General features: G+C 64.5%; 52 protein-coding genes (1 of these 52 cut by a window edge). 38 read left to right on the forward strand and 14 right to left on the reverse strand.

Features of this window, described 5'->3' with window-relative positions; translation table 11 throughout:
• Positions 1-127: 127 nt before the first annotated feature.
• On the reverse strand, positions 128-1003 hold the full coding sequence (gene purU / locus AWB82_RS25080; RefSeq protein ID WP_086972069.1) for a formyltetrahydrofolate deformylase: 876 nt from the start codon (positions 1001-1003) through the stop codon (positions 128-130).
• Positions 1004-1120: 117 nt separating this feature from the next.
• Positions 1121-2032 carry a choline sulfate utilization transcriptional regulator gene (locus tag AWB82_RS25085; RefSeq protein ID WP_086972070.1) on the reverse strand — a complete coding sequence of 304 codons (912 nt, stop codon included), beginning with the start codon at positions 2030-2032 and terminating at the stop codon, positions 1121-1123.
• Between the two features lie 108 nt (positions 2033-2140).
• Between AWB82_RS25085 and betC the strand changes: the two genes are divergently transcribed.
• The 3 genes from betC to AWB82_RS25100 all read left to right on the forward strand — a co-directional run bounded on the left by betC (position 2141) and on the right by AWB82_RS25100 (position 6077).
• A complete protein-coding gene (betC, locus tag AWB82_RS25090; RefSeq protein WP_086972071.1) occupies positions 2141-3676 on the forward strand; it encodes a choline-sulfatase in 1536 nt (511 codons plus the stop codon).
• A 41-nt stretch (positions 3677-3717) separates the two neighbouring features.
• A complete protein-coding gene (locus tag AWB82_RS25095; RefSeq protein WP_086972072.1) occupies positions 3718-4665 on the forward strand; it encodes a choline ABC transporter substrate-binding protein in 948 nt (315 codons plus the stop codon).
• Positions 4666-4928: 263 nt separating this feature from the next.
• A complete protein-coding gene (locus AWB82_RS25100; protein WP_086972073.1) occupies positions 4929-6077 on the forward strand; it encodes a porin in 1149 nt (382 codons plus the stop codon).
• Here the strand turns inward: AWB82_RS25100 and AWB82_RS25105 are convergent.
• Positions 6074-7063 carry a GlxA family transcriptional regulator gene (locus tag AWB82_RS25105; protein WP_086972074.1) on the reverse strand — a complete coding sequence of 330 codons (990 nt, stop codon included), beginning with the start codon at positions 7061-7063 and terminating at the stop codon, positions 6074-6076. The two genes, AWB82_RS25100 and AWB82_RS25105, sit on opposite strands and share 4 nt — an antisense overlap.
• A 119-nt stretch (positions 7064-7182) precedes the next feature.
• Positions 7183-10251, reverse strand: a complete 3069-nt coding sequence (locus tag AWB82_RS25110; RefSeq protein ID WP_086972075.1) for an acetoacetate--CoA ligase — start codon at positions 10249-10251, stop codon at positions 7183-7185.
• A gap of 46 nt (positions 10252-10297) precedes the next feature.
• Between AWB82_RS25110 and AWB82_RS37270 the strand changes: the two genes are divergently transcribed.
• The 5 genes from AWB82_RS37270 to AWB82_RS25130 all read left to right on the forward strand — a co-directional run bounded on the left by AWB82_RS37270 (position 10298) and on the right by AWB82_RS25130 (position 14215).
• Positions 10298-10573 (forward strand): hypothetical protein, encoded by a 276-nt coding sequence (locus tag AWB82_RS37270; RefSeq protein ID WP_143756840.1) that lies wholly within the window; start codon positions 10298-10300, stop codon positions 10571-10573.
• Between the two features lie 206 nt (positions 10574-10779).
• On the forward strand, positions 10780-11721 hold the full coding sequence (locus tag AWB82_RS25115) for a choline ABC transporter substrate-binding protein (protein ID WP_086972076.1): 942 nt from the start codon (positions 10780-10782) through the stop codon (positions 11719-11721).
• Between the two features lie 94 nt (positions 11722-11815).
• Positions 11816-12745, forward strand: coding sequence for a BKACE family enzyme (locus AWB82_RS25120; protein WP_086972077.1), 930 nt, complete (start codon positions 11816-11818; stop codon positions 12743-12745).
• Between the two features lie 20 nt (positions 12746-12765).
• Positions 12766-13713, forward strand: coding sequence for an L-carnitine dehydrogenase (locus AWB82_RS25125; RefSeq protein WP_086972078.1), 948 nt, complete (start codon positions 12766-12768; stop codon positions 13711-13713).
• A gap of 10 nt (positions 13714-13723) precedes the next feature.
• Complete coding sequence (locus AWB82_RS25130; protein WP_086972079.1) at positions 13724-14215, forward strand: thioesterase family protein; 492 nt, start codon at positions 13724-13726, stop codon at positions 14213-14215.
• Here the strand turns inward: AWB82_RS25130 and AWB82_RS25135 are convergent.
• Positions 14146-16410 carry a heavy metal translocating P-type ATPase gene (locus AWB82_RS25135; RefSeq protein ID WP_086972080.1) on the reverse strand — a complete coding sequence of 755 codons (2265 nt, stop codon included), beginning with the start codon at positions 16408-16410 and terminating at the stop codon, positions 14146-14148. The two genes, AWB82_RS25130 and AWB82_RS25135, sit on opposite strands and share 70 nt — an antisense overlap.
• Before the next feature lie 409 nt (positions 16411-16819).
• On the opposite strand from AWB82_RS25135, the gene AWB82_RS25140 reads away from it, so the two are divergent.
• The 3 genes from AWB82_RS25140 (at position 16820) to AWB82_RS25150 (ending at position 22670) form a co-directional block, all read left to right on the forward strand.
• Positions 16820-18283, forward strand: coding sequence for a DUF1254 domain-containing protein (locus AWB82_RS25140; protein ID WP_086972081.1), 1464 nt, complete (start codon positions 16820-16822; stop codon positions 18281-18283).
• A gap of 157 nt (positions 18284-18440) precedes the next feature.
• A complete protein-coding gene (locus AWB82_RS25145; protein WP_086972082.1) occupies positions 18441-22139 on the forward strand; it encodes a DUF748 domain-containing protein in 3699 nt (1232 codons plus the stop codon).
• Positions 22140-22232: 93 nt separating this feature from the next.
• Positions 22233-22670 (forward strand): DUF29 domain-containing protein, encoded by a 438-nt coding sequence (locus AWB82_RS25150; protein ID WP_086972123.1) that lies wholly within the window; start codon positions 22233-22235, stop codon positions 22668-22670.
• A gap of 12 nt (positions 22671-22682) precedes the next feature.
• Here the strand turns inward: AWB82_RS25150 and AWB82_RS25155 are convergent, their stop codons facing one another.
• The 3 genes from AWB82_RS25155 to AWB82_RS25165 form a co-directional block, all read right to left on the reverse strand.
• Positions 22683-24266: a DHA2 family efflux MFS transporter permease subunit gene (locus AWB82_RS25155; RefSeq protein WP_086972083.1), complete on the reverse strand. Its 1584-nt coding sequence runs from the start codon at positions 24264-24266 to the stop codon at positions 22683-22685.
• Positions 24267-24379: 113 nt separating this feature from the next.
• Positions 24380-25162 (reverse strand): ABC transporter substrate-binding protein, encoded by a 783-nt coding sequence (locus AWB82_RS25160; RefSeq protein WP_086972084.1) that lies wholly within the window; start codon positions 25160-25162, stop codon positions 24380-24382.
• A 31-nt stretch (positions 25163-25193) separates the two neighbouring features.
• Positions 25194-26348, reverse strand: coding sequence for a methionine aminotransferase (locus AWB82_RS25165; RefSeq protein ID WP_086972085.1), 1155 nt, complete (start codon positions 26346-26348; stop codon positions 25194-25196).
• A 130-nt stretch (positions 26349-26478) separates the two neighbouring features.
• On the opposite strand from AWB82_RS25165, the gene AWB82_RS25170 reads away from it, so the two are divergent.
• Positions 26479-27405, forward strand: a complete 927-nt coding sequence (locus tag AWB82_RS25170; RefSeq protein ID WP_086972086.1) for a LysR substrate-binding domain-containing protein — start codon at positions 26479-26481, stop codon at positions 27403-27405.
• Positions 27406-27417: 12 nt separating this feature from the next.
• On the opposite strand, the gene AWB82_RS25175 is transcribed toward AWB82_RS25170, so the two are convergent.
• A complete protein-coding gene (locus AWB82_RS25175) occupies positions 27418-28572 on the reverse strand; it encodes a branched-chain amino acid ABC transporter substrate-binding protein (protein WP_086972087.1) in 1155 nt (384 codons plus the stop codon).
• A gap of 283 nt (positions 28573-28855) precedes the next feature.
• On the opposite strand from AWB82_RS25175, the gene AWB82_RS25180 reads away from it, so the two are divergent.
• The 3 genes from AWB82_RS25180 to AWB82_RS25190 all read left to right on the forward strand — a co-directional run bounded on the left by AWB82_RS25180 (position 28856) and on the right by AWB82_RS25190 (position 31281).
• The gene (locus AWB82_RS25180) at positions 28856-29284 is read left to right on the forward strand and encodes a MarR family winged helix-turn-helix transcriptional regulator (protein ID WP_086972088.1); all 429 of its coding nucleotides are present in this window, start codon (positions 28856-28858) and stop codon (positions 29282-29284) included.
• A gap of 82 nt (positions 29285-29366) precedes the next feature.
• Positions 29367-30074, forward strand: a complete 708-nt coding sequence (locus AWB82_RS25185; protein ID WP_086972124.1) for an SDR family oxidoreductase — start codon at positions 29367-29369, stop codon at positions 30072-30074.
• 13 nt (positions 30075-30087) lie between these two features.
• A complete protein-coding gene (locus tag AWB82_RS25190; RefSeq protein ID WP_086972089.1) occupies positions 30088-31281 on the forward strand; it encodes a thiolase family protein in 1194 nt (397 codons plus the stop codon).
• A 20-nt stretch (positions 31282-31301) separates the two neighbouring features.
• On the opposite strand, the gene AWB82_RS25195 is transcribed toward AWB82_RS25190, so the two are convergent.
• Positions 31302-31718, reverse strand: coding sequence for a YciI family protein (locus AWB82_RS25195; RefSeq protein ID WP_086972090.1), 417 nt, complete (start codon positions 31716-31718; stop codon positions 31302-31304).
• Positions 31719-31910: 192 nt separating this feature from the next.
• Between AWB82_RS25195 and AWB82_RS25200 the strand changes: the two genes are divergently transcribed.
• From AWB82_RS25200 to AWB82_RS25225, 6 genes are read left to right on the forward strand one after another with little or no spacing between them, the layout of a single operon-like run.
• A complete protein-coding gene (locus AWB82_RS25200; protein ID WP_086972091.1) occupies positions 31911-32930 on the forward strand; it encodes a LacI family DNA-binding transcriptional regulator in 1020 nt (339 codons plus the stop codon).
• 2 nt (positions 32931-32932) lie between these two features.
• A complete protein-coding gene (locus tag AWB82_RS25205) occupies positions 32933-34420 on the forward strand; it encodes a sugar ABC transporter ATP-binding protein (protein ID WP_086972092.1) in 1488 nt (495 codons plus the stop codon).
• A complete protein-coding gene (locus tag AWB82_RS25210; protein ID WP_086972093.1) occupies positions 34401-35417 on the forward strand; it encodes an ABC transporter permease in 1017 nt (338 codons plus the stop codon). The genes AWB82_RS25205 and AWB82_RS25210 overlap by 20 nt, the downstream gene beginning before the upstream one ends.
• A gap of 31 nt (positions 35418-35448) precedes the next feature.
• The gene (locus tag AWB82_RS25215; protein WP_086972094.1) at positions 35449-36414 is read left to right on the forward strand and encodes a substrate-binding domain-containing protein; all 966 of its coding nucleotides are present in this window, start codon (positions 35449-35451) and stop codon (positions 36412-36414) included.
• A gap of 47 nt (positions 36415-36461) precedes the next feature.
• Positions 36462-37523 carry a sugar phosphate isomerase/epimerase family protein gene (locus tag AWB82_RS25220; RefSeq protein WP_086972095.1) on the forward strand — a complete coding sequence of 354 codons (1062 nt, stop codon included), beginning with the start codon at positions 36462-36464 and terminating at the stop codon, positions 37521-37523.
• Positions 37520-38641 carry a Gfo/Idh/MocA family protein gene (locus AWB82_RS25225; RefSeq protein WP_086972096.1) on the forward strand — a complete coding sequence of 374 codons (1122 nt, stop codon included), beginning with the start codon at positions 37520-37522 and terminating at the stop codon, positions 38639-38641. Before AWB82_RS25220 ends, AWB82_RS25225 begins: the two co-directional genes overlap by 4 nt.
• A 52-nt stretch (positions 38642-38693) precedes the next feature.
• Here AWB82_RS25225 and gndA read toward each other — a convergent pair whose 3' ends face one another.
• Positions 38694-40100: an NADP-dependent phosphogluconate dehydrogenase gene (gndA, locus tag AWB82_RS25230; protein ID WP_086972097.1), complete on the reverse strand. Its 1407-nt coding sequence runs from the start codon at positions 40098-40100 to the stop codon at positions 38694-38696.
• A 272-nt stretch (positions 40101-40372) separates the two neighbouring features.
• Between gndA and AWB82_RS25240 the strand changes: the two genes are divergently transcribed.
• From AWB82_RS25240 to AWB82_RS25300, 13 genes are all read left to right on the forward strand, one after another.
• Positions 40373-40714 (forward strand): hypothetical protein, encoded by a 342-nt coding sequence (locus tag AWB82_RS25240; RefSeq protein ID WP_086972125.1) that lies wholly within the window; start codon positions 40373-40375, stop codon positions 40712-40714.
• Between the two features lie 30 nt (positions 40715-40744).
• Entirely contained in the window at positions 40745-41671 is a 927-nt protein-coding gene (gene panE, locus AWB82_RS25245; protein ID WP_086972099.1) for a 2-dehydropantoate 2-reductase, read from the forward strand.
• A 5-nt stretch (positions 41672-41676) separates the two neighbouring features.
• Positions 41677-42225 carry a chromate transporter gene (locus AWB82_RS25250; protein WP_086972100.1) on the forward strand — a complete coding sequence of 183 codons (549 nt, stop codon included), beginning with the start codon at positions 41677-41679 and terminating at the stop codon, positions 42223-42225.
• On the forward strand, positions 42222-42749 hold the full coding sequence (locus AWB82_RS25255; RefSeq protein WP_086972101.1) for a chromate transporter: 528 nt from the start codon (positions 42222-42224) through the stop codon (positions 42747-42749). Before AWB82_RS25250 ends, AWB82_RS25255 begins: the two co-directional genes overlap by 4 nt.
• 57 nt (positions 42750-42806) lie before the next feature.
• Complete coding sequence (locus AWB82_RS25260) at positions 42807-43145, forward strand: thioredoxin family protein (protein ID WP_086972102.1); 339 nt, start codon at positions 42807-42809, stop codon at positions 43143-43145.
• A gap of 84 nt (positions 43146-43229) precedes the next feature.
• Positions 43230-43934, forward strand: coding sequence for a FadR/GntR family transcriptional regulator (locus AWB82_RS25265; protein WP_086972103.1), 705 nt, complete (start codon positions 43230-43232; stop codon positions 43932-43934).
• Between the two features lie 10 nt (positions 43935-43944).
• Positions 43945-44841, forward strand: a complete 897-nt coding sequence (gene ltnD, locus AWB82_RS25270) for an L-threonate dehydrogenase (protein ID WP_086972104.1) — start codon at positions 43945-43947, stop codon at positions 44839-44841.
• A complete protein-coding gene (gene otnK, locus AWB82_RS25275) occupies positions 44838-46127 on the forward strand; it encodes a 3-oxo-tetronate kinase (RefSeq protein ID WP_086972105.1) in 1290 nt (429 codons plus the stop codon). Before ltnD ends, otnK begins: the two co-directional genes overlap by 4 nt.
• The gene (gene otnC, locus AWB82_RS25280; protein WP_086972106.1) at positions 46127-46768 is read left to right on the forward strand and encodes a 3-oxo-tetronate 4-phosphate decarboxylase; all 642 of its coding nucleotides are present in this window, start codon (positions 46127-46129) and stop codon (positions 46766-46768) included. The genes otnK and otnC overlap by 1 nt, the downstream gene beginning before the upstream one ends.
• 63 nt (positions 46769-46831) lie before the next feature.
• The gene (otnI, locus tag AWB82_RS25285) at positions 46832-47620 is read left to right on the forward strand and encodes a 2-oxo-tetronate isomerase (RefSeq protein WP_086972107.1); all 789 of its coding nucleotides are present in this window, start codon (positions 46832-46834) and stop codon (positions 47618-47620) included.
• Between the two features lie 16 nt (positions 47621-47636).
• Positions 47637-48626, forward strand: coding sequence for a D-erythronate dehydrogenase (denD, locus tag AWB82_RS25290; RefSeq protein ID WP_086972108.1), 990 nt, complete (start codon positions 47637-47639; stop codon positions 48624-48626).
• A gap of 271 nt (positions 48627-48897) precedes the next feature.
• Positions 48898-49992, forward strand: coding sequence for a DedA family protein/thiosulfate sulfurtransferase GlpE (locus AWB82_RS25295; RefSeq protein ID WP_407643042.1), 1095 nt, complete (start codon positions 48898-48900; stop codon positions 49990-49992).
• Positions 49989-51791: an FAD-dependent oxidoreductase gene (locus AWB82_RS25300; RefSeq protein ID WP_086972110.1), complete on the forward strand. Its 1803-nt coding sequence runs from the start codon at positions 49989-49991 to the stop codon at positions 51789-51791. The genes AWB82_RS25295 and AWB82_RS25300 overlap by 4 nt, the downstream gene beginning before the upstream one ends.
• 23 nt (positions 51792-51814) lie before the next feature.
• Here AWB82_RS25300 and AWB82_RS25305 read toward each other — a convergent pair whose 3' ends face one another.
• Entirely contained in the window at positions 51815-53248 is a 1434-nt protein-coding gene (locus tag AWB82_RS25305) for a heavy metal sensor histidine kinase (protein WP_086972111.1), read from the reverse strand.
• Positions 53245-53916 carry a heavy metal response regulator transcription factor gene (locus AWB82_RS25310; protein WP_086972112.1) on the reverse strand — a complete coding sequence of 224 codons (672 nt, stop codon included), beginning with the start codon at positions 53914-53916 and terminating at the stop codon, positions 53245-53247. Before AWB82_RS25310 ends, AWB82_RS25305 begins: the two co-directional genes overlap by 4 nt.
• Before the next feature lie 157 nt (positions 53917-54073).
• On the opposite strand from AWB82_RS25310, the gene AWB82_RS25315 reads away from it, so the two are divergent.
• From AWB82_RS25315 to AWB82_RS25325, 3 genes are read left to right on the forward strand one after another with little or no spacing between them, the layout of a single operon-like run.
• Positions 54074-54658, forward strand: coding sequence for a cytochrome b/b6 domain-containing protein (locus AWB82_RS25315; protein WP_086972113.1), 585 nt, complete (start codon positions 54074-54076; stop codon positions 54656-54658).
• Between the two features lie 3 nt (positions 54659-54661).
• Positions 54662-55435, forward strand: coding sequence for a molybdopterin-dependent oxidoreductase (locus AWB82_RS25320; RefSeq protein WP_086972114.1), 774 nt, complete (start codon positions 54662-54664; stop codon positions 55433-55435).
• A 32-nt stretch (positions 55436-55467) separates the two neighbouring features.
• Complete coding sequence (locus AWB82_RS25325) at positions 55468-56079, forward strand: hypothetical protein (RefSeq protein WP_086972115.1); 612 nt, start codon at positions 55468-55470, stop codon at positions 56077-56079.
• Between the two features lie 60 nt (positions 56080-56139).
• Here AWB82_RS25325 and AWB82_RS25330 read toward each other — a convergent pair whose 3' ends face one another.
• Complete coding sequence (locus AWB82_RS25330) at positions 56140-56556, reverse strand: MarR family winged helix-turn-helix transcriptional regulator (RefSeq protein WP_086972126.1); 417 nt, start codon at positions 56554-56556, stop codon at positions 56140-56142.
• 150 nt (positions 56557-56706) lie between these two features.
• Here AWB82_RS25330 and AWB82_RS25335 point away from each other — a divergent pair, with 150 nt between their 5' ends.
• A protein-coding gene (locus tag AWB82_RS25335; protein ID WP_086972116.1) for an NAD-dependent succinate-semialdehyde dehydrogenase crosses the window boundary here: on the forward strand, positions 56707-57283 show its 5' portion. It continues 875 nt past the right edge of the window; only the first 577 of its 1452 coding nucleotides appear in the window; the start codon lies at positions 56707-56709; its stop codon lies beyond the right edge, outside the window.

Here is a 57283-nt window from a genome sequence, read left to right on the forward strand (position 1 = left end):
TCGTTCGATTCCTTGAATCAACGTTTGCCCCTCCTGCCCGGATGACTCGCGCAGAGGGTATTTCAACAGGCTGCTAGTCAACAACCACACGAACACGAAATCCGGCGAAAGCAAACCACGCCAACGCTCAACGCAAAACCACCGTCCGCTCTCCATTGATAAACACCCGCCGCTCGATGACCGCCTTAACGGCCCGCGCAAGCGTAATACATTCGACATCGCGCCCGGTAGCCAACAACCGCTCCGGCCCATAAGAATGATCGACCCGTTCGACTTCCTGCTCGATGATCGGCCCTTCATCGAGATCGTCGGTGACGAAATGCGCCGTCGCGCCGATGAGCTTCACCCCGCGCGTATGCGCCTGATGATAAGGCTTCGCGCCCTTGAATCCCGGCAGAAACGAATGATGGATATTGATCGCGCGCCCCGCGAGCTTGCGGCTCGTCTCACCCGAAAGAATCTGCATATAACGCGCGAGCACCATCAACTCCGCGCCTGATGTCTCGAATAGATCGAGCACGCGTGCTTCCTGCTGCGGCTTGGTGTCGGCGGTGATCGGCAGATGATGAAACGGCAAGCCGTGCTGCTCGGCCAGATGCGCGAGATCCGTGTGATTCGACCCGATGCCGACGATATCCATCTTCAGCTCGCCCATGCGCCAGCGGAACAGCAGATCGGCGAGACAGTGCTCCAGTTTCGACACCATGAGCAGCACCTTCGGCCGCACGGCGAGATCGTGCATTGCCCAGGACATCGAGAAGCGCGCGGCGATGGGCTCGAACTCGCGCTTGAGCATCGCGAGATCGAGCGCGTCGTCGGCACGCGCGCCATGAAACACGCAGCGCACGAAAAAACGCTCCGAGAGATCGTCGTCGAAAACCGTGAGCTCGTCGATATAGCCGTGATGCCGCTCCAGAAAGCCGACGATCGCGGCGACCTGCCCCGCCGCGCTCGGGCACGATACGGTAAGCACCAGTTGATCAAAGCGGGAATCGGCTGCCATGCGTGCTCCACATTCGAATGGTTGCGGCCGCGAAATGCGGCGAGCGTACGCGCTAGTAGAACAAACGCACGCGTGTCCCGGCTAGAAGCGAACCGCCGCGCCGATAGTACGAAAGCGTCAGCCGGCGACGTCGCATTCGTCGAGCAGCCACTCGCTGAACGCCCGCACCGCGGCGGACGGCTCGCGCGGCGTGACGAGCACGTAGCCGCGATCGGTGACGAGCGGCGCATCGCAAAGCGCGACGAGCTGGCCCGTCGCGATCAGTTCGTCGATGAGCGGCGCCCAGCCGAGCGCGACGCCCTGGCCCATTACCGCCGCGTGCGCGACGAGCGCGTAGCTGTTGAACGTGAAGCCGCCCTGCGTCGGCGGCGCGGCGAGGCCGTGCGCCTCGAACCACGCGCTCCATGAAAGCCAGCGTTCGGGCAGCGTGGGTTCGAGATGCAGCAGCGGTAGCCCGAGAAGATCGGCGGGCGATACAGGTTCGCTTCTGTCCGCGATCAGCGCCGGGCTGCACACGGGCATCACGCGCTCGGCGAAGAGATTCACGGCGCTTTTTCCGCCCCATTCGCCATGCGTGTCGCCGAACACGATGTGCACGTCGGCATGATCGCCCGATGCGCCCGGCAGGCTCTGCGACGTGATGATCTTCACGTCGACATCGGGCATGAGCGCCTTGAACTGCGGCAGGCGCGGCATGAGCCAGTATGTGGCGAAGCCGAAGTCGGTCGAGAGCGTGAGCGTGCGTTGCGCGTGACGCGAGCGAATGTCCGACGTCGCCGCGCGGATAACGTCGAGTCCCTGACGCACCGCATCGAAAAGACGCGCGCCGTCATCTGTCAGCGTGACGCCGCGATGCCCGCGCTCGAACAGCGCCGCGCCGAGCGACTCCTCCAGTTGCACGACGCGCTGACTCACGGCGGGTTGCGTCGAGCCGAGTTCGCGCGCGGCGGCCGTGAAGCTCGCGAGACGCGCGGCGGATTCGAACATCAGCAGCGCCTGCATCGGTGGCAGGCGTTCTGGCCGCAACATAAGTGCCCCTTATATGCGCATAACGAAATGCCGTCTTCACAGCCGCGATTTGAACGGCAATAGTGACGTCGAACGATCAGTCAACGATTCTATTCGAGGCACGCAGTCATGCTTGAGACAAAACAAAATATCCTTGTGCTGATGGCCGATCAACTCACGCCTTTCGCACTCGCCGCATACGGCAATCGCGTAACGAAGACGCCGCGCATCGATGCGCTCGCGCGCGAAGGCGTCGTGTTCGAATCCGCGTATTGTGCAAGCCCGCTGTGCGCGCCGTCGCGCTTCTCGCTTCTCGCGGGCAAGCTGCCTTCGAACATCGGCGCATACGACAACGCCGCCGAATTTCCGTCCGAAACGCTAACCTTCGCGCATTATCTGCGCGCCGAAGGCTATCGCACGATTCTCTCCGGCAAGATGCATTTTTGCGGCGCGGATCAGTTGCACGGCTTCGAGGAACGTCTCACGACCGATATCTATCCCGCCGATTTCGGCTGGACGCCCGACTGGCAGAACTTCGATGCGCGCCCGAGTTGGTATCACAACATGAGTTCCGTGATCGACGCGGGCCCGTGCGTGCGCACGAATCAACTCGACTTCGACGACGAAGTGACCTTCACGGCGCGTCAAAAGCTATTCGACATCGCGCGCGAGCGCAGCGCGGGCAAGGACGCGCGTCCTTTCATGATGGTCGCGTCGCTCACGCATCCGCACGATCCGTACGCGATTCCGCGCAAATACTGGGACCTGTATCGCGATGAAGACATAGACATGCCTTCGTATCGCGATTCGCTCGATGCCTGCGATCCGCATTCGAAGCGCCTGCGTCATGTGTACGAAGCGGACCGCACGCCGCCGACGGAGCGGCAGATTCGCAACGCGCGCCGCGCCTATTACGGCGCGGTGTCCTATGTCGATGACCAGTTCGCGTCGATCCTCGAAGCGCTCGAACAAACCGGACTCGCGGACGATACGATCATCGTCGTCACGTCGGATCATGGCGAGATGCTCGGCGAGCGCGGCCTCTGGTACAAGATGACGTTCTTCGAAGGCGGCTGCCGCGTGCCGCTCATCGTGCATGCGCCGAAGCAGTTTCGCGCGCATCGCGTGAAGGATTCGGTTTCGCATCTGGACGTGCTGCCGACGCTCGTCGAACTCGCGCGCGGGCAAGCGCCGCAGTCGTGGCCCGATAGCGTGGACGGTCACAGTCTCGTGCCGCATTTGCGCGAGACCGGCGGACATGACGAAGCCATCGGCGAGTATCTGGCGGAAGGCGCGATCGCGCCCATCGTGATGATCCGGCGCGGCCGTTTCAAGTTCATTCACACGAGCGTCGATCCCGATCAGCTTTACGACGTACACGCTGATCCGTTCGAGCGCGAGAATCTCGCAAGCGATGAAGCTCACGCCGCGCGCGTGGCCGAATTCCGCGCGGAGATCGCGCGCCGCTGGAATCTCGACGCGTTGCATCGCGACGTGCTGAAGAGCCAGCAACGCCGCCATTTTCATTTCGACGCGACGACCCGAGGCACGATCCAGTCATGGGACTGGCAACCGCACGTCGATGCGAGCCAGCGCTACATGCGCAATCACATCGATCTGGACGACCTCGAAGCGATGGCGCGCTTTCCCGCCGTCGAGCACTGACACATCGACAGCATTCCCCACACACACGACAGGAACGCACCATGAAAAAGGGCTTCATTCACGCGCTCTTCGCCGCCGCGCTGGCTTGCGTGGCTTCTCATGCGTTGGCCGCCGAGCCGCAGTCCTGCACGCAGGTGCGCATGGCGGGGCCGGGCTGGACCGACATCGACGCGACCAATGCGATGAGCGGCATCGTGCTCAAGGCGCTCGGCTATCGGCAGAACATCGCGAACCTGTCGGTGCCGATCACGTATCAGGGCATGAAGAAAGGCCAGATCGACGTGTTCCTCGGCAACTGGATGCCCGCGCAGGCGCCGCTCGTGAAGCCGTTCTTCGAAGAGAAATCGATCGACGTGGTGCGCCCGAATCTCTCCAACGCGAAGTTCACGCTCGCCGTGCCCGACTACGTGGCGGCCGCGGGCGTGCATTCGTTCGCGGACCTCGCGAAGAACGCCGACAAGTTCGATAACCGCATCTACGGCATCGAGCCGGGCGCGCCGGCGAATCAGAACATCAAGCGCATGGTCGACGAAAAGGCGTTCGGCCTCGGCGACTGGAAGCTGGTCGAGTCGAGCGAGACCGCGATGCTCACGCAAGTGGAGCGCGCGGTGCGCGACAAGAAGTGGATCGTGTTTCTCGCGTGGGAGCCGCATCTGATGAACACGAAGTTCAAGCTCGCCTATCTCGATGGCGGCGACAAGTACTTCGGCCCGAACTACGGCGGCGCGACGGTGAACACGGTGGCGCGCAGCGGCTACGAGCAGCAATGCCCCAACGTGAGCCGGCTCTTCAGGCAGATGGCGTTCAACGTCGATCTGGAAAACGGCGTGATCACCGAGGTGCTGGAGAAGAAAACCAACGTCGATGCGGCCGCCACGGATGCGCTGAAGCGTCATCCGGAACTGCTGAAGTCGTGGCTCGACGGCGTGAGCACGGCGAGCGGCGGCAACGGGCTTGCGGCCGTTCAGACCGCGCTCGGCGTGAAGTGAGAAGCGTCGGCGTCCCGCCGTCGATGCGAAGCCTTATGCCGTGGTAGTCGCAACTGGGCAGATTTGCGTCGCACCGGGTCGAGCCGCGACATATATGGAACCTTATTTTTACAACGTCGACGCGACGCTTCTTCGCATCCGATAGCAGATCGAACGCGGTCTTCGGCAATCTCAGCTTGCGATATGTCTTCACGCCGCGCGCGCGAGGCGGGGCACCGCTTACTCCAACGCAATACACATCAAGACGAGCAAAGGACCAGCACATGAGAAAAGGACATGCCGCAAAGATCGCAGGCCTCGCGTTGGCAACGGGCGCGGCGAGCGTGCCGATGGCGGCGCATGCGCAAAGCAGCGTGACGCTCTACGGCATTCTCGATGCGGGCGTCACGTGGGTGAGCAACACGGGCGGCTCGCACGTGGTGAAGTTCGACGACGGCATCTCCTACGGCAACCGCATCGGCTTTCGTGGCGTCGAAGATCTGGGCGGCGGACTGCAGGCCGTCTTCGTGCTCGAATCGGGCTTCCATCTCGGCAACGGCCAGTACGCGTTCGGCGGCGCGGAGTTCGGGCGTCAGGCGTATGTCGGCCTGAAGAACCAGTGGGGCACGGTCTCGCTCGGCAATCAGCTCGACATGACCGAGGAGTTCGTCTATCTCTACAACATCTCGGCGTGGGCGAGCGGCTACGCGATTCACCAGGGCGACTTCGACCGCATGAACGGCGACCGCCTGCCGAACTCGATCAAGTTCCTGTCGAACAACTTCGGCGGCTTCACGTTCGGCGGCATGTATTCGTTCGGCAATCAGGCGGGTGACTTCCATCGCAACAGCGCGTGGAGCGTGGGCGCGCACTATGCGGCGAACACCTTCAATGTCGGCGCGGCGTATACGCAACTGAACAACCCGAACGGCATCTACGCGTTCGATCCCTACGCGATGATCGGCGCGCGCACGTTCCTCGGGCAACCAACCGTATCCGTCAATCCGACGACCGGCGCCGTCACCGATCTCTATAGCTCGAACGCGTTTCCCGTCGACAAGCAAGGCGCGTTCGCGGTGGGCGCGGCGTGGACCATCGGCAACCTGATGCTGTCGGGCAACTTCACGTACACGACCATCAAGGGACTCGGCCAGACTTCGCACATGCAGGTGTATGAAGGCGGCGCGTCATACAGCTTCATGCCCGACCTGAGTCTCTACGGCGGCTATCAGCACACGCGCTTCGAAGGCAATCACTGGAATCAGGGCTCGCTCGGGCTGCACTATCTGCTCTCGAAACGCACGGACGTGTACGTCTCCGGCGACTATCTGCGCGCGTCCGGTCCCATCGATGCGGTGATCGGCTATAGCTTCACGCCGTCGTCGTCGAATACGCAGTCCGACGTGCGCGTCGGCATGCGGCATTCGTTCTAAGCGGCGGCGAGCCGCGCGGACGGGACGGCGCGCAATGCGCTGCGGTCCTGCCGCGGGCTCGTGTTAAAGCGCGCGCGATACGTGCGCGAGAAATGCGACGGCGATTCGAAGCCGCACGCGACACATACGGCAAGAATGGACATGTCGGTCTGCTGAAGCAGTTCGCGTGCGCGTACGAGGCGCAGGCCGAGATAGAAATGCGTCGGCGTGTCTTTCAGCGATGCGCAAAAGAGCCGCTCCAACTGACGCCGCGTCACGCCGATGAACTCCGCGAGCGCATCCGGCGGCAGCGGTTCCTCCATGTGCTGCTCCATCAATTCGATTACCTGGATCAGCTTGCGATTGTGGATGCCGTAGCGCGCGGCGATCTGCATGCGCTGGTGATCCGAGCGCTGCCTGATGCGCCCCAGCACGAACTGCTCCGACACCTGTGCCGCGAGCGCCGCGCCGTGCTCGCGCGCGATCACGTCGAGCATCAGATCGATCGATGCCGTGCCGCCCGCGCACGTGATGCGGCGCGTGTCGATCTCGAAGAGTTCCTGACTCGTCGCGATGCCCGGATAACGCTCGGCGAACGCCGCGGCCGCTTCCCAGTGCAGCGTCGCGCGCTTGCCCGCGAGGAGCCCGGCTTCCGCGAGGATGAAGCTGCCGGTGTCGATGCCGCCGAGCGTCACGCCCGCGCGATCGAGCCGCTTCAGCCAGTCGCCGATCGCGCGCGTGTAGCGCGAGAGCGGCTCGAAGCCGGACACGACGAACACGGTGCGCGCGTCGCTCACCTGATCGAACGCGCTCTCGGCATTAAGCGTGATGCCGTTACTCGCGGCGACCGGGCCGCCGTCGATGCTGAGAATGTGCCAGCGATACAACTCGCCCGCCAGATCGCCCGCAAAGCGATTGGCGACTCTCAATGGCTCGATCGCGGACATGAATCCGATCGACGAGAATTCGGGCAGCAACAGGAAATGGAAATCGTGGGGAGCGGACATCGGAAACGATCGATAACGCCGGGTCGATAGCAAGCCGTCCACGGTAACAAGCGCAAAAAACGCGCGCAATCCGGCGCGCCCCGTAGGGCGGCCGGATTGCGGCGTCAAGACGATGCGGTCTAGGCGCTCGCGAGCGCGTTCGTGAGCGTCGCGGCGACGGCGACGAGATGCGGCTCGACCACGAGATCGGTGTGTCTGCCGAGAACCGGCATCACGCGCACGCCGTGCTTCGCGACGCGCTGCCAGACCGGCAGCGGATCGCTGCGCGATTCGTCGAGCAGGGTCGCGCGCACGTAGACGATCGGGCCGCCTTCATAACGGCGCGGCCTGTAGGTCGCCATCGCGACGCTCATCGAATCGCGCACGCGCTGGAGCACGGGCGGCAGGTCGGCCACGTCGTCGGCGGGCCGCTGCGTTTGGCGGCCCATGCGCACGCGCACGCGGTCGGTGATCGCCGCCGCCTTGCCGCGCACATAGCCGATGCGCTCGCCGGCTTCGAGCGAACGCAATTCACGCAGACGATCGACGACCACGCCCGCCTGATAGCGCGTCCACAACGTAAAGGGCAGGCAGTGCGTGTGGATGTAGGTATCGAGCAGGCAGAGCATCTCGATCTTCTCGCCCGCCGCGACGAGTTGCTGCGCGATCTCGAACGCGATCAGACCGCCGAACGAATAGCCGACGAGCGCATACGGACCGCTCGGTTGCACTTCGCGCATGCGCAGCACGTAACCTCGCGCCATTTCTTCGACGCTCTGTTGCGGCGCTTCATCGCCGTCGAGACCGAGCGCCTGCAGGCCGTAGACGGGCCGCTCGTTTTGCACCATGCCCGCGAGCGTCAGGCACTCCATCACCGAACCGGTGATGCTGTGCACCATGAAGATCGGACGGCCGATGCCCGCGCGCATCTGCACGAGCGTGGAGTCGGCGGCGCGCGTGTCCGGATCGGCGGCGAGCACGGCGGCGAGGCGTCCGATGGTCGGCGCGACGATCATCGTCGAGAGCGGCAGTGCGCGGCCGCTCGCGCGCTGCACGTCGGCGAGCATGCGAGCGGCGAGCAGCGAATGGCCGCCGAGTTCGAAGAAGTTGTCGTCGCGGCCGATCGGCGAGAAGCTGAAATGCTGCTCCCAGAGCGCGCACAAATACGCTTCGATCTCGCCGATCGATTCGCCGGGCGCGGGCAGTTCGCGCTTCACGCGCGTGAGCGAAGGATGCTCGCGAATCTGATCGAGACAATCCGGATTGGCGAGGGACGACACGTTGCGCGCGGGCAGGCCATTGACGGCATCGCGCGCGGCCGCTTCCGAGGGCTTGTTGTTGTGCGTGACGGGCAGGCCGTCGACCCGCACGATCACATCGGGCACGAGCGCGGCGGAGCCCTGGCGCGTGAGGTCGCGGCGCACGCGCGCGGCGAGCGCCGCGTTCAGTTGCGCGCCGGGCCGCAGCACGAGCAGGAGCACGATGCGTTGACCCGCGTCGCCAGCGTTGGCGCCGGTCTGGGCGACGACCATCGCGTTCCGGATCTCGTGGATCTCGCTCAGGATGCGGTAGATTTCGCCCGGACTCACGTTGATGCCGCGCACGTTGAGCACGCCGTCGCTGCGCCCGTGCAGGCGCGCGGAGCCTTGCGGCGAGAACTCGATCACGTCGCCGTGCGTCCACACGCCTTCGTTGGCCGCGAAATACGCCTTGTGAAAGCGCGAGCCGTCGTCGTCGCCGAAGAAACCGAGCGGCCGCGACGGAAACGGATTCGTGCAGACAAGCTCGCCCGGCATGATCGTGCTCGCGCCCTGATCGAACGCCTGCACGTCGAGACCGAGGCTCCTGCATTGCGCTTCGCCCGCATAGACGGGCAGATTCGGGTTGCCCAGCACGAAGCAGCCGATGATGTCCGTGCCGCCTGAAATCGATTGCAACTGCAACGGCTTCACGTGCTTGTAGACCCACTCGAACTGCGAGTCGTAGAGCACGGCGCCGGTGGACATCATCGCTCGCAGCGCGGAGAGATCGAACTGTTCGCCCGGCTCGATGCCCGCGTCCTCGCTCATCTTCAGATAGGCGGGACTCGTGCCGAAGACGGTCGCGCGCTCGTTGGCGATGAGACGCCAGAGCGTATCGACGGCGGCGACGGGGCCGTCGTAGGTAATGATCTCGACGCCCGACGCGAGCACCGACATCTGCCAGTTCCACATCATCCACGAACAGCTCGTGTGGAAGAAAAGCTTGTCGCCGGGACCGAAGTCGCTATGCAGGCGATGCTCCTTCACGTGTTCGAGCAGCGTGCCGCCCGCGCCGTGCACGATGCATTTCGGCTTGCCGGTCGTGCCCGACGAAAACATGATGAAGAGCGGATGGTTGAACGGGAAACGCTTCCATGCGAAACGCATCGCGTCGCCGTGCGCGACCAGCGCGCGCAGTTCGTGCTGGCGCTGCGTCACCGTGCTCGGCAGTTCGGTATCGTCGAGGCAGACGATGTCGGTGAGCGAGGGCAGTTGCGCGGCTACCGCGGCGACGTGCCCGGAGAGCGAGCCGCCCGTGTCGAACGGACGCTGCATCGTGTGCGCGAACATGAACTTCGGATCGAGCGGGGCGAAGCGATCGAGAATCGCCTGCACGCCGTTCTCAGGCGCGGCCGTCGAGAGCGTCGCGCCGAGCGCGGTCACGGCGAGCGCGGCGGTGATGGCGTCGCAGTCGTTGCGCATGATCGCGACCACGCGATCGCCTTCCCCGAGGCCGAGTTCGGCGAGCGCCTGCGCGAGACGCACGACGCGCTCGCGCAATTCGCCGCGCGTATAGCTCAGGCGGCGACCATCGGCGAAACACGAGGTGATCGCGGGCGCGTCGTCGGGCGCGATGCGTTTGCCGAGCAGATTTTCGGCGTAATTCAATTCGACGTTGGGGAAAAACCGCGCCGTTTCGCACTCGTTGCCAATGCAGACCGGTTCATCGGAGCCGGACCATTCGAGTCCGTGCGCCGATTCGAGAAAGCATTTCCAGAATTGGCGATATTCGCGGACCGAATAAGCGTGCAATTCCGAATAATCGGCGAAGCGTTCGCCGGCTGCCTTTTCGAAAGCCTGTGCAAAGGCCGTCATGCGCGATGCGGCTATCCGTTCGGCGGAAGGCAGGTGAAGTGGTTCGCGCGCATAGAGCCGCGCGCTCTCTCCGATGGCGTCTTGACGGTCCATTATCCAGGCACCTTAGTTTTGGACGACGTGTAATGAACGGCTACGTGTGTTCGGCAAACTTCGCGGCAAAGCCCTTCGCATCAGGCTTTCTGTTTCTTTCAGCCGAGTCGCCGCCGAGACGAGCTATCTCTTTGCGGAACATTACCCGGCCCTAAGTCTTCGCTATGTGCGACCAACCACAGAGGCCGTGGCGTTTCGGCAAAGATTGATCTTGCACAAGCGCCTCGGCCATGCTTCGGATTACCTAACAGCGGAAAAACTACTGCTTTCGCACGGACTGTTCATTCCAATTCGTGTTTACGCCACCGTGCGATTCTTTTGAATACGAGAAGCGGTTATTACAATTTGCTTTCGACGACATGCGATGTCGATGCGAACGGACATACGCGAACCGGATAACGGGGCAGGTCGCAAGCAGTCAAGTCGCGGTCGCACGCGGGCGTTCGGGCGCTTTTATGCGGCGGTACTTTGTATGCACGCCGGCACTCGAACCGGCGCATCGGTTCAACCCTCAACGGAAGGCTCGCAATGAGACAACGCTTGATTTCCACACTGCTTTTCGCCGGCGCGTGTGCGCTCACTCAGCGTGCGCACGCGGAAGACGCGAGTTGCCGCACGGTGCGCTTCGTCGATATCGGCTGGACCGACATCACGTCGACGACGGCGCTTGCTTCGGTCGTTTTCGAGGGGCTCGGATATGCGCCTCGGACCACGGTCGCGTCGGTGCCGATTTCGCTCGCGGGCCTGAAGAGCAAGCAGATCGACGTGTCGCTCGGCTACTGGTGGCCGGTGCAGCAGAAGGCGGTCGAGCCGTTCCTCGAAGCCAAGAGCATCGAGAAGCTGGAGCCGCCGAATCTGTCGGGCGCGAAGGCGACGCTCGCCGTGCCGACCTACGCGTACGACGCGGGCATCAAGACGTTCGCGGACATCGCGAAGCATCGCGACGAGCTGGGCGGCACGATCTACGGCATCGAGCCGGGCAGCAGCGCGAACGCGAAGATCCAGAAGATGATCGACACCAACCAGTTCGGGCTCGGCGGATTCAAGCTCGTGCAGTCGAGCGAGGCGGGCATGCTGGTGACGGTCGAGCGCGCGATTCGCGAGAAGAAGCCGGTGGTGTTTCTCGGCTGGGAGCCGCATCCGATGAACATCCAGATGAAGATCAATTACCTCTCTGGCGGCGATGAAGTGTTCGGACCGAACTACGGAGAAGCGCGCGTCTATACGCTGACCAATACGGATTTTCTGACGCGTTGTCCCAATGCAGGGAAGTTTGTTTCCAATTTGCGTTTCACGACCGATCTTGAGAACCGGCTCATGCAGCCGGTCATGAACAAGGAACGGCCTCAGGAAGCGGCCAAGGCTTATCTCAAGCAGAACCCGCAGGTGCTGGACGCGTGGCTTGCAGGCGTGAAGACGGTTGATGGCAAGGACGGGTTGCCGGCGGTTCGGCAGTATCTGGGGCTTTGAAGCGTCGCTTGACGGGGCTTCGATTTGAAGTAAATCGAAGCTAGCCGGAAGATAAACAAAGGAACCCTAACAAAATCGAGGAAAGAGAACGGCCATGAATTACGAAGTGATAGTAACGTGCGCAGTAACCGGCGCTGGCGACACGACCGGCAAGCACCCTGCAATTCCCGTCACGCCGAAGCAGATAGCAGAGTCCGCGATAGAAGCGGCCCGCGCGGGCGCAACCGTTGCCCACTGCCACGTTCGCGATCCGAAAACGGGAAGAGGCAGCCGCGACCCCGCGCTGTACAGGGAAGTCGTCGACCGCATCCGCTCATCGGATACCGATGTGATCATCAACCTGACGGCGGGCATGGGCGGCGACCTCGAAATCGGCCCGGGCGAAGACCCGATGCGCTTTGGCCGCGGCACCGATCTCGTCGGCGGCCTGACGCGCCTCGCGCACGTCGAAGAACTGTTGCCCGAAATCTGCACGCTCGACTGCGGCACGCTCAACTTCGGCGACGGCGACTACATATACGTATCGACGCCCGCGCAACTGCGAGCCGGCGCGAAGCGCATTCAGGAACTCGGCGTGAAGCCCGAACTGGAGATCTTCGACACGGGCCATCTGTGGTTCGCCAATCAACTGCTGAAAGAAGGCCTGCTCGATAATCCGCCGCTCTTTCAGCTTTGCATGGGCATTCCGTGGGGCGCGCCGCCCGACACCGGCACGATGAAAGCGATGGTCGACAACATGCCGCCCGGCGCGCACTGGGCGGGCTTCGGCATCGGCCGCATGCAGATGCCGATGGTCGCGCAAGCGATGCTCCTCGGCGGCCACGTGCGCGTCGGCCTGGAAGACAACCTGTGGCTCGATCGCGGCGTGCCCGCGACGAACGGCGCGCTCGTGCAGCGCGCGGTGGAAATCATAGAGCGACTGGGCGCGCGCGCGCTCACGCCGGCGGAAGGCCGCAGGAAACTCGGTCTCCCGGCGCGCGGCGAACGCCCGCTGGAAAAACGCATCGCGGAACAATTCGCCTGAACTGACAAGGACACGACGACATGCAAGTGAAGCAATTCGCCGCGCTCGGCGCGGGTGTGATCGGCAGCGGCTGGGTGGCGCGCGCGCTCGGAGCGGGACTCGACGTCACCGCGTGGGACCCGGCGCCCGGCGCCGAAGCTCAACTGCGCGCAAACGTCGCGAATGCGTGGCCCGCGCTCGAACGTGTGGGACTGGCGCGGGGCGCATCGCCGGATCGGCTGCGCGTCGTGCCGAGCGTCGAAGAATGCGTCGCCGACGCCGACTTCATCCAGGAAAGCGCGCCCGAGCGCGAGGAACTGAAGCTCGCGCTGCACGAGCGCGTGAGCCGCGCGGCAAGGCCCGATGCGATCATCGCGTCGTCCACGTCCGGCCTCCTGCCGAGCGATTTCTATGCGCGCGCCGTGAATCCCGCGCGCTGCGTCGTCGGGCATCCGTTCAATCCGGTGTATCTGCTGCCGCTCGTCGAAGTGCTCGGCGGCGAGCAAACGTCGGGCGAAGCGATCGATGCGGCGATGAGCTTCTACGCCTCCATCGGCATGCGGCCCCTGCGCGTGCGAAAGGAAGTGCCGGGCTTCATCGCGGACCGGTTGCTCGAAGCGCTCTGGCGCGAGGCGTTGCATCTCGTGAACGACGGCGTCGCGACGACCGGCGAAATCGACGACGCGATCCGCTACGGCGCGGGCATCCGCTGGTCGTTCATGGGCACGTTCCTGACCTACACGCTGGCAGGCGGCGAAGCGGGCATGCGACACTTCATGCGGCAGTTCGGCCCCGCGCTCGAACTGCCGTGGACGAAACTCGTCGCGCCAACGCTCACCGACGAACTCATCGACCGCGTCGTCGACGGCACCTCGCGGCAGACGAACGGACGCGGCATCAAGGAACTGGAGCGTTATCGCGACGACTGCATCGCGAGCGTGATGGAGGCGATTGCTGAGGCGAAAGCGCGTCACGGCATCGAAGACTAAAGGAACCACGATGATCTATCGCGACACGGTCAAAGCCGAATGGGTCGACTACAACGGCCATCTGCGCGATGCGTTCTACATGCTGATCTACAGCCTCGCGACCGATGCGTTCATGGACCGCATCGGGCTCGACGACGCGGGCCGCCGCGCGCGCCAGCGCACGCTTTACACGCTGGAGGCGCACATCAGCTATCTGCGCGAGATCAAGGAGGGCGCGGCGGTGCGCGTCGAGGCGCGGGTCGTCGCGCATGACAAAAAGCGCGTGCATCTCTATATGGAGATGTTCGAGGGCGACGTGGCCGAACCTGTTTGCGCGTGCGAGCAGATGATGCTGCATATCGATTCGAGCGGCGCGCCCAAGTCCGCATCGTTCGATGAGGACATCGCCGCGCGCATCGCCGCGGAACCGGCCGTCGCGCTTAAGGACGCGCGTTACGCCGGCCGCGTGATCGGCTTGCCGGCGCGGGCTTCGTCGGCTTCGTCGGCTGTGGCGCCGGCCTGAGCGCGCCACGTTCTCAGCAACAGCGCGTTGGTCACGACGCTTACGCTGGAGAACGCCATCGCCGCGCCCGCGAACATCGGATCGAGCAAGCCGAACGCCGCGAGCGGAATGCCGATCAGGTTGTAGACGAACGCCCAGAAGAGATTCTGCTGAATCTTGCGATACGTGCGGCGCGAAATATCGATCGCGTCCGCGACGAGCGCCGGATCGCCGCGCATCAGTGCGATGCCGGCCGCTTCGATGGCGACGTCGGTGCCGCTCGCCATCGCGATACCGATATCGGCGGCGGCGAGCGCGGGCGCGTCGTTGATGCCGTCGCCGGCCATCGCCACGATGCCTGCGTTCGACGCCTTCAGTTGCGCGACGACGCGCGCCTTGTCGTCGGGCAAGGTCTGCGCGAACACGAGTTCCGGCGCAATGCCGAGCGTGCGCGCGACCGCTTGCGCGCTGCCCGCGTTGTCGCCGGTGACGAGCGCGCTCTTCACGCCCATGCGCGCAAGTCGTTCGATGGCGGCGCGCGCGGTCGGCTTGACGGTATCGCCGAATGCGAGCAGCGCGAGCACGCAATGGCGGCCCGCCGTTTCCTCCATCAGCCACGAGATCGTATTGCCTTGCGCTTCGAGTCGTTTCGCGTGTTCGGCCAGCGACGCGGGCACGTCCGCGCCCAGTTCCGCGACCCAGCGCGCGCTGCCGATAGCGATGCGCCGCGCACCGACATGCGCCTCCACGCCACGCCCGGCGACCGCGCGCGCCGCGCTCGCTTCGAAACGCGGCGCGTCGCTCGCGGCGGCCACGACGGCCTTCGCCAGCGGATGCTCGCTCATGCGCTGCACGGCGGCGGCGAGCCCGAGCGCTTCGCTCCGGTCTTGCGCGGGCGCGGCATCGAAGGCGACGAGACCCGGCCGGCCGACGGTCAGCGTGCCGGTCTTGTCGAACGCGACGATCCTGATCGCATGCGCCTGTTCGAGCGCCTGCGCGTCCTTGATCAGAATGCCCTGACGCGCCGCCACGCCGGTGCCGGCCATGATCGCGGTCGGCGTCGCGAGGCCGAGCGCGCACGGACACGCGATCACGAGCACCGCGACGGCGTTGAGCAGCGCGGTTTCGGCGTCGGCGCCATGCAGCAGCCAGCCGGCGAGTGTGACGAGCGCGATCGCCAGAATCGCCGGGACGAACACCGCCGACACGCGATCGACGAGCCGCTGAATCGGCGCTTTCTCCGCCTGCGCCGATTCGACCAGCCGGATGATGCGCGCGAGCGTGGTTTCCGCGCCGATCGCCGTGGTTTCGATCGCGATCACGCCTTCGCCGTTGATCGAGCCGCCGGTCGTGCGCGCGCCCGGTTCCTTCGCCACGGGCAGGCTTTCGCCGGTGATCAGCGATTCGTCGATATGCGTGCGGCCCTCGCGCACGATGCCGTCCACGGGCACGCGCTCGCCCGGCCGCACGATGGCGATATCGCCGATGCGCACGTCCGCGAGCGCCACTTCGCGTTCGCGCGAGGGATCGTCGCGCTCCCGCACGCGGGCCTTGTCGGGCCGCAGCGCGTTGAGGGCGCGGATCGCGTCGGTGGTCTGACGCTTGGCGCGCGCCTCCAGCCATTTGCCGAAGCGCACCAGCGTGATGACGACCGCCGACGCCTCGAAAAACAGATGCTCCGGCATGCCGCCGTGCGCGGACATCTGATAGACGGATAAGCCCCACGCCGCCGACGTGCCGAGCGCGACGAGCAGATCCATGTTGCCCGCGAACGCACGCACCGCCCGATAACCGCCGACGTAAAAGCGCGCGCCGAAACCGAACTGCACGACGCTCGCGAGCGCGAGTTGCAGCCACGGGTTCAGCGCGAGGCCGAACATCGGCGCGAGCAGCGGCACGGTGAGCACGGCGGACGCGAGCACCGCCGCGAGCTCGCGATCGAACGCGGGCGGCGCGATAACGGTGGACGGGGCGTCGGGCAGGATCGGCGCGGCCTCGTAGCCGGCCTTCGCAACGGCGGCGACGAGCTGGTCGTCGGTGACGGCGGCGCTCGCATGCACGGTCGCCTTCTCGGTCGCGAGATTGACCGCGACGCTTTCGACGCCCGGCACGCGTTTGAGCACTTTTTCGACGCGCGCGACGCACGATGCGCACGTCATGCCGCTGACGGCCAATTCCGCCGTCCGCGGATTCTCGGATGCTGCTGCTGTCGACATATTGAAACGCTCCGGTCTGGCTGGGATCGCGAAGACCCCTCACGAGCAGAAGTATCGACCTTCCAACGACTGGAAGGTCAAGAGTGAAATGAACGGTGTTGTCCGCCGGACGTCCAGCGGCGGGATCGTCCAATGCTGATAAACGACTGCATTCGAAGGACGAAAGTGACGTCATTCAGTGCTTTTAGGCGGCATCTGGTGCATTCTTCGGCATGCTGGAGCGCTTTTGCTGACTTGGTCTTGCCTATCGTCAGCGGATAAGTTAAAACCCGAGTTTCGAGATATTGCTCGTGGCGCGCCGCGCGGGGATTTGCGGCGGCGTCGATCTGCTTGCGAGCGTGCCGCGCATCGGTTTCGATTCGATGCGCGCGAGAACCCAAATCGAAAGAAGAACTGGATTTCCATTCGAATGAAGAACAAGCGACGCTGGACGTTTCCGCTCGACACCGCGGTCTGGATGAGCGTGAGTCTCGCCGGCATGGCGGTCATTGCGGGCTGTGCGACCAGGCAGCCCGAGTTGAAGCCGACCACCACCGGCTGGGTCAAAAACCAGGTCGCCGATGCCTACACGTTCGGCTTTCCGCTCGTCGCGTCCGATATCGCCCGTGAGCGCGCGAGCGGCCGCGCCGGGCAGCCGGGCCAGGCGCCGCTGAACACGTTCCGTCACGCGAGCGCGCTGCCGCCTGTGGGCGCGCCGGGCTGGCCGAGCGTCGACACGCTCGAATCGACGGCGTGGCTCGATGTTTCCGCCGATCCCGTGATCGTCACGTTGCCCGCCGCGCCGCGCGGCCGCTATCTCGACGCCCGCGCATTCGATGCGTGGACCAACGCGCTCTACTCCAGCGCCGACACGACGCCGTATCCGAAAATGCAGCTTATCGTGTTCGTGCCGGCGGGGTGGACGGGCACGCTGCCCGCCAACGCGACGCGCGTCGAAACGCGCACGCGTTACGTGTGGCTTTCGGTGCGCGTGCGCGTGAGCGGCCCGCGCGACGTGCGCGAAGCGCGCAAGCTACAAACGGCGATGCGCATCGACACGCTGACGCCCGCGAAAGGCTCGGTCGCCGATCCCACGCCGGTCGTGGCCGGCGCGTGGCCCGCGAACGGCGCGCAGCGGCCCGCCGTGCCGCCGTTGTCCGCCGCGCTGGCGACGATCGCGCCGGGCGCGCAGGCCGAAGCGCTCGACGCGAACGCGTTCTTCGCGCGCCTCGCCCGCTCGCTCGACGACAATCCCGCCGCCAGCGACGACAGCCACGCGATGAGTCAGCTCGCCGATCTCGGCGTGAAGCCGGGCGAGCCGGTGCAGTTCAAGAAGACCGATGCGCCGCTGCTCGATTCCGGTCTCGCCGATGCGCGCGACCGGCTCGACACGGCCCCGCCGAACGCGATCACGAAGAACGGCTGGATCTGGTTCGGCGATGGCGTCGGCGTCTACGGAACGGATTACACCTTGCGCGCCTATCTCGCCCGCCGGCAGACCGCGACGAGCACGAAGGAAGGCGAAGTGAAGCCGGTGACGCACGTGGACAGCGAAGGCCACGCGCTCAACGGCTCGAACGAATACACGCTGCACTTCGCGCCCGAAAAATTGCCGCCGGTGCGCGGCTTCTGGACTCTCACCGCCTACACGAAGGACGGCGCGCTCGCGGATGCGAAGCTGCCGCGCCTGTCGCTTTCCGATCGCGACCGGCTGAAGAAGAACCGCGATGGTTCCATCGACGTGATCGTTTCGGCGAAGTCGCCGGGACGCGCGCGCGACGCGAACTGGCTTCCCGCGCCCGAAGGCGAGTTCCAGCTCACGATGCGCCTTTACGCGCCCAAGCCGCAGGCAAGCGACGGTTCGTGGGCGCCGCCGTCCGTCGCGCGGCAGTGAGTCGAGCGCGCGAAAGCGCTTGAACCGAACATGAAGGCTGCGACTTTTTCGCGGCCTTCATGCTTTTGACGCACGTTTTGGCGAACGTTTGCGAGCCGCATCGTCGTATACTCGAACATCATCTTTTCGGGGACGGCGGCTCGTCGCCGCGCATCGAATGTCGAGTATCACGAAGTCTTCTCTCGCCTCCGCCGGCCAAACGCTGCGCGGTGTCGTTCACGCGCGGCGCACGCGGCGCATCTTCATCGGTTTGCTGATCGCGTTACTCGTCATCGGCCTTCTCGGGTTTTTCGTCGCGCCTCCGGTCATCCGGCATATCGCCGAGCAGCAGATCGCGAAGCAGCTCGACCGGCCCGTGAGCATCGGACGCATATCGCTCAATCCCTACACCCTCGATCTCGAAGCCGATAACGTGCATATCGGCGAATCGCCCGCGAATCTCGCGAAGGCGCCGGGCGCGTCGGCCGGTTTCGTCGATGTGTCGCGGCTCGTCGTGCGCACGTCGTGGGCTTCCGTGTTCAAGCTCGCGCCGGTCGTCAACGAGCTGAAAATCGATTCGCCGCGCATCAGCGTCGTGCGTTTCGACGGCGAGCATTTCAATTTCTCCGATCTGATCGCGAAGTTCTCGAAGCCATCGTCGCCTTCGGATAAGCCGGCGCGCTTCTCGGTATCGAACATTCAGGTCGAAAACGGCCAGATCACGTTCGACGACAGGCTTCTGAAGGCGAAGCACGTGATCGACCGCTTCGCGCTCGGCATTCCGTTCATCGCAACGCTGCCGTCCGCCACCGATATTTTCGTGACGCCGCTGCTACAGGCGCGCATCGACGGCTCGCCGCTCGTGGTGAAGGGGCGCACGAAACCGTTCTCGCAGTCGCGCGAATCCGAGATCGCGCTCACGCTCGACGGCCTCGACGTGCCGCGCATGGCGTCCTACGCGCCGGCCTCGGTGCCGGTCGCGGTGAAGAGCGGCAAGCTCTCGACCGACCTCAACGTGAGCTTCGCGATCTCGGGCGACACGCCGACGATCCGGATCGCCGGCACCGCCGACCTCGCCGAGATCGCGGTAACGGACAAGGCGGACGCGCCGCTCGCCGCGGCCCGCGCGCTGCATGTGAAGATCGCGAACGCCGAGCCGTTGCGCGGTATCTATCACTTCGACGAAGTGACGCTGTCGAATCCCGATGTGCATCTCGCACGCGATTCGGCGGGGCAACTGAACGTGCAGAAGCTGGCCGGTCCCGCGCCGAAGCCGCAAGATGAGAAGCCTGCCGGCGCCGGCGCGCAGAAGGAAGCGCCGCCGCTCGATCTGGCGATCCGTCATCTCGCGATCGACGGCGGCACGGTCGCGCTCGACGACCGTTTGCTGAAAGCGCATGTGCAGGGCGCGCTGACGGGCCTGGCCGTGACGCTCGACGACTTCTCGACGCTCGCGAAGACGCCCGCGAATTACACGCTCAAGACTGCGTTCGACAAGGGCGGCACGCTCGACGCATCGGGCAAGGTGACGCTCGCGGCGAAGACTGCGGACGCGAAGCTCGCGTTGAACGCGTTCGCGCTGCCGCCGTTGCAGCCGTATCTCGCGAACCTGGTGGCCGCGCGCGTGACGAGCGGCACGCTGGGCGCGAATCTGCCCGTGTCGGTCGACTGGAGCAAGCCGGATGGCGGCGTGCAGGTCGGCGCGGGCGATGTGAATCTCAATGCGCTCACGCTTGCGCCCAACGCGGGCGGCGGCGCGCCGGTCAAGCTCGCGTCGGGGGTGGCGAAGATCGGCAAGGTGGATGTCTCCGCGCGCACCGCGGCGCTCGACAGCGTGCAGTTGAGCGGCCTCGCGCTCGACGCAACGCGCCGCAAGGATGGCAGCATCGATCTCGCTGCGCTCGCGGGACCGCACGAGGCCGCGCCCGAGCAGACGGCCGCGCACAAGATCAGGAAGGCGCAGGCGGCCGGGCCCGCGTGGCGCTATCAGATCGGCGAGATAAGGCTGGCCGATGCATCGGCCAATATCACCGACGAAACGACGGCGCGGCCGGTCAAGCTGCGCGTCGCGCCGCTCGCGCTGAACGTGAAGCAGTTCGGCGACGACATGACGAAGCCGCTCGCCGTCGACGGCAAGCTGACGTTGAACGGCAAGGGCTCGCTCGCGATCGGCGGCAACGTCACGGTGACGCCGCTCAAGCTCGCGCTGCACGTAAAGGGCGAACAGGTCGATGCGTCCGCGTTCGAGCCGTATTTCGGCGACATGCTCAACATCGAGGTGAGGAGCGCGTATCTGAACGCGAACGGCGACGTCGCGATGTCGGGCAGCGGCAAGTCGCTCGCGGCGTCGTACAAGGGCGATGTGTCGCTGTCGGACGTGCGCATGTTCGACAAGGCGAGCTCCGACCGCTTCGCCGGCTGGAAGCTGCTCGGCCTCTCCAACGTGAAGGTGAACTACGGCGAGCGCGGCACCGATGTCGAGGCGGCGCGCGTGACCTTCGCCAAGTTTTACGGCCGCGTGCTGCTCGACGCGCAGGGCAGGCTCAACCTGAAGAGCGTGGTGGCCGGCGACAACGGCCCGCAATCGGTGACGCGCGACAGAACGAAGGAAGAAGGCGCGTCCGCGCCGGCCGCGGCGAGTGCGGCGGTGCCGGTGAAAACCGCGCAGAAGGCGTCGGGGCCGCCGGTCAACATGCGTTTCGGCCAACTCGTGCTGCAGGACGGCAGCGTGACCTACACCGACAACTTCATCAAGCCGAACTACACGGCGAACCTCGTCGCGATCAACGGCACGATCGGCGCGTTCGGCACGCATTCGACCACGCCCGCGCCCGTCGACGTATCGGCGAAACTCGCGGCGAACGGGCCGGTGTCGATCAAGGGGCAGGTCAATCCGCTCATCGACAAACCCGCGCTCGATCTGACCGCCAGCGCGCACGGCGTCGAGCTGACGAACCTCACGCCGTATTCGTCGAAGTATGCGGGCTATCCGATCACGAAGGGCAAGCTCAATGTCGATCTGCATTACATGCTCGCCGACAACAAGCTCACGGCGAACAACCATTTGTTCATCGATCAACTGACGTTCGGCGATCACGTCGACAATCCGACGGCGACGAAGCTGCCGGTGCGGCTCGCGGTGTCGCTGCTGAAGAATTCGCGCGGCGAGATCGACGTCAACATTCCGATTTCCGGCTCGCTGGACAATCCGGAGTTTTCGATCGGCGGGCTCGTGTGGCAGGCGCTCGTGAATCTCGTGCAGAAGGCGGTGACCGCGCCGTTCACGCTGCTCGCGCATGCGTTCGGCGGCGGCAGCGGCGAGGATCTCAACTACATCGAATTCGATGCGGGCTCGGCGACCTTGAACGATGCATCGCAGAAGAAGCTCGACACGATCGCGAAGGCGCTGGCGGACAAGCCGTCGGTGCGCGTGGACGTGACGGGACGCGTCGATCCGAAGACGGACGAGCCGGCGTTGCGGGCTGCGTGGCTCGATCAGCAGGTCAAGCGCGCCAAGGTGCGCGACATGTCGAGCAACGGCGAGAACGTGGAATGGAACGCGATCAAGATAACGGACGCGGACTACGACAAATATCTGACGAAGGCGTACAAGTCGGCGGATTTCAAGAAGCCGACCAACTTCATCGGCATGACGAAGTCGACGTCCGACGCCGACATGAAAGCCGCGCTGACGAAAAATGCGCCGGTAGATGAAGGAACGTTGCGCGATCTGGCGCAGCGTCGCGCGCAGGCGGTGCAGGAGTACTTCGACGGGAAGATCGACAGCAAGCGAATCTTCGTCGTCGCGCCGAAATTGAGCGCTGAGGACATCAAGGACAAAGGGGCGGGAAGCAGGGTGGAGTTGGGGCTGAAGTGAGGTGCGTTAGCCAAACGGACGATCTGGATGAACAAAGGAATGCAAACTAATATCGGCGACACCGGGAATGAGGAAGAGAACGGGAGTCAGCCGATGGGAACGCCTTATGAGAAGGACGTGGTGGCGTGGGCCGAAGAACAGGCCGCGCTGCTGCGTGCGGGGAAATTTGCGTCCATCGATATCGAGCATATCGCTGAGGAAATCGAGGACGTGGGCAAGAGTGAACAGAGGGAATTTGCGAGCAGGATGTCGGTGCTGCTCGCGCACTTGCTGAAATGGCAACGGCAGAAGGAGCGGCGGGGCGCGAGTTGGTCAACCACGATTCGAGTCCAGCGCGCGGCAATCGGGCGGCGCTTGAAGAGAACACCCAGTCTGAAGCCGATGTTGGACGACGAGGACTGGATCAGCGATATGTGGGGCGATGCGCGGCAACAAGCGGCCAAGGAAATGCAAACCGGACTCGACGATCTGCCCGAAGATTGCCCGTGGTCGATGACCGAGGCTCTTGCCGAGGCGTTTTATCCGGAGTAGAGGGGCTGTAGATCAATGCGCCCCCGACGCCGCCCCACCGCCGCCCCCCTTCGCCACCTTCGTAATCCAGATCAGCGGAATGATCAGAATGAAGATCACGGCCGAGATCAGAAAGATATCGTTGAGTCCCATCATCGCGGCTTGAGAGTTCACAGTGAAGTTGAACATGCCGCGCGCCTGCGCCTCGCTGACATCGAGCGTCGATTGCGATAGCCCGAGCGACTGCAAAAACGCCGGATTGTAGACATTCGCCTGTTCGGTGAGCCGCTCGTGATGCAGCGCGATGCGGTTATCCCAGGCGTTGCCCGCGAGCGATGTCCCCACCGCGCCGCAAAACACCCGCGCGAAGTTCGACAAACCCGCCGCCGCCGGGATCTTCGAAGGCGGCAGGCCCGACAGCACGATCGCCGTGAGCGGCACGAAGAACATCGCCATCGGGATGCCTTGCAGGAGCGTCGGCAGCACGAGATGCCACGTGTCGATCTGGATCACGTATTTCGAGCGCAGCCAGAACACGAACGCGAAGCCGACGAACGCGGCCGTCGCGATGATGCGCGCGTCGCTGCGCGGCAGCACCTTGCCCATGACCGGGGCGAGGATCACGGCGAAAATGCCGAGCGGCGCGGTGACGAGCCCGGCATCGATGGACCGGTAGTTCAGATATTGCTGCATCCATTGCGGCAGCAGCACCAGGTTGCCGAAGAACACGCCATACGCGACCGAGATCGCCACCGTGCCGCCGAAGAAATTGCGCCCGGCGAAAAGCCGCAAATCGACGACGGGATTCGGGTCCGTCAATTCCCACACGACGAAGAACGCAAACGCGATGACCGCGACGATCCCCAGCACGACGATCAGTGGCGAGGAGAACCAGTCGAGATCGCGGCCCTTGTCGAGCATGATCTGCAGCGACGCGACCCACGAGACGAGCAGCAGAAGGCCGATCACGTCGATCGGCGCCTTGCGTGTCTGCGATTCACGCTCGCGGTAGATGATCCACGTCACCCCCGCCGCGAAAATGCCGACCGGAATGTTGATGTAGAAGATCCACGACCACGAATAGCTATCCGTGATCCAGCCGCCGAGCGCGGGACCGGCGATCGGGCCGACGGTCGCGGTCATCGCCCAGAGCGAGAGCGCCATCGACGACTTCTCTTTCGGATACGAGCCGAGCAGGATCGCTTGCGACAGCGGAATCAGCGGCCCGGCGACAGCGCCCTGCAACACGCGCGCGAACAGCAGCACGGGCAGATTCGGCGCGAGGCCGCATAGCCACGACGACAGCACGAACAGCAGAATTGCGCCGACGAACAGACGCACCTGCCCGAGCCGCTGCGTGAGCCAGCCGGTGAGCGGAATGGAAACGGCGTTCGACGCCGCGAACACCGTGATCACCCACGTGCCCTCGTTGACGGACACGCCGAGGTTGCCGGAGATCGTCGGGATCGCGACATTGGCGATCGACGAATCCAGCACGTTCATGAACGTCGCGAGCGCCACCGCGAAAGTGGCGAGGACGAGTTTGCCGCCTTCGAGCGGCGGGGGCGGCGGTCGTGACGGTGCGGCGGCGGACTTGGACGTCGTCGGCGTGCTCATGCAGCTCCCATGCTTGAGGCCGCAAGTTCGCGCTCGACGCGCGGCGGCCGAAGAAGGTCAAGCCGCCAGTGTGCCTGTGCTCAAAAAAAGCTGCTGACGCCGCCGCCCGTCCCTTACTTCGTCGAAATATCGATGTTGCCCAGATACTTCTTCGCGTACTTGTCGATGGTCCCGTCCGCCTTGACCTTCTCGATCGCCGCGTTGAGCTTGGCCTTGAGCGCGTCGTCGCCCTTGCGGATGCCGTAGGCGATGCCGCTGCCGAGAATCTTGTCGTCGCGTACCGGCGCGCCGACGAACGCGAAGCCTTCGCCGTCCGGCTTCGACAAGAAGCCGCTTTGTCCTGCGGGCGCGAGCACGAGCGTCCCATCGAGACGGCCGGACTTCAGATCCGCGTAGACCTGGTTCTGGTCCTGATACGGCACCACCTTCACGCCGTCGTTCTCCCAGTGCGCCTTCGCGAACGTCTCCTGAATCGAGCCCTGCAGCACGCCGACGCTCTTGCCTTTCAGCGATGCCGACGTCGGCTCGATGCCGCTGCCCTTCTTCGCGATGAGCTGCGTCGGCACGCGATACACGACCGTCGTGAAGTCGATCGCCTGACGGCGCTGCTCGGTCGCGTTCATCGCCGAGTTGATCGCGTCGAACTTGCGGCCCTGCAGCGCCGGGATCAGGCCGTCGAACGACGTTTCGACCCACTTGCACTGCATCTTCGCGGCGGCGCACACGGCATTGCCGACGTCGATGTCGAGCCCTTGCAACTCGCCGGTCGACGACTTCGATTCGAACGGCGGATATTGCGCTTCGAGGCCGAAGCGCAGCGTATCGGCGGCGAGCGCCGCGCCGCTCGCGAAGGTGCACGCGAAGAACAGGGCGCCGGCGACGTGTTTGAGTTTCATCGTGTTGGTCTCCAGAAAGGTCGAAAATGCGTCAGATCGAGCAAAGGCGGCGCGCGCCTTCGACGAGCGTGTCGTCGTCCTTCGCGAAGGAAAGACGGATCAGGTGGTTGTCGGTGCCGTCGGTGTAGAACGCCGACAGCGGAATCGTCGCGACGCGCGCCTCGCGAATCAGGCGCAGCACGAAATCGCTGTCGCCCTGATCGGAAATCGCGTCGTAACGCGCCAGCATGAAAAAACTGCCCGCGCTCGGCAACAATTCGAAGCGCGATTCTTTCAGCGACTCGGCGAGCAAGTCGCGCTTGTGCTGATAAAACGGCCCGAGATTCAGATAACTCGATTCGTCCGCGAGCGCTTCGGCGAAGGCCATTTGCATCGGCGTATCGGCGGAGAAGGTCATGAACTGGTGAATCTTGCGGATTTCCGCCGTCAGCGCCGCGGGCGCGAGACAGTAGCCAACGCGCCAGCCCGTCACGTGATACGACTTGCCGAACGACGACACGATCACGCTGCGCTCGGCCAGCGCCGGATAGCGCGCCATGCCGTGATGCAGCGCGCCGTCGAACACGACGTGCTCGTAGACTTCGTCGGACAGGACGATGATCTTCGTGTCGCGCGTGAGCGCCGTGAGCCGCTCGATGTCGGCGGACGTGAACGCGCTGCCCGTCGGGTTGTGCGGCGTGTTGACGAGGATCATGCGCGTGCGCGGCGTGATCGCGGCGGCGACCTCGTCCCAGTCGATGCTGAAATTCTCCGGCGACAGCTTGATCGCGACGGGCTTCGCGCCCTGCAACTGCACGATCGGCGCGTAACTATCGAAGGACGGTTCGAAGTAGATGACTTCGTCGCCGGGATGCACGAGCGCGCTGATCGTCGCGTACAGGCCTTCGCTCGCGCTCGCGACCACGGTGACTTCCGTGTCCGGATCGTAGGTTGCGCCATATAACTTCTGCGTCTTCACGGCGATGGCTTCGCGCAGCGCGAGCACGCCGGACATCGGCGAGTACTGGTTATGTCCTGCTCGCATGGCTCGCTCGACGCCTTCGATGAGCTTCGGATCGCACGCGAAGTTCGGCGCGCCTTGCGACAGGTTGAGCGCGTGATGCTCATCGGCCAACTGGCCGATGACGGTGAAAATGGTCGTGCCGACGTTCGGCAGCTTCGACTCGGGAATGCAGGCGCTTTGCACGGCGGGGTATCTCCGGAAATGCGGTTCGGCGAAAGGCTGCCGACGATTCAACCGCAGCAATAAAGCGCGGACAATCGAAACTTTGTCATACTAGCCATGCTTGCAGATCATGGCTATATGTCAAAACCCGATGAAACCGCTGCCTTCCCTCGACGTGCTCAAAACTTTTCTGGTCGTCGCCCAGAAGCTGAATTTCACGCGCGCGGCCGACGTGCTGAACGTGACGCAGGGCGCGGTCAGCCGCCAGATCGCCGGACTGGAGACGCATCTCGGCTACGCGCTTTTTGCGCGGCAGGCGCGCGGGCTCGCGCTCACGCATCACGGCGCGTTGCTGGTGGCGCCCTTGCAGCAAGCTTTCGCGCAGATCGACGATGCGCTCGCGAAAGGCGGCGCGCAATCCGGAATTTTGCGCGTGAAGTGCCCGACCTGCGCGATGCGCTGGGTCTTGCCACGCGTGATCCGCGTTCAGAACGAGCGGCCGGAACTGGTCGTGGAGGTGACGGCCTCGGTGTCGCACGGCGTCGATTTCAGCGCGGAGCAGTTCGATGCGGCGATCGTCTTCGGCGCGGCGCCGTCGCTCAAAGGCGTGAGCGCGCACCATCTTTTCGATGAAGTGCTGACGCCGGTCTGCGCGCCCGAACTGTGGAAGCCGAAAAAAAACGCGCGTCCGACGCCCGACGATCTCGCCGGGAAAACCCTTCTGCATCCCACGCGCGATCGCCGCGACTGGCTTCGGTGGCTCGGCGCGTATGGCTACGCGGGCCTGCCGTCGACGAAAGCGCAGCATTTCGACACGCTCGATCTGGCGATCTCCTCGGCGATGCAGGGCCTGGGCGTGACAATCGGCGATGTCGCGCTGATCGAGGAAGACTTGCGCGCAAGACGCGTGATCGCGCCGTTCTCGCTATGCGTGCCGAGCGGCGCGGCGTACTACCTCGTGTATCCCGAGCGGCCCGCGCCGTCGCCCGCATTGCAGCGGTTTGCAGAATGGCTGGGCGACGAGGCGGCGCACACGCGCGAGCGGCTTCACGCCCGCGCGCACGCGCCGCAGGCCTGAAGCCGAAGGTCATCACATGCCGTGCTTCGTGACAACGGACTCCCACTGCCCGTTCTTCACCTGATACAGCGTGGACGACGCATTCTTCAGCGCGCCGTTGTCGTCGAACGCGATCGGCCCGGTAATGCCGTCGAACTTGTTGGTCTTCAGCACCGGGCGGTACACGTTCGGATCGATGGAATTGGCCTTCTGCATCGCGTTGATGGCGGCCCACGCGGCGTCGTAGCCGAACGGCGCATACGAGAGAATCGCGACGCCGAAGCGCTTCTGGAACTTGTCGCTGAACGCACGGCCTTCGGGCAGCTTGTCGAGCGGGCTGCCGTATTCCCACGCCTGCGCGCCCTCGGCGGAATCGCCCGCGAGCTTGAGGAAATCGGCGTCCATCACGCCGCCGCCGCCCACGAACTGCGCGTTCATGCCGAGCTGCTTCATCCGCTTGACGACCGCCGCCGCTTGCCGGTCGAGGCCGCCGAAGAAAATCAGGTCCGCGTTGCTCGCCTTGATGCGCGTGAGTTGCGCGCTGAAATCGACGGTCTGGTTGTCGCTGTACTCGCGCGTGACGATCGTGCCGCCTTTCGCCTTCACCGCCTTCTCGAACTCGTCGGCCTCGCCCTGACCGAAGGCCGTCCGATCGTCGATGATCGCGATGCGCTTCGCCTTCGTCGTCGTCACCGCGTAGACGCCGGCGTTGCCCGCGTTCTGCGCGTCGCTCGAAATCACCGTGAACATGTTCGCGAGGCCGCGCGTCGTGATGGTCGGATTGGTCGCGGCGGGATCGATGGTCGGAATGCCGGCGTTGTTGTAGATCGGCGAGGCGGGCAGCGTCGTGCCCGAATTGAAGTGCCCGACGACGACGACCACGCCATCGTCGACGAGTTTCTGTGCCGCCTGCACGCCCACGCGCGGATCGGCCTGGTCGTCTTCCGCGCGGATCTCGAACTTGGCCGTCTTGCCGCCGATCGTGATCTTTTTAGCGTTGGCTTCATCGAGTGCGAGCTGAACGCCGTTCTGGAGATCCTTCCCGTAACCCGCATTCGCGCCGGTCAGCGGCGCGGCGAAACCCACTTTCACCGGAAGTTCGTCGGCGCTCGCGGCGAAGGGCATGGCGCCGAGCGTGGCCGTGGCGCACGCCACGAGCCATGCCAGAGGTTTGGTACGGAAGCGCATGGTTTTCCTCTCCTTATAGATTTGGCAATCGAATGGAACGAGCCCAGCAGCGGACATGCGAAATGTAGGAAACCAATTTCGGCGCGTCTTGGTGTTTAGTCGCGCGTCCGATGCGGATTTCGGCATAGGCCCGATGCGCCTCGATCGCAACACCGGGGCGGCTTCGCGCGTTTCGCCGGCGCGCCGAGCACGACGATTCCCGACCATCCCGAATCCGCGCCTATCGCGCCGATTGAAATCCCTTCGCTTGACAAAGTGCATATGCACTAATATTCTGCGCAACATGACTTCCAACTCTTCTCCTCTCGACTGCAACTGTTTCGCGATTCGTCAGGCGGCGCGTTTTGTGTCGCAAATGTACGAGCGGCATCTGAACGTGGTCGGCATCACGGCGGCGCAGTTCACGATTCTCGCGTCGATCGGGCGCAAGCCGGGCGTGCAGATGATCGAACTCGCCGATGCCATGGTGATGGACCGCACCACGCTCGTGCGCGCGCTCAAGCCCTTGCAGCGCGACGGCCTCGTCGAAGCGGCGCAGGAATCGGCGAGTTCGCGCGCCGTCGGCTTGCATCTCACGGGCTCCGGCAAGGAAACGCTCGCGAAGGCGTCGGCGCAATGGCGGGCGGCGCAGGCGGAATTCGAAACGAAGTTCGGCGAGAAACGCGCGAAAGCCTTGCGCCAGTCGCTGTTCGAACTAACGACGATGGAGTGAGTGGCACCGGGCAGGCTCGCGGCGCGCGAGCTTTTTTTGTTCATCGATATTAGTGCATATGCACAATCAAGTGGAGCACATCATGCAGGTCAAAGGAAAAGTGGTACTCGTCACCGGCGCCAATCGCGGCCTGGGCAAGCAATTCGCGAAATCGCTGATCGAAGCGGGCGCGGCGAAGGTGTACGCCGCCGCGCGCGATCCGAAAAGCGTCGATATTCCCGGCGTCGAAGCGATCCGGCTCGACGTGACGAACGCCGCCGACATCGCGGAAGCGGCCGCCTCGTACACCGACGTGCAAGTGATCGTCAACAACGCGGGCGTGACGACGCGCGGTCTGCTCGTCGATCCGGCATCGACGCAAGGCATCCGCGATCTGCTCGAAATCAACACGTTCGGCCCGATCGCGCTCACGCAGGCTTTCGCGCCCGTCTTGAAGAAGAACGGCGGCGGCGCGGTGATCAACGTTCTCTCGGTGCTGAGCTGGGTGTCGCTGCCGGCGGGCGGCGCGTATCACATCTCGAAGGCGGCGGCGTGGGCGGCCACCAACGCGTTGCGCGAGGAATTGCGCGAGCAGGGCACGCTGGTCGTGGCGGCGCACCCCGGCTATATCGATACCGACATGACCGCGCAAGTCACCGCGCCGAAATCGACGCCCGAGCACGTCGTGCGCGAAGTGCTCGCGGCGGTGGAGCAGGATCGGGAAGAAGTGCTCGTCGATGAAACCGGGCGCGCGGTCAAGCAATCGCTGTCGACCGACACGCCGATCTACCTCAGCGGCATCGCGCGCTGATCGGGGGAACGCCATGTTTGCGCAAGACATCGTGTTGTGTCATCCGGTGCGCACGGCGATCGGCGCGTTCGGCGGCTCGCTGAAGGACACGCCGGCCGTCGATCTCGGTGCGGCCGTCATCGGCCAGACGTTGCGGCGCGCGGGTTCGGCGCTCGATCCGGCATCGGTCGATTCGGTCGTGTTCGGCAATGTGATTCAGGCGGGCAACCGCATGAATCCGGCGCGGCAGGCGTCGGTCGGCGGCGGCGTGCCGGTTTCGGTGCCCGCGCTGACGATCAATCGCGTGTGCGGCTCCGGCGCGCAGGCCATCGCGACGGCGGCGACCGAAATCGCGGCGGGCGTCGCGCGCCTCGTCATCGCAGGCGGCATGGAAAACATGGACCGCGCGCCGTATCTGCTCGATGGCGGCCGTCGCGGGTATCGCATGGGCCACGCGCAGATCTACGACAGCCTGCTGCGCGACGGTCTCGTCGATGCGTTCTCGGGCGAGCATTCGGGCTGGCACACGGAAGATCTCGCGACGAAGCTCGATATCACGCGCGACGCGCAGGACCGCTGGGCCGAGCGTTCGCAGCAGCTTTTCTCGGCGGCGCAGCGGGATGGCGCGTTCGACGCGGAGATCGTCGGCATCGACGTGAAGCAGGGCAGGGAAACCGTCGCGTTCGCGCGCGACGAGCAGCCGCGTGCCGACACGAATCTCGCGACGCTCGCGAAATTGCGTCCGGCGTTTCGCCCCGACGGCACAATCACGGCAGGCAATGCGCCGGGGCTGAACAGCGGCGCATCGGCCATGATCGTGACGAGCCGCAAGGAAGCGGACGCGCGCGGCATCGCGCCCTTCGTGCGGCTCGCCGCGTTCGGCGTGGCGGCGGTCGAGCCGGGCATGTTCGGGCTCGGTCCGGTGCCCGCGGTGCAACAGGCGTTGCAGCGCGCAGGATGGACGCTCGGCGATGTCGAGCGCTTCGAGATCAACGAAGCGTTCGCGACCGTGCCTATCGCGGTGGCGAGAACGCTCGGCGTGCCCGAGGAGATTGTCAACGTCGAGGGCGGCGCGATTGCGCACGGGCATCCGATCGGCGCGACCGGTGCGGTGCTGACGACGCGTCTCGCGCACGCGATGCGCCGCGACGGCGTGAAGCGCGCGATCGTGACGCTGTGCATCGGCGGCGGACAAGGCATTGCGCTCGCGCTGGAGGCGCTCGCGTAGACCTCGCGTAGACGTTCGCGTCAGCGCTTGGCCGCCTGCTGCATTTCATCGAATCCCGCCGCGGCCTGCTTCACGTCCGGCGGGAAATCGTCCATCTCCATCACTTGCCGCACTTCGAGCGTCTCCGTGTCGGATCCCGGGCAACGCTTCGCCCATTCGATCGCTTCGTCGCGCGACTTCACCTGGATCATCCAGTAGCCGCCGAGCACTTCCTTCGCTTCGGCGAACGGACCGTCGGTGACGCGCGGCTTGCCGCCTTCGAACGTGACGCGCGCGCCCATCGACGGCGGATGCAAACCGTCGAGCGCGAGCAGCACGCCGGCCTTCTGCAATTCCTCGTTGTATTTCATCATCGCGGCGACGGCTTCCGCTGCCGGCAGCGTGCCCGGCGCCGCGCTTTCGTAGCCGCGCGGAATCATCAGCATCATGAATCGCATGTGGATCGCTCCTTGAAGTTAGTGTATTTATCGAGCGTCGTCGGCACGCTCACAACTTACGACGAGCAACATGACACGAGATCGACATGCCCGTTCTTAAGCGTTTCTCCCTAGTCGAATACTGTTGCCTTCGCGACCATACGATCAAATAATGTAATCCATTACATCTCCATCGCGGCGAGCGGCTGAGCAATGTCAGATACGGTTCGTACACGCGAGGAAGTATCGATTGCCGACGTCGCCGAGCGCGCGGGCGTGTCGGTTGCCACCGTATCGCGCGTGCTCAACGGACATACGAACGTTCGCGAGATGACGCGCGAGAAAGTTCTCGAAGCGGTCGCGGCGAGCGGCTATCGCATCAACGAGCTTGCGCGCAATTTGCGCACGGCGGAAAGCCGCCTGCTGCTCACCATGGTCCCCGACTTCGGCAATCCGTTCTATGCGGCGATCGTGCGCGGCATCGACAGCGTCGCGCGTCAGAACGGCTATTTCATGCTCTTGTGCGATACCGGCGCGGACCCGCTGCGCGAGCGAAGCTATTTCGATCTTTTGCGCGGACGCCGTGCAGATGGCGCCATCTGTCTCGATCCCGCCGCCGTGCAAAAAGCGCTCGCCGAAGAAGCTTCGACGCTGCCCTGGGTCGCGTGCTGCGAATTCGATCCGGCGGCGGGCGTGCCGTATGTCGGCATCGACAATCATCTCGCGGCGGGCGATGTCGTGCGTTATCTGACGGCCAAGGGGCATCGGCGGATCGCTCTCATCAACTCGGGGCAAGGTTATCTGTATGGACGTCAGCGGCTCGCGGGCTATCGCGATGCGCTGGAGGAAGCCGGCATCGAGCCGCGTCCGGAATGGCTGATCGAGCTCGACAGTCTCGACTACGACGCGGGCGAACGCGCGGCCGCGCAACTCGCTTCACTGGGCGATGCGCGGCCGAGCGCCGCCTTCGCCGTTTCCGACACGCTCGCCATTGGCGTGATGAACGGCTTTCGCGGCGCGGGCTTGGCCGTGCCGGACGATGTCGCCGTGGTCGGCTTCGACGATATCGCCGTTGCCGCGCACGTCGATCCGCCGCTCACGACCGTCTCCCAGCCGATGCAACTGCTCGGCGAAACCGCCGCCGAACTGCTGCTCAAGCGTCTGCGCGATCCGCGCGCGGACGTGCCGGGCGTGCTGCTGCCGCATCGGCTGATCCAGAGAAGGAGCGCGTGACGATGAGCCTCGCCGTGCGCTTCGAAGGTATCGAAAAGCAGTTCGGGCCGGTGCGCGTGCTGCACGGCGTCAGCTTCGATCTCGCGCCGGGGCGCATCTACGGATTGCTCGGCGAGAACGGCGCGGGCAAGTCCACGCTGATGAAGATTCTCGCGGGCTACGAGCGCGCGAACGCGGGCGAGCTTTTCATCGATGAACGCGCGCGCGAGTTCACGAGTTCGCGCGATGCCGAGCACGCCGGCGTCGTGCTGATCCACCAGGAACTGAATCTCGCGGATCACTTGAGCATCACGCAGAACATGTTCCTCGGGCACGAGTTGAAGAAAGGCTTCTTTCTCGATGAAGCCACGATGCGCGACGACGCCCGCGCCGCGCTAAACGACGTCGGCCTGCACAAGAATCCGGACACGAAGGTGCGCGATCTGATCGTCGCGGAGAAGCAGCTCGTCGAGATCGCGAAGGCGATGCTGCGCGAGGCGCGCCTGCTCATCATGGACGAGCCGACCGCGACCCTGACGCCATCGGAGACGCAGCGCCTCTTCGGTTTGATGGCGCGTCTGAAGGATGCCGGCACGACCATCGTCTACATCTCGCACAAGCTCGACGAAGTGGAGCGCGTGACCGACGAAGTGATCGTGATGCGCGATGGCCGCTTCGTCGCGCGCGCGCCGACCGACGAACTCACGCGCCGCCAGATGGCGAATCTGATGGTCGGCCGCGAGGTCTCCGACATGTTTCCCGACAAGCCGCCCGTGGCCGACGACGCGCCGATCGCGTTCGAGGTGGAAGGCGCGTCGGTTCCGGGCTGGGCGGCGGACATCGGCTTTTCGGTGCGCAAGGGCGAAGTGTTCGGCTTCGCGGGACTCGTCGGCGCGGGGCGCACGGAGTTGTTCGAGGCGCTCGTCGGCTTGCGGCCGTTGAGCGCGGGGCGCATCGCGATCGAGGGCGAGGCGGTGAAGCTCAAAAGCCCGCTTGACGCGATGCAACGCGGCCTCACGTATCTGAGCGAGGACAGAAAGGGACGCGGCCTGCACGTCGACATGGCGCTGAAGGACAACCTCACGATGATGACGCTTGCGCGCTACGCGCATCCGCTTATCGATACGCGCGCGGAACGCGAAGCCCTGAACATGGCGGTGAAGGACTTCGGCATTCGCACCGGCAACACGTCGATACGCGCGCGCATGTTGTCGGGCGGCAATCAGCAGAAGCTCGCGCTCGCCAAGTTCCTGAATCCCGATCCGCGCGTGATCGTGCTCGATGAACCCACGCGCGGCGTCGATGTCGGCGCGAAACGCGACATCTATTTTCTGATTCACAGGCTGGCCGCGGAAGGCCGCGCGGTGATCGTGATTTCGTCCGAACTGATCGAGTTGATCGGCTTGTGTCATCGCGTCGCGGTGATGCGCGCGGGCGAACTCGTCGCGACGCTCGGCATGGATCTTTTGACCGAAGAGAGGTTGATCGCGCATGCGACCGGCACACACTGAAGACATCGAAAGCGAGAGCCGTCTCTCAACCGTCGCACGCTTCATGTTCGGCGTCGGGCCGCTCATCGGGCTTATCGTGCTATGTGTCGGCGGCACCTTGCTCAACAGCGACTTCGCCACCGTCGACAACGCGATGAACGTGCTCACGCGCACGTCGTTCATCGGCATCATCGCGGTGGGGATGACCTTCGTGATCATCTCCGGCGGCATCGATCTGTCGGTCGGCTCGATGGCCGCGCTGATCGCCGGCAGCATGATCTACATGATGAACGCGCTCCTGCAGGGCTTTCACGGGCGCGCGGTGCCGCCGCTTCTGATCATCGCGCTGGGAATCGTGCTCGCGCTCGTGCTCGGCGCGCTGTTCGGCTTCGCGCATGGCGTGCTCGTGACGAAAGGGCGCATCGAACCGTTCATCGTCACGCTGGGCACGCTCGGCATCTTTCGCGCGCTGCTTACATGGCTCGCGGACGGCGGCGCGCTCACGCTCGACAACTCGCTCGTCGATCTTTACGGGCCGGTTTATTACGCGAGTCTGCTCGGCGTGCCGGTGCCGATCTGGATATTTCTCATCGTCGCGGCGGGCGGCGCGCTCGTCTTGAATCGCACGGTGTATGGGCGTCACGTGCAGGCAATCGGTTCGAACGAACAGGTCGCGCGTTATGCGGCGATTCGCGTGGATCGCGTGAAGATCGTCACGTATGTGCTGCTCGGACTGTGCGTTGCCGTCGCGACGATCCTGTACGTGCCGCGCTTAGGGTCAGCCACGCCGACGACGGGCATTCTGTGGGAGCTGGAAGCCATCGCGTCCGTCGTGGTCGGCGGCACCGCGTTGAAGGGCGGCGAAGGGCGCGTGATCGGCACGGTCATCGGCGCGATTCTGCTTTCGGTCATCAACAACATCCTGAACCTGACGAGCATCATCAGCGTGTATCTGAACGCGGCGGTGCAGGGCGCCGTGATCATCCTCGTAGCGTTTTTGCAGCGCGGTCGTCGTTAGCCTGATATCCACAAGACAAGGAGACATCGTCATGAAGAACATGCTTCGCGCGCTCGGCGCGCTCACGTTGGCGGCGAGCGCGTTCGCCGTCGCAAGCTCGTCTGCATTTGCCGCCGACAAGGTCGTGCTGGGCGTCGCGATTCCAACCGCCGATCACGGCTTCACGGGCGGCATCGTCTGGTGGGCCAACGAAGCGAAGAAGGAACTGGAGAAGGCGCATCCCGACCTGAAGGTGATCGTGAAGACGGCGGGCACCGCGCCCGAGCAGGCGAATCAGTTGCAGGATCTCGTGACCGTCAACAAGATCAACGCGCTCGTGATTTTCCCGCAGGAATCGGCGTCGCTCACGCAGCCCGTCGCGCAGGTGAAGAAGAAGGGCGTGTATGTGACGGTGGTCGATCGCGGCCTGACCGATACGAGCGCGCAGGACGCTTACGTCGCCGGCGACAACACCGCGTTCGGCAGGATTCCCGCTGAGTTTCTCGCGAAGCAGCTTAACGGCAAGGGCGATATCGTCGCGCTGCGCGGCATCCCGACGACGCTCGACAACGAACGCTGGAGCGCGTTCGAAGGCGTCATCAAGCAGTATCCCGACATAAAGATTCTCGATGCGAAATACGCCAACTGGAATCGCGACGATGCGTTCAAGGTGATGCAGGATTACCTCACGCGCTTCAAGCATATCGACGCCGTGTGGGCCGCGGACGACGACATGATGGTCGGCGTGCTGAAGGCGATCGATCAGGCGAAGCGCACGGATGTCAAGATCGTTTTCGGCGGCGCGGGATCGAAGGAAGCGGTGAAGCGCATCATGGACGGCGATGCGCGCGTGCCGGCGGACGTGTCGTATTCGCCGAAGTTCATCTACGACGCGATCAAGCTGACTGCCGAAGCGCGTCTGAAGGGCGACAAGCTGCCGCCGACGACGATCATCCCGTCGGTGCTCATCACGAAGGACAACGCCAAGCAGTTTTATTTCCCGAACTCGCCGTTCTAAGCGCACGGCCGGTCACGCGTTGACCGGCGCTCATTCAGAGGCGAAAGATGAAAACCATCAAAGGCCCGGCGATATTTCTCGCGCAGTTCATGGGCGACCGGGCGCCGTTCGATACGCTCGCGAATCTCGCGTCGTGGGCGGGCTCGCTCGGCTACGCGGGCATTCAGGTGCCCGCCGATCCGCGTCTGATCGATCTGGAGAAGGCCGCATCGAGCGATGCGTATTGCGATGAGATTCGCCGCACCGTTGACGACGCGGGCGTGGCTATCACCGAGTTGTCGACGCATCTGCAAGGCCAGTTGATCGCGGTGCATCCCGCTTACGACACGCTGTTCGATGGCTTTGCCGCGCCGCATGTGCGCGGCGATCCGGCGGCGCGCACCGAATGGGCGATCGCGCAATTGAAGCTCGCGGCGGCGGCGTCGAAGCGTTTGGGCCTCGCCGCGCACGTGACGTTTTCGGGCGCGCTCGCGTGGCCGTATGTCTATCCGTGGCCGCAACGTCCTTCGGGTCTCGTCGAAGCCGCGTTCGAAGAACTCGCGAAGCGCTGGCGTCCGATTCTCGACGAGTTCGATCGCGCGGGCATCGACGTGTGCTATGAACTTCACCCTGGCGAGGATCTGCACGACGGCGTGACGTTCGAGCGCTTTCTTGCGGCGGTGGACGATCATCCGCGCGCGAACATCCTGTTCGATCCGAGTCACTTCGTGTTGCAGCAACTCGACTATCTCGCGTTCATCGACATCTATCACGCGCGCATCAAGGCGTTCCATGTGAAGGACGCGGAGTTCCGGCCGAACGGCAGACAAGGCGTGTACGGCGGCTATTCCGGATGGGCCGAGCGCGCGGGACGCTTCCGTTCGCTAGGCGATGGCCAGATCGACTTCAAGGCGATCTTCTCGAAGATGGCGCAATACGATTTTCCCGGCTGGGCGGTGCTCGAATGGGAGTGCGCGTTGAAGCATCCGGAAGACGGCGCGCGCGAAGGCGCGGTGTTCATACGCGATCACATCATCCGCGTGGCCGAGCGTGCATTCGACGACTTCGCCGGCAGCGGCGCGAGCCGCGAGCAGATGCGCGGCGTGCTCGGCATCGGAGACAAGCGATGAATCGCGTGCGGCTGGGAATGGTCGGCGGCGGCGAGGGCGCGTTCATCGGCGCGGTGCATCGTATCGCGGCGCGGCTCGACGATCGTTATGTGCTCGTCGCGGGCGCGTTGTCGTCGGATGCGCGGCGCGCGGCATCGAGCGCGGCGGCGATCGGACTCGCGCGCAGCTACGACGATTATCGCGAGATGGCGCGCATCGAGGCGGGACGCTCTGACGGCATCGAGGCCGTGGCGATCGTTACGCCAAATCATCTGCATGCGCCAATCGCCACGGCTTTTCTCGAAGCGGGCATCCACGTGATTTGCGACAAGCCGCTCGCCGTTTCGCTCGATGAAGGCGAGGCGCTGGCGAAGCTCGCGCGCGAGAAAGATCGCGTGTTCGCGGTTACTTACACCTATACGGGTTATCCGCTCGTGCGGCACGCGCGCGGGATGGTGCGGCGCGGCTTGCTCGGCGACATTCGCGTCGTGCAGGTCGAGTATGCGCAGGACTGGCTGTCGTTGCCGGTGGAGACGCAGGACAATCGCCAGGCCGCGTGGCGCACCGATCCGGCGTTGGCGGGTCCGGCGGGCTGTCTCGGCGATATCGGCACGCACGCGTATCAGCTCGCCGAGTATGTGACGGGGATGCGGCCGTCCGAGCTTGCCGCCGACGTGACGACGTTCGTGCCGAATCGTCGCGTGGACGATCACGTGCAGGCGATGTTCCGCTATGCCGGCGGCGCGCGCGGCATGTTGTGGGCGAGTCAGGTCGCGGCCGGCGAGGAGAATGCGTTGCGATTACGCGTGTATGGCACGAAGGCGGGCATCGCGTTCGATCAAGAGAAGCCGAATGAATTGTGGTTCACGCCGATAGGCGGCGCGTCGGAGCGCATCACGCGCGGGCGTGTGCAGAGTCCCGAGGCGCTGCACGCGACGCGCGTGCCGGCCGGGCATCCGGAAGGGTATCTGGAAGCGTTCGCGCAGGTTTATACCGACGCGGCCGCGTGTATCGCAAGCGGAACCACGCAAGGGGACGAGTGGTTGACGACCGTCGAGGATGGCGTGGCGGGATTGCGGTTCGTGGAGGCGGTATTGAGGAGCGGCGGGAACAACGGGGAATGGGTCGCGCTTGAGTGAAAAAAAACGGGGCGGCCCGCAAGCCGCCCCACTCGGTACACGACGCCTGGCATCACGCCCAGTTCGCGTGGAAACTCCCTTCCTTGTCCGTGCGCTCGAACGTATGCGCGCCGAAGAAATCGCGCTGCGCCTGCACGAGATTCGCGGGCAACCGCTCCGACCGATACGCGTCGAAATAGGCGATCGCCGACGAGAACGCCGGCACCGGAATCCCCGCCTTCACCGCCGCGACGACGACATCGCGCAACGCGTCCTGATACTTCGCCGCGATGTCGCTGAAATACGGATCGAGCAGCAGATTCGCGAGTTGCGGATTCGTCTTGTACGCGTCGGTGATCTTCTGCAGGAAGCGCGCGCGGATGATGCAGCCCGCGCGGAAAATCTTCGCGATCTCGCCGTAATGCAGGTCCCACGAATACTCTTCCGACGCCGCGCGCAGTTGCGCGAAGCCCTGCGCATACGACACGATCTTCGACAGATACAACGCGCGCCGCACCGACTCGACGAACGCCGCGCGGTCGCCGTCGAACTTCGGCTTCGGACCGGACAGCACCTTGCTCGCCGCCACGCGCTGCGTCTTCAGCGACGACAGCACGCGCGCGAACACCGCTTCGGTAATCAGCGGCAGCGGCGCGCCGAGATCGAGCGCGTTCTGGCTCGTCCACTTGCCCGTGCCCTTCTGCGCGGCGCGGTCGAGAATGACATCGACGAGATCCTTGCCGGTTTCGTCGTCCTTCTTCGAGAAAATCTTCGAGGTGATTTCGATCAGGTAACTATCCAGTTCGCCCTGATTCCATTCGACATACACGCGGCCCAGTTCTTCGTTCGACAAACCGGCCACGCGCTTCAACACGTCGTAGCTCTCGGCGATCAGTTGCATGTCGCCGTACTCGATGCCGTTGTGCACCATCTTCACGAAATGACCCGCGCCGTCCGGACCCATGTACGCGACGCACGGCTCGCCGTCCGGTGCCTTCGCGGCGATTTCGGTGAGGATCGGCGCGACGAGTTCGTACGCTTCCTTCTGCCCGCCCGGCATGATCGACGGGCCCTTGAGCGCGCCTTCCTCGCCGCCCGACACGCCCGTGCCGATGAAATGCAGCCCCGACTTCGCGAGATCCTGATTCCGGCGGATGGTGTCGGTGAAATGCGTATTGCCGCCGTCGATGAGAATGTCGCCCTTGTCCAGCAGCGGACGCAGCGAAGCGATGGTCTCGTCGGTGCCGGCGCCGGCCTTCACCATCATCAGGATGCGGCGCGGTTTTTCGAGCGACGCGACGAACTCTTCGAGCGAATACGTCGGCACGAGCTTCTTGTCGGAATGTTCGGCAATCAGTTCGTCGGTTTTGGCGCGGCTGCGGTTGTAGACCGAAACGGCGTGGCCGCGGCTCTCGATGTTCAAGGCCAGATTGCGGCCCATGACGGCGAGTCCTACCACGCCGATAGCTTGCTTGCTCATGCTTGATCTCCGAATGACCGAAGCTTCGCGCGGCTCGTGGCGCGCGGCTTCGGGAAAAAAACGTGTCGATGGGGCGGCGCCCGCGCGCGAGAGATCGTCTCCGGTTCGATCGGCCGTGCCGCGGTCCGATCGTTTCGCGCGAGCGCAGACCGCCCGAATTTACCACTTCGGGGCGCATCCGGCAGGCTCCGCGCCGCGCGATCGAGCGCCGAAGGCGTCGCCGTCATAGAATGGACGCCCGCAACGAGCACGCCGCGAAGGCCATTCGAAACATGCCGCCCGTCCGGCGCGCGCGCAGCCATCATTACTCCGTCTACGTCGTCGAACTGTCCGGCACGGTCTGGAACGAAGCGCGTTTCCGTCGCGCGAATCCGGACTACGCGATCGGCATGCCGTTCGTCTATGTGGGCATGACGGGCGTCGATCCCGACGTGCGCTTCGACAAGCATAAAGCCGGCATTCAGTCGAACCGCTACGTGCGCGACTTCGGGTTGCGGCTCTTGCCGCATTTGTACGAGATGTACAACCCGATGCCCTACGACGGCGCGCGCGACATGGAAGTGGAACTGGCGATCGGCTTGCGGGAAGCGGGCTACGGCGTATGGCAGGCGTGAAGTTACATTCAGCTAAAAAAGGAGCGAGACATGCGGATTCTGGTAGTGGGCGCGGGGGCCATCGGCGGATATTTCGGTGCGCGGTTGCTCGAAGCGGGCCGGGACGTGACCTTTCTCGTGCGGGAACGTCGCGCCGAGCGCTTGCGTCAGTGCGGTCTGAAAGTGAAGAGCCCGGAAGGCGATCTCGCGTTCGCCTGTCCGCCGATGGTGCTCGCGAAAGACATCGACCGTCCTTACGATCTCGTGCTGCTGAGTTGCAAGGCCTACGACCTGCAAGGCGCGATCGACTCCTTCGCGCCCGCCGTCGGCCCCGACACCGCAATCTTGCCGCTCCTGAACGGCATGGGCCATCTCGATGCGCTCGACGCGCGCTTCGATTCCGCGAACGTGCTCGGCGGCCAATGCGTGATCGCCGCGACGCTCGACGCCGAAGGCGAGATCCTGCATCTGAACAACATGCATTCGGTGACCATCGGCGAGCGCGCCGGCGGCCGCTCGCCGCGCATCGATGCGATCGGCGCGCAACTCGGCGGCGCGGGCTTCGATCTGAACGTGAGCGAGGACATCCTTCAATCGATGTGGGACAAGTGGGTGTTCCTCGCCACGCTCGCGACCGGCACGTGCCTGATGCGCGCGCCCATCGGCGATATTCTCGCGGCGCCGGGCGGCGAGGCGCTGCTCTTTCAACTTTTCGATGAATGCCGCGGCATCGCGGCCGACAACGCGCACGCGCCGGGCGAGGCGGTCATCGCACGCGCGCGGGCGTTCTTCTCGGAGCGCGGCTCGCTCATGACCGCGTCGATGCTGCGCGATCTGGAGAACGGCGCGCCCATCGAGGCGGATCACATCGTCGGGGATTTGCTGTCGCGGCGGCGCACGGCGGTCGTCGGCCTCTCCGCGCTGGCGGTCGCGTATGCGCATCTGAAAGCCTACGAAGCGCGCCGGGCACGCGCGTGAACGTCATGTCCGACGACCTCGCGCCCCGGCCCACGGTCGCCGGGATTTTCCTGGGCTTTCTGACGCTCGGGCTGACGGCTTTCGGCGGCGCGCTGCCGCTCGCGCGGCGCGAGATCGTCGAGCGCCGCAAATGGCTCGACGCCGACGCGTTCACCGATCTCCTCGGCCTCTGTCAGTTTCTTCCCGGCGGCAACGTGATCAATCTGTCGGTGGCCATCGGCATGCGCTTTCGCGGCGTGCCGGGCGCGCTCGCGGGTTTGCTCGGGCTGCTCGTCGGGCCGTCGCTGGTTGTGATCGGGCTCGGCGTGATCTATCAGCGCACGCATCAGGACCCGCGCATCGCGCATCTGTTCGCGGGGCTCGCGGCGGCTGCGGCGGGCCTGCTCATCGCGATGGCGGTGAAGATCATGTGGCCGCTGCGCCGCAAGCCGGAAGCGGCCGGCGTCGCGTTGCTGATGTTCGCGGTGATCGCGTTCCTGCGCACGCCGCTCTTGCCGACGATGCTCGTATTCACGCCGATTTCCGTGCTGATCGCCTGGAAGCTGCGCCGATGAAGAACGATCTGCTCTCCCTCGCCGAGATCTTCAGCCAGTTGTCGCTGCTCGCGTTCGGCGGCGGCAATTCGATCCTGCCGGAAATGCAGCGCCAGGTCGTGCAGGTTCACGAATGGATGTCGAAGGCCGATTTCTCCGCGCTCTTCGCGCTCGCGCAAGCCGCGCCCGGCCCGAACATGATGGTCGTCACGCTTATCGGCTGGCACGTGGCGGGCTGGCCGGGCGTGCTCGTCACGTCGCTCGCGAAGTTCGGGCCGTCGTCGCTCATAACGATGGCCGCGCTGCATGCGTGGGAGCGCTTCAAGGAGCACCCGTGGCGGCGGTTCATCCAGCTCGGACTTGTGCCGATCACGGCGGGGCTGGTCGCGGCAAGCGCATTGCTGATCGCCGAGGCGTCCGACGAGACCTGGGTGCTCGCGCTCATCACGGCGCTCGTCGCGTTGATCTCGTACAGGACGCGATTGCATCCGCTGTGGCTGCTCGCGGCCGGCGCGCTCGTCGGGCTGACGGGCTTCGGTCAGTAAGATCGGGCAAGTTTTCTGCTGTCTTCATCAGAACGAAAAGGAGCAAGGACGCACGCCATGAGCATGAATATCGAATACGCGAAGACCGCGCCCGAGCGCGCGGAAATCGACGCGCTGAGCGGTCCGACGGTCGTCGAGTTCGGCACCGACTGGTGCGGCTTTTGCCGCGCGGCGCAACCGCTGATCGCGCAGGCGTTCCAGAGTCATCGCGCCGTGAAGCACATCAAGATCGAGGACGGCAGCGGCCGTGCGCTCGGTCGTTCGTTTCGCGTGAAGCTCTGGCCGACGCTCGTTTTCATGCTCGGCGGCAAGGAAGTCGCACGTCTCGTGCGTCCCGGCGACGCCTCCGAAATCCGCGACGCGCTCGCGCTCATCGACGAACCGCTCGCCCAGTAACGCATGACCGAGGGTTATTCCCCGGTCTGCTTCAATCCAAAAATTTGTATGATGACCCGATGACTTTATGAGCCGTCGAGTCGCATGTTCGAGAAAATTCCGCCGCGCGCGCTGAGCGATACCGTCGCGCAGCAATTGCAAAAGCTGATCGAGAAAGGCAGTTTCGCCGCGACTGGCAAGCTGCCGACCGAAGCCGTGCTTGCGCAGGAATTCGGCGTGAGCCGCACGGTGATTCGCGAGGCCATCTCGCGTCTGAAGAATGAAGGCATGGTCGAGCCGCGGCAGGGCAGCGGCGTGTTCATCGTCGAGCGCGCGGGCATCCGGCCTTTGCGTATCGATTACGCGCAGGCGGTCGAGCCGGGCGCGGTCGTGCAGATTCTCGCGCTGCGCCGGGCGATCGAAGCCGAAGTCGCATCCGAAGCCGCGCAGCGGCGCACCGAGCAGCAACTCGCCGCCATCGATGACGCTCTCGCGGGCATCGACGCAGCCGTGCGCGAAGGCCGCGACGGCGTCGCGGAAGACGTCGCGTTCCATCGGGAAATCGCGAACGCGACCGGCAACCCGTACTTCCTGACAACCCTCACGTTTCTGAACCAGTATCTCGAAGCCGGCACGCTCGTCACGCGCGGCAACGAGGCGCTGCGCGAGGACTTCATGCGACAGGTGCGCGAGGAACACGCGGCGATCGTCGAGGCGATCCGCGCGCGCGAGCCCGACGCCGCACGCCACGCCGCCCAGACGCATCTCATCAACGCCGCGCGCCGCCTGGCGGAAGCGGGCATCTGTTAAGGACTGAGCTATGACACGAAACGTGGGAGTCATCGGCCTGGGCGCAATGGGCTTGGGCGTCGCGCGCTCACTGCTGCGCGCGGGCTTCGCCGTGCATGCGTGCGACGTGCGCCAGAGCGTGCTCGATGCGTTCGCGGACGAAGGCGGGATCGCGTGCGCGACGGCGGCAGAACTGGGCGGCAAGTGCGAGGTCGTGTTGACGGTCGTCGTCAATGCGGCGCAAACGGAGGCCGTGCTGTTCGGCGAGCGCGGCGCGGTCGATGCGATGAAGCCCGGCGGCGTCGTGCTCGCGTGCGCGACGGTATCGCCGCAATTCGCCGCCGATCTCGGCAGGCGCGTCGGGGAGAAAGGCGTGCACATGCTCGACGCGCCCTTGTCCGGCGGCGCGGCAAAGGCCGGTTCTGGCGAAATGACGATGATGACTTCCGGCCCCGCCGAAGCCTACGCCGCCTGCGAGGACGTGCTCGATGCGATCGCGGGCAAGGTCTACCGGCTCGGCGACGCGCACGGCGCGGGCTCGAAGGTCAAGATCATCAACCAGTTGCTCGCGGGCGTGCACATCGCGGCCGCGGCCGAAGCGATGGCGCTCGGCCTGCGCGAGGGCGTCGATCCGGACGCGCTCTACGACGTCATCACGCATAGCGCGGGCAATTCGTGGATGTTCGAGAACCGCGTGCCGCACATTCTCTCGGGCGATTACACGCCGCTCTCCGCCGTCGATATCTTCGTGAAGGACCTCGGCCTCGTGCTCGACACGGCCCGCACGTCGAAATTCCCGCTGCCGCTTTCCGCGGCGGCGCATCAGATGTTCATGATGGCGTCCACCGCCGGGCACGGCGGCGAGGACGATTCCGCTGTCATCAAGATTTTTCCGGGCATCGAAATTCCGAAGGGAGCGAAGCAATGACGCAAGCGGCGCAGGCACTGCTCGGCTGTATCGCCGACGATTTCACCGGCGCGACCGATCTCGCCAACATGCTCGTGCGCGGCGGCATGCGCACGGTGCAGACCATCGGCATTCCTGAAGCGGGCACGCGGATCGAGGCGGACGCCATTGTCGTCGCGCTGAAGTCGCGCACGATTGCCGCCGACGACGCCGTGCGGCAGTCGCTCGACGCGCTCGAATGGCTGCGCGCGCAGGGCTGCCGCCAGTTCTTCTTCAAGTATTGCTCGACCTTCGATTCCACCGACCAGGGCAACATCGGCCCGGTCGCGGATGCGCTGCTCGACGCGTTATCCGACAAACCCGACGACGATTTCACGATTGCTTGCCCCGCGTTCCCCGAGAACGGCCGCACGATCTTTCGCGGCAACCTGTTCGTCGGCGACGCGCTGTTGAACGAATCGGGCATGGAGAATCATCCGCTCACGCCGATGACCGATCCGAACCTCGTGCGCGTTTTGCAGCGCCAGACGAAATCGAAGGTCGGGCTGATCCGTTACGACACGATTGCGAAGGGCGCGGATGCTATCCGCGCGCGCATCGATGAGTTGAAGAAGGACGGCGTGCGCCTCGCTATCGCCGATGCGGTTTCGGACGCCGATCTTTACGTGCTCGGCGACGCGTGCCGCGACTTGAAGCTGATCACGGGCGGCTCGGGCATCGCGCTCGGGCTGCCGCAGAACTTGCGCGCGGCGAATCTGCTCGCGCACGCGGAACACGCCGCCGATCTGCCGAAGATCGCCGGCAAATCGGTTGTGCTGGCGGGTAGCGCGTCGAAGGCGACGAACGCGCAGGTTGCGCACTGGCGCGCATCGAAGCCGGCCTTTCGCGTCGATCCGATAGCGTTGTCGCGCGGCGAGCCGGTCGTGCGGAACGCCGTCGAATTCGCGCGCCAACACGACGAGCCGGTGTTGATCTACGCGACCTCGTCGCCGGATGAAGTGAAGGCGGTGCAGAAGGAACTGGGCGTCGAGAAGGCGGGGCATCTGGTCGAAGACGCGCTGGCGTCGATCGCGCGCACGCTGCGCGACGAGGGCGTGCGCAAATTCGTCGTCGCGGGCGGCGAGACGTCGGGCGCGGTCGTGCAGGCGCTCGGTGTGCGTTCGTTGCGCATCGGGCCGCAGATCGATCCGGGCGTGCCGGCGACGCAATCCATCGGCGCGAATGAAAGCGAGGCATTGGGCCTGGCGCTCAAGTCCGGCAATTTCGGCACGACCGACTTCTTCGATAAGGCGTTGAAGGCACTGTAATGGCAACGAACGAAAACGCGATCCGCGAAGAGATTTGCATCACAGGCAGAAGCCTCTACGAGCGCCGTTACACGGTCGGCAGCGCGGGCAATATCAGCGCGCGTCTCGACGACGGCTGGCTCATCACGCCGACTGACGCGTGCCTAGGCCGCCTCGATCCGAATGACATCGCGAAGGTCGATATCGATGGCAATCACGTGTCGGGCGGACGGCCGTCGAAGACGCTCGCGCTGCATCGGCGCATCTACGAGAACAATGCGGACGCGCGCGGCGTCGTGCATACGCATTCGACGCATCTGGTCGCGCTGACGCTCGCAGGCGTGTGGACGCGCGACGATGTTTTGCCGCCGATCACGCCGTACTACGTGATGAAGGTGGGCCACGTGCCGCTGATTGCGTATCGCCGTCCGGGCGATGCGACGGTGGCGGAGGAAGTGGCGGCGCTGGCGTCGAAGGTGCGCGCGGTGTTGCTGGAGCGCCTCGGACCGGTGGTGTGGGAGAAGTCGGTGTCGCACGCGAGCTACGCGCTGGAGGAACTGGAAGAAACGGCGCGGCTTTATCTGGCGATGACGCCGCGCCCGCAGCCTTTGCCGGACGACGCGATAGAGAATTTGAGGAAGACGTTCGGCGCGCGCTGGTAGCAAAAGCCCGACACGAACGCAGGATTTCAAAGAAGCCGAACAGAAACAAGGAGCAAACCGCAAATGCCAAAATTCGCCGCAAACCTGACGATGATGTACACGGAGCACGCGTTTCTCGACCGCTTCGCCGCCGCCGCGAAAGACGGCTTCAAGGCGGTCGAGTTCCTGTTCCCGTATGACTTCGCATCGAACGAAATCAAACAGCGCCTGACGGACAACGGCCTGACGCAAGCGCTTTTCAACGCGCCTCCGGGCGACTGGGCGAAGGGCGAGCGCGGCATCGCATCGCTGCCGGGCCGCGAGGAAGAATTCAAAGCAAGCGTCGCGAAGGGCCTCGAATACGCCGCCGTGCTGGGCAACGAAAAATTGCACGTAATGGCCGGCCTCATCGCTTCGGATCAGCCGAGAGAGAAACATCGCGCGGTGTATCTGAAGAATCTCGAATACGCGGCGAGCGAAGCGCGCAAGGCCAACATCGGCATCGTGATCGAGCCGATCAACACGCGCGACATTCCCGGCTTCTTCCTGAACCGTCAGGACGACGCGCAAGCAATCTGCGACGAAATCGGCGCGCCGAACCTGCAGGTTCAGTTCGACATCTACCACTGCCAGATCGTCGAGGGCGATATCGCGGTGAAGCTCAAGCGCGACATGAAGCGCCCGAACGCGGGCATCGGGCATATCCAGGTCGCGGGCGTGCCGGAGCGTCACGAACCGAGTATCGGCGAACTGAACTATCCGTATCTCTTCGAGCTGATCGATTCGCTCGGCTACGAAGGCTTCATCGGCTGCGAATACAAACCGAAGGCGGGCACGTCCGAGGGTCTCGGCTGGCTCAAATCTTATCTGTGAGCGAGGAAGCGATTACATGAAAATTCTCATTACCGGCGGCGCGGGTTTTATCGGTCAGCGTCTCGCGAAGCGGCTCCTTGAGCGCAACGAACTCAACGGCAAGCCCGTCACGGAACTGGTGCTGCTGGACGTCGCGCGCCCGAACGACGAACGCCTTCTCGCCGACGAGCGCGTGCGCGCCGAAACCGGCGACATCTCCGATCCGGCCGTGCTGCGACGCCACATCGACACGCAGACGGAAGCCATCTTCCATCTGGCCGCGATCGTAAGCGGCCAGGCCGAAGCGGACTTCGATCTCGGCATGAAGATCAACCTCGACGCCTCGCGCGCGCTGCTCGAAGCGTGCCGCGCGGCGGGCCACAAGCCGCGCGTCGTGTTCACGAGTTCGGTGGCGGTGTACGGCGGCGCGCTGCCCGATGTCGTGCAGGACGACACCGCGCTCAATCCGCAATCGTCGTACGGAACGCAGAAGGCGATCGCCGAGTTGCTGCTCTCCGATTACGCGCGGCGCGGCTTCGTCGATGGCCGCGTGCTGCGCCTGCCGACCATCAGCGTGCGGCCGGGCAAGCCGAACGCGGCGGCTTCGTCGTTCGCGAGCGGCATCATCCGCGAGCCGCTGAACGGCGAGCGCTCGACGTGTCCCGTCGACGGCGACACGCGCCTCTGGCTGCTCTCGCCGAAGAGCGCGGTCGAGGCGCTGATCGCGGGCTGCGAAATCGAGCGCGAAAAGCTGGGCTTGAGGCCGGTCATCAATCTGCCGGGCCTGTCGGTCAGCGTGAACGAGATGGTCGCGGCGCTCGCCGAGGTCGCGGGCGAGGACGTCGTACAGCGCATCGACTGGCAACGCGACGAGCGCATCGAGAGGATCGTGTGCAGTTGGCCGGGCGCGTGGAATACGGCGCGCGCGGAGGAGCTCGGTCTTTCGGGCGACAAGAATTTCGCTGACGTTATCCGCGCCTATATCGCCGAAAATCACGCCGAAAATCACACCGACGAACGCAGCTGAATCCCACACTTTGTCTCACCGGCCGGGCATCGCGCGCGCGATGCCCGCGTCCCGCGCGCCGGTCATGCTTACGTTCGCATTTCCGGGCTACACTTATCCCTTAAATGTGACGAACGTCGGCCCGGCGCCGCGTGCACCGCGTTGAACCACGAGCGGTCGCAAGCTCGTATCTCTTTCGCTTTCGTGCTTTTCGCGCCTGCGCAGCGCCAGTTTCGCGGCGCGCGTCCCGTCGTTCCGTGAACACACCCTTCCCGCGCGGGAGTTTCCCATGCTGTTGCATCAGCTTGTCGATCGATTCGGCCCGGCGATCGTGTTCGTCAACGTAATGGGCTCGGCGCTCGGGCTGCCCGTGCCGGCAATGCCGACGATGATCGTAGTCGGCGCGTCCATCGCGCTCATGGCGGTCAACGGCGGCGCATTCTGGCCGCCGCTCCTGGGCGTGCTGTGCGTCGCGGTGGCGGGCGGCGTGCTCGGCGATCTCGTCTGGTTCCAGGGCGGGCGCAAGTACGGCGACAAGACGCTCAAGACCATCTGCAAACTCTCGCTTTCGCGCGATACCTGCGTGAAGAAGACCGAGCGTTTCTTCGGGCGCTGGGGTGTGCGCATTCTGCTTGTCGCGAAGTTCATCCCCGGTCTTTCGCTCGTCTCGGTGCCGCTCGCGGGCGCGATGGGCGTGAAGCTGCGCAGCTTCATCGCGCACGATGGCGCGGGCGTCGCATTGTGGGGCGCGGTCGGGCTGACGGTCGGCGTCATCTTCGCGGCGCAGCTGGAGATGGTCTTCGCGATGATCTCGCAGCTCGGGCGGCAGGCGGTGGTCGTCATCGCGGTGCTGCTCGCGATTTATGTCGCGTATCGCTGGTGGCGTCGCCGCGCGCTCATGGCGACGCTGGAGAAAGCGCGCATCAGCGTGGACGAGCTGTACGCGCTCATGAACGACGAGCCGCTTCCCGTGATCTTCGATATCCGTTCGCCCGAAAAGCGCATGCTCGACCCGGAAACGATTCCCGGCTCGATGTTCGCCGACGAACGCGATCTCGCGAAGATCATCGAGAGCTACGACAAGTCGCGCAAGGTCGTCATCTACTGCTCGTGTCCGAACGAAGTCTCGGCCGCGTGGATGGCGAAGACCATGCGCAACGCGGGTTTTCGCGACGTGGTGCCGCTCACGGGCGGGCTCGACGCGTGGCGGCTCGCCGGTTTTCACGTCGCGACGCTGACCGAGTTCGGCGACCTTGCGGCGTCCTCGCCCGAGGAAGTCGCGGAAATGGCGGCGATGTGCCCGTGGCCGGTCAAATCGGCGGCGACATCGTCCGCGGGCACGGCATCCCTGCATGAAGCTGGCTTTCCACACGGAGATCGCGCATGAGCACAACGCCGTTCAACGAGTCGCATCAGGACATGCCGAATGTCGTCGCATGGAGTGCGCGCGAGCCCCTGGAAAATCCAAATCCGAACGTGGTGCCGACGGCCGCCGCCGCAGCCTCGACGAGCGACGACAACGCGCCCTTTTCGCCGCTCGAAAGCCGCATGCACCAGATGTTCCCGCGTCTCACCGACAACGAGATCGAGCGCATGAGCCGTTTCGGCACGCCGGCGCACTATCGCGCGGGCGAGTGGATTTTCCGGGTCGGCGAAACCGGGCGCGGCATGGTGATCGTCCTGAAGGGAACGGTGCGCGTGACACGGCGCGATGCGCTCGGCATCGAGCACATCGTGCGTGAGCATGGGGCGGGGCATTTTCTCGCGGAAGTGGCGCAACTCTCGGGCAAGCCGTGTCTCGTCGACGGCATGGCGGCGGAAGAGGTCGACGGCATCGTGATTCCGCCGGAGCGTCTGCGGGCGCTGCTCGTCGCCGAGGCGGAACTGGGCGAGCGCATCATGCGCGCGTTGATCCTGCGGCGCGTCGGGCTGATCGAGAAGGGCAGCGGACCGGTGCTGCTCGGCCAGTCCGACGACGGCCGTCTCGTCTCGCTGCAAGGCTTTTTCCGCCGCAACGGTTATCCGCACACGGTGATCGACGCGTGCACCGACCCGGACGCGATCTCGCTGCTCGAACGCATTTCGGCATCGACGGCCGATTTCCCGCTCGTGATCTGCCCGGACGGCACCGTGCTGCGCGCCCCCGACGAAAATCAGGTCGCGACGCAACTCGGCTGGCTGCCCGAGTTCGATCCCGCGCATGTCTACGATGTCGCGGTCGTCGGCGCGGGGCCGGCCGGTCTCGCGACGGCGGTGTACGCGGCGTCCGAAGGTTTGTCGGTGGCGGTGTTCGATTGCCGCGCGCCGGGCGGGCAGGCGGGCGCGAGTTCGCGCATCGAAAACTATCTCGGCTTTCCGACCGGCATCTCCGGTCAGGCGCTCGCCGGACGCGCGTTCGTGCAGGCGCAGAAGTTCGGCGCGCATATCGCGATTCCGACCAGGATCAAGGCGCTGCATTGCGATTGCGATCCGATCCAGATCGAACTCCAGAACGGCAAGCGCGTGACGACGCAGACGGTGGTGATCGCGTCGGGCGCGGCGTATCGGCGGCCGGATATCGCGGGGCTCGAACGTTACGAAGGGCACGGCACGTATTACTGGGCGTCGCCGGTCGAGGCGAAGCTCTGCAAGAACGTGGAGGTCGTGCTCGTGGGCGGCGGCAATTCGGCGGGACAGGCCGTCGTCTATCTCGCGACGCACGCGAAGCACGTGCACGTTCTGATTCGCGGCGCGGGGCTCGCGGCGAGCATGTCGCACTATCTGGTCGAGCGCATCGGCTCGTTGCCGAACGTCACGGTGCGCACGCACACGCAGATCACATCGCTCGATGGCGACGGCCGCGCGCTCACTGCGGTCAATTGCCAGTCGCCCGACGGTGCGCTCACGATCGAATCGAGGCATCTGTTCCTCTTCACCGGCGCGGACCCGAATACCGACTGGCTGCGCAACTGCAACGTGAATGTCGATGGCAAAGGCTTCGTGCTGACCGGGCCCGAGGCGCATGAAGGTCGTACCGAAGGCGTCATGGCGCTGGAAACAAGCGTGCCGGGCGTATTCGCGATTGGCGATGTGCGTTCGAGTTCGACGAAGCGAGTCGCGGCGGCGGTGGGCGAGGGCGCGGCGGTCGTCTCGCAGATTCACGGCTTGCTGGCGAAGCGCGAGGCTTTGGGTGTGCCGGTGGGATAGACGCGGTGCGCTTCGGCCGGAATTCAGGGCGTGGTCGCGCGGCGATCCCGCTCAGGTTCCGGCGCATTCGGAAAGCGCAAGGTGAATTCGATCCATCCGTCCTGCGTGCATTGCGCGGATGCACCGCCGCCATGCAAGCGCATGATCGCCTGAACGATCGATAACCCGAGCCCGCTCGATTCCGTGAACTCGCTGCGCGCCGCATCGCCGCGATAGAAGCGGTCGAAGAGCTTCGCGAGCTCTTCCTCCTCGATGCGCGCGCCGCGATTGCCCACGACGATGCTCGCGCCTTGTTCGTCCGCGTGTCCGGAAAGCCGCACCACGGTTCCCGCCGTCGCATAACGCACCGCATTCACGACGACATTGCCGATCGCCCTTCGGCACATGATTGCGTTTGCAACTATTTCACCGTCGGCGTGAATATCGAACGTGATGCGGCGTTCATCGGCGATACCTTCGAAGTAGGCGCCGATGGTCTCCAGCTCTTCGCGCAGATCGAGCCGCTCGCGTTCGATGCGCTGCTGCCCATGATCCGCCTGCGCGAGAAACAGAATGTTCTGCGCGATTCGCGCGAGCCGTTCCAGTTCTTCCAGATTCGATTCGAGCACGCCGCGATATTCCGCGACGCTGCGCTCATGTGCGAGCGTGACCTGCGTTTCGCCGATCAGCACGCCGATCGGCGTGCGCACCTCGTGGGCGAGATCGGCGGAGAATTGCAGCAAGCGTTCGTAGCCGTGTTCGAGTCGGTCGAGCATTGCATTGAACGATGCCGCGAGGCTCTGTAATTCCGCGGGCGCATGCGCGACGTCGAGCCGCGCGGACAATCGATTCGGCGTGATCTCGGCGGCCTTGTCCGCCATGAGCTTGAGCGGCATGAGGCCGCGGCTCGTGACCCACCACGCGAGCAGCAACGTCACGATCACCGCGCCGATCACGTTGATCCACACGCGTTTCAAATACGCCGACAACACGATCGCTTCCTGCGTCATCACGTGCGCGGCGATGATTTCCACGACTTCGCCGTTCTCGCCGATACGCGCCTGCGCGCCGACCCAGCGCATGCGCACGCCGTCCGCGCGCGAGCCTTCGTACAGGTCGTCGAGTCCGATGGCGCGCGTCATGGGCACGACATCGAGCGGCGGCAACGGCATCTTCTCCGGATTGACGTTGATGAAAGTCCCAGAGCCCGCGCGTCGAAAGAGGATGACGTCCTGACGGTCGCCGAGCATCGTCTCGAAGAGCTTCGGGCGCGCTTCGATTTCCTTGATCGTGTAGAGATCGTGCAGCAGCGAACGAAAGTGCTCGACACGTCCGATCAACTGATAATCCGCGCGCGTGGAAAGCGCGCGATTGGTCGCGTGATAGAGCGACGCGCCGATCATGCCGACCACGACGCACACGACCACCGCAAACGAAAGCGCGATGCGTACGGCAAGCGAGCGCGAAGACCGGTTCAAGGATTCTCCCCGAACGAATAGCCGATGCTGCGCACCGTGTGAATCAGCTTGAGATCGAACGGGTTATCGATCTTCGCGCGCAGCCGCTTGATCGCGACATCGACGACATTGGTGTCGCTGTCGAAGTTCATGTCCCACACTTCCGATGCGATCAGCGTGCGCGACAAAGCCTCGCCCTGATGCTTGCAAAAGAGATGCAGCAGCGCGAATTCCTTGTTCGTCAGCACGATGTCGATGCCCTTGCGCGTCACCTTGCGGCGCAGGACATCGACATGCAGGTCCGCAATCTTGAAGGTATCGGATTCGCGCATCACGCCGCGTCTGAGCAGCGTGCGAATGCGCAGCACGAGTTCGGTGAAGGAGAAGGGCTTGACGAGATAGTCGTCCGCGCCGAGTTCGAGTCCGTGAATGCGGTCTGTCACGTGATCGCGCGCGGTGAGAAAAATGACAGGCAGGTCACGTTTCGCGCGCAACGCCGACATTACCTGCCAGCCGTCGATGCCGGGCAGCATCACGTCGAGCACGATCAGCTCGTAAGGGTTCGCGAGCGCCTGATGCAGACCGTCCGTGCCGTTGCGAACGAGCTCGACCTGATAGCCGGACTCGATAAGCCCTTTTTTCAGGTAATCGCCTGTCTTGCGGTCGTCTTCGATAACGAGGATGGTCATGCTGCGCGCTGCATTCGATGGATTGCCGACATTCTAGCCAGAGCCCGCATGACTCTTGCAAAGATGACAAAAAAGTCATCGAGAGGTCATCGATCGATCAGCGGCGCGTCGCTAACATGCCCCACGAAAACTCAATCGACAAGCGAGGTTCGACGACGTGCAAGTACAACCATTATGGCTGCGCATCACGCACTGGCTCAACGCGCTCGCCGTGTTGATCATGGTGACGAGCGGCTGGCAGATCTACAACGCATCGCCGATATTCAAGTCCATTACCTTCTCGCCCGCGCTCACGCTCGGCGGCTGGCTCGGCGGCGCGCTGCAATGGCATTTTGCGGCGATGTGGCTGCTGGTCGCGAATTTCATCGTGTACGTCGCGATGAATCTTTTCACCGGCCGCCTGCGCCGCCGCATGTTTCCGCTCTCCATCAAGAGCATTTTCACCGACGCCCTCGCTGCGTTACGCGGCAAACTCGGTCACGCCGATCTCACGCATTACAACGCCGTTCAAAAGTTCGCGTATCTCGCGGTGATCGTGGACATTGTGATCGTGATCCTGTCGGGCCTCGCGGTGTGGAAGTCGGTGCAGTTCCCCTTGCTTCGCGCGCTGATGGGCGGTTACGACAGCGCTCGCGTCGTGCATTTTTTCGGCATGAGCTTTGTGGTGGCGTTCGTTGTGGTGCACGTCGTGATGGTCGCCCTCGTGCCGCGCTCGCTCGTGCTGATGATTCGAGGTCGCTAAACCATGTCGCTCAAGCTTTTCAAATCGAGACCCGACGCGGAACTCATCATCAAGGACGCGGCGAAGGAATTAAAGGCGCCGGCGCGCCGTTTATTCGGTAAGCGCATTCTTTCGCTCGGGGGCCTGGCGATGCTGTCCGGCTGCAATATCAGCGATGACAAATCGGTCAACGCCATGCTGCGCCGCATTTCGTTCTTCAACGACGACGTACAGGCGCTCCTGTTCGATCCGAACAAGCTCGCGCCGACGTATCCCGAGTCGATGATCACGCGGCCGTTTCCGTTCAATGCTTTCTATGACATCGACGAAGTGCCCGCAGTCGATCCGTCGACGTACAAGCTGGAAATAGGCGGCCTCGTCAAAGGCAAACGCGTGTGGACGCTCGACGAACTGCACGCGATGCCGCAGGAAAGCCAGGTGACGCGGCATATCTGCATCGAAGGCTGGAGCGCGATCGGCAAATGGGGCGGCGTGCGCTTCGCGCAGTTCCTCGCGCACGCGGGCGCCGATACCAGCGCGAAATACGTGGCCTTTCATTGCGCCGACAACTACTCGACGAGCATCGACATGCCGACCGCGCTGCACGCGCAAACGCTGCTCACGCTGACCTATGACGGCCAGATCTTGCCGCCGAAATACGGCTTCCCGATGAAGCTGCGCATGCCGACCAAGCTCGGCTACAAGAACCCGAAACACATCGTCGCGATTACCGTGACGAACGAATATCCCGGTGGCTATTGGGAGAACCAGGGCTACAACTGGTTCGGCGGTTCCTGAAGCCTTTGCTTTCATCACTCGAAGGAGATTGCATGTCGATTCGAATCAAACTCGGCGTCAGCATCGTGACGCTCGCACTCGCTTCCGCGGCTTTTGCACAGACGCCTGCGGCGAAACCCGCGCGCATTCGCGGCGATATCGTGTCGCTATCGGGCGATACGCTCACCGTTCATCGGCGTAGCGGCGATACCGTGAAGATCGCGGTCAAAACGGACACGCCCGTCACCGCGCTGAAGAACATCAAGCTGCAGGACATCAAGCCTGGCTCGTTCGTCGGCACGGCGGCGACCACCGGCACGGACGGCAAGCTCACCGCGACCGAAGTGCTCGTGTTCCCGGAAGCGGCGCGCGGCACTGGCGAAGGACACTATGCGTGGGACCTCGGCCCGGCCAGCTCGATGACCAACGCGAACGTCGATCAGGTCGTGCAAGGCACGAGCGGCCGCGATCTGAAGCTCTCGTACAAAGGCGGTTCGAACGCGGTGACGGTGCCGGATAACGTGCCCGTGGTGACGTTCGCACCCGCGACGCACGACGACCTGAAGCCCGGCAAGAAGGTGTTCGTGGTCGCGACTCCGGCGGGTTCGGACTTCGCGGCGCAGCGTATCGTCGTGGAGAAGGATGGCGTCGCGCCGCCGATGTAAGCGCCACGCCTGCAAAGCGCCATGCACACGCCCGCGAATCGAGAGATTCGCGGGCGTGTGTCATTCCAGCGTCGTGCGTATGTGCCTGACGCTCGATACGGTGTCGTCGAAACGCGCATTGCCCAGCTTGCGCTTCATGCGCCGCGTGATTTGCGAACTGGCCGCGCCGATGCGGTCCATGATCGCGTGTGCGGAATCGGTCGGATGAATGGCGGCTTCGCGGCCATCGCGTTCAGTCGACCAGCGCTCGACGAACCCGAGTCTTGCGAGACCGTCCAGCGTGCGTGTGGCGGTTGGCCGCGAGATCGCGAGCGCATCGGCGAGCGTGCCCTGCAATTGACCCGGACGCTCGACGACCGCGCGCAACATGAATGCCTGCGACGGCGTGAGTCCGAAAGGCTTGAACGCTTTGGCCCATTCGCGTTCGAGCGTGCGCGCGAGCGCGGCGGTATTGAAATAAAGGCATTCGTCGAACATACGGTTCACCGTCATGTCATGTAGTTAGATCTGCAACTATCGATTGAACGTCGCGCGTATCAGCAGATTTTACGCGGCCGGGATAACATGGCGGTCTGCGTCATTTGATCCTGCGCAAGCATCAGGCCACGCGCTCCTAAGGAGATATGCATGAGCAACACTCGTTCCGACCTTCCCGCCTATCCGAATACCCGGCTTTATATCGACGGCGCCTGGCGCGACGGTTCGCGCGACACGGCCGTGATCAATCCGGCAAACGAAGCGGAGATCGGCCGCCTCGCGCTCGCGGGCGAAGCCGAGCTTTCACTCGCAGCCGAAGCCGCCGCGCGCGGGTTCAAGGAATGGCGCAAGGTTTCGCCCTACGAGCGCAGCAAGCTGATGCGTCGTGCGGCGCAGAACATCCGCGAGCGCGCGGAGCAGATCGCCGCCATCATGACGATGGAGCAGGGCAAGCCGTTCGGCGAGGCGCGCATCGAGACGCTGTCGGCGGCGGACATCATCGAATGGTTCGCGGAAGAAGGGCGGCGCACGTATGGCCGCGTGATTCCGTCGCGAACGGACGCCGTGCGCCAGATCGTCACGCGCGAGCCGGTCGGTCCGGTCGCCGCGTTCACGCCGTGGAATTTCCCGATCAATCAGGCGGTGCGCAAGGTATCGGCCGCGCTTGCGTCGGGTTGCTCGGTCGTGCTGAAAGGCCCCGAGGAAACGCCCGCGAGTTGCGCGGCGC

Origin of the sequence: Caballeronia glebae, from assembly GCF_001545035.1 — a bacterium.
Lineage (GTDB): Bacteria > Pseudomonadota > Gammaproteobacteria > Burkholderiales > Burkholderiaceae > Caballeronia > Caballeronia glebae.

Excerpts from the sequence above, each read along its gene's own strand:
- AWB82_RS25200 (WP_086972091.1), top strand. The coding sequence starts at position 31,911 with ATGTCAGATACGGTTCGTACACGCGAGGAAGTATCGATTGCCGACGTC.
- otnK (WP_086972105.1), top strand. The coding sequence starts at position 44,838 with ATGACGCAAGCGGCGCAGGCACTGCTCGGCTGTATCGCCGACGATTTC.
- AWB82_RS25225 (WP_086972096.1), top strand. The coding sequence starts at position 37,520 with ATGAATCGCGTGCGGCTGGGAATGGTCGGCGGCGGCGAGGGCGCGTTC.
- AWB82_RS25220 (WP_086972095.1), top strand. The coding sequence starts at position 36,462 with ATGAAAACCATCAAAGGCCCGGCGATATTTCTCGCGCAGTTCATGGGC.
- AWB82_RS25085 (WP_086972070.1), bottom strand. The coding sequence starts at position 2,032 with ATGTTGCGGCCAGAACGCCTGCCACCGATGCAGGCGCTGCTGATGTTC.
- AWB82_RS25135 (WP_086972080.1), bottom strand. The coding sequence starts at position 16,410 with ATGTCGACAGCAGCAGCATCCGAGAATCCGCGGACGGCGGAATTGGCC.
- AWB82_RS25265 (WP_086972103.1), top strand. The coding sequence starts at position 43,230 with ATGTTCGAGAAAATTCCGCCGCGCGCGCTGAGCGATACCGTCGCGCAG.
- AWB82_RS25175 (WP_086972087.1), bottom strand. The coding sequence starts at position 28,572 with ATGCGCTTCCGTACCAAACCTCTGGCATGGCTCGTGGCGTGCGCCACG.
- AWB82_RS25160 (WP_086972084.1), bottom strand. The coding sequence starts at position 25,162 with ATGAAACTCAAACACGTCGCCGGCGCCCTGTTCTTCGCGTGCACCTTC.
- AWB82_RS25130 (WP_086972079.1), top strand. The coding sequence starts at position 13,724 with ATGATCTATCGCGACACGGTCAAAGCCGAATGGGTCGACTACAACGGC.
- ltnD (WP_086972104.1), top strand. The coding sequence starts at position 43,945 with ATGACACGAAACGTGGGAGTCATCGGCCTGGGCGCAATGGGCTTGGGC.
- betC (WP_086972071.1), top strand. The coding sequence starts at position 2,141 with ATGCTTGAGACAAAACAAAATATCCTTGTGCTGATGGCCGATCAACTC.
- AWB82_RS25215 (WP_086972094.1), top strand. The coding sequence starts at position 35,449 with ATGAAGAACATGCTTCGCGCGCTCGGCGCGCTCACGTTGGCGGCGAGC.
- gndA (WP_086972097.1), bottom strand. The coding sequence starts at position 40,100 with ATGAGCAAGCAAGCTATCGGCGTGGTAGGACTCGCCGTCATGGGCCGC.
- AWB82_RS25180 (WP_086972088.1), top strand. The coding sequence starts at position 28,856 with ATGACTTCCAACTCTTCTCCTCTCGACTGCAACTGTTTCGCGATTCGT.
- AWB82_RS25150 (WP_086972123.1), top strand. The coding sequence starts at position 22,233 with ATGGGAACGCCTTATGAGAAGGACGTGGTGGCGTGGGCCGAAGAACAG.
- AWB82_RS25100 (WP_086972073.1), top strand. The coding sequence starts at position 4,929 with ATGAGAAAAGGACATGCCGCAAAGATCGCAGGCCTCGCGTTGGCAACG.
- purU (WP_086972069.1), bottom strand. The coding sequence starts at position 1,003 with ATGGCAGCCGATTCCCGCTTTGATCAACTGGTGCTTACCGTATCGTGC.
- AWB82_RS25095 (WP_086972072.1), top strand. The coding sequence starts at position 3,718 with ATGAAAAAGGGCTTCATTCACGCGCTCTTCGCCGCCGCGCTGGCTTGC.
- AWB82_RS25145 (WP_086972082.1), top strand. The coding sequence starts at position 18,441 with ATGTCGAGTATCACGAAGTCTTCTCTCGCCTCCGCCGGCCAAACGCTG.
- AWB82_RS25320 (WP_086972114.1), top strand. The coding sequence starts at position 54,662 with ATGTCGCTCAAGCTTTTCAAATCGAGACCCGACGCGGAACTCATCATC.
- AWB82_RS25190 (WP_086972089.1), top strand. The coding sequence starts at position 30,088 with ATGTTTGCGCAAGACATCGTGTTGTGTCATCCGGTGCGCACGGCGATC.
- AWB82_RS25105 (WP_086972074.1), bottom strand. The coding sequence starts at position 7,063 with ATGTCCGCTCCCCACGATTTCCATTTCCTGTTGCTGCCCGAATTCTCG.
- AWB82_RS25325 (WP_086972115.1), top strand. The coding sequence starts at position 55,468 with ATGTCGATTCGAATCAAACTCGGCGTCAGCATCGTGACGCTCGCACTC.
- AWB82_RS25115 (WP_086972076.1), top strand. The coding sequence starts at position 10,780 with ATGAGACAACGCTTGATTTCCACACTGCTTTTCGCCGGCGCGTGTGCG.
- AWB82_RS25140 (WP_086972081.1), top strand. The coding sequence starts at position 16,820 with ATGAAGAACAAGCGACGCTGGACGTTTCCGCTCGACACCGCGGTCTGG.
- AWB82_RS25125 (WP_086972078.1), top strand. The coding sequence starts at position 12,766 with ATGCAAGTGAAGCAATTCGCCGCGCTCGGCGCGGGTGTGATCGGCAGC.
- AWB82_RS25255 (WP_086972101.1), top strand. The coding sequence starts at position 42,222 with ATGAAGAACGATCTGCTCTCCCTCGCCGAGATCTTCAGCCAGTTGTCG.
- AWB82_RS25185 (WP_086972124.1), top strand. The coding sequence starts at position 29,367 with ATGCAGGTCAAAGGAAAAGTGGTACTCGTCACCGGCGCCAATCGCGGC.
- AWB82_RS25195 (WP_086972090.1), bottom strand. The coding sequence starts at position 31,718 with ATGCGATTCATGATGCTGATGATTCCGCGCGGCTACGAAAGCGCGGCG.
- otnI (WP_086972107.1), top strand. The coding sequence starts at position 46,832 with ATGCCAAAATTCGCCGCAAACCTGACGATGATGTACACGGAGCACGCG.
- AWB82_RS25260 (WP_086972102.1), top strand. The coding sequence starts at position 42,807 with ATGAGCATGAATATCGAATACGCGAAGACCGCGCCCGAGCGCGCGGAA.
- AWB82_RS25205 (WP_086972092.1), top strand. The coding sequence starts at position 32,933 with ATGAGCCTCGCCGTGCGCTTCGAAGGTATCGAAAAGCAGTTCGGGCCG.
- AWB82_RS25240 (WP_086972125.1), top strand. The coding sequence starts at position 40,373 with ATGCCGCCCGTCCGGCGCGCGCGCAGCCATCATTACTCCGTCTACGTC.
- AWB82_RS25110 (WP_086972075.1), bottom strand. The coding sequence starts at position 10,251 with ATGGACCGTCAAGACGCCATCGGAGAGAGCGCGCGGCTCTATGCGCGC.
- AWB82_RS25310 (WP_086972112.1), bottom strand. The coding sequence starts at position 53,916 with ATGACCATCCTCGTTATCGAAGACGACCGCAAGACAGGCGATTACCTG.
- otnC (WP_086972106.1), top strand. The coding sequence starts at position 46,127 with ATGGCAACGAACGAAAACGCGATCCGCGAAGAGATTTGCATCACAGGC.
- AWB82_RS25300 (WP_086972110.1), top strand. The coding sequence starts at position 49,989 with ATGAGCACAACGCCGTTCAACGAGTCGCATCAGGACATGCCGAATGTC.
- AWB82_RS25155 (WP_086972083.1), bottom strand. The coding sequence starts at position 24,266 with ATGAGCACGCCGACGACGTCCAAGTCCGCCGCCGCACCGTCACGACCG.
- AWB82_RS25170 (WP_086972086.1), top strand. The coding sequence starts at position 26,479 with ATGAAACCGCTGCCTTCCCTCGACGTGCTCAAAACTTTTCTGGTCGTC.
- AWB82_RS25120 (WP_086972077.1), top strand. The coding sequence starts at position 11,816 with ATGAATTACGAAGTGATAGTAACGTGCGCAGTAACCGGCGCTGGCGAC.
- AWB82_RS25330 (WP_086972126.1), bottom strand. The coding sequence starts at position 56,556 with ATGTTCGACGAATGCCTTTATTTCAATACCGCCGCGCTCGCGCGCACG.
- denD (WP_086972108.1), top strand. The coding sequence starts at position 47,637 with ATGAAAATTCTCATTACCGGCGGCGCGGGTTTTATCGGTCAGCGTCTC.
- AWB82_RS25210 (WP_086972093.1), top strand. The coding sequence starts at position 34,401 with ATGCGACCGGCACACACTGAAGACATCGAAAGCGAGAGCCGTCTCTCA.
- panE (WP_086972099.1), top strand. The coding sequence starts at position 40,745 with ATGCGGATTCTGGTAGTGGGCGCGGGGGCCATCGGCGGATATTTCGGT.
- AWB82_RS25250 (WP_086972100.1), top strand. The coding sequence starts at position 41,677 with ATGTCCGACGACCTCGCGCCCCGGCCCACGGTCGCCGGGATTTTCCTG.